Source organism: Rhodobacter sp. Har01 (assembly GCF_020564565.1).
Classification (GTDB): Bacteria; Pseudomonadota; Alphaproteobacteria; order Rhodobacterales; family Rhodobacteraceae; genus Pseudogemmobacter.
Window position 1 is genome coordinate 220,269 of the sequence record NZ_JAJCTD010000005.1, and the last position, 55,484, is coordinate 275,752.

Below are 55,484 nucleotides of genomic sequence, written 5' to 3' on the forward strand. Positions count from 1 at the left end.
GGCGTCGGCGGTGAGGATTTCCAGGTTGGCGGACATCAGGCGGGGTCAAATCCGGGTGGGGGCGGTGATCCGGCGCCGGTCAGCGCCAGCACCTTGAACAACGAACCCATTTCGCGGGCGTCGGTCAAGCGGCGAAGCGCGGCGAGGTGGCTTTCCAGCGCCGCGCCGGTCAGTCCTTGGGCAAGCCGGGCGGCGCGGGCCTCGATGCCAAGCCGCAACAGGAATACGCCTTGGGTGGTGTAGGCATGCGGCTGGCCGCAGCACAGCGCCTCGAAATCGACATGCGCGGTCAGGTCGGCCTGGCCGGGATGGGCGAGGGGGTCGTCGAAGGCATGCGCGCGCAGGGCCTGCAGCGTATCGCCGCGCGACCGCCAGCCGCCGTAGTCGACGACATAGGCCAGGCCGCCAAACCGGGTCAGGCGGTGCAGCACTTGCAAGATGACCTGGCGCGAGGCCGGGCTGTCTTCCACCACGTCCCCCGGCCCGGCGTCGCGAAAGGCGGGCAGGACGGGCGCCTTGAACAGCCGCTCGGACAGACCGAAGGCCAGCGCGCCGTCGCGCAGGCCGACCAGCCGCTCGCGCCAGCCGTCGGGCGCGCACTGGTACTGATGAATCGGCAGGGCATCGAAGAACTCGTTTGCCACCAGGAACAGCGGCTGGTCCGGCAGGTCGGCGGCGGTGTCGGCCCAGATCACGGGATGCGGCGCCAGCTTGTCGCGCTGGCGGGCGCGCAGCACCGGCGAGGCCTCGACCAGCACCACCTGCGCCGCGGCATGGAAGCCCGGCACGCTGCGGGTGGCGCGCAGGGCATCGGCCATCAGCGTGCCGCGGCCGGGGCCAAGCTCGGCCAGGGTAAAGCGCGCCGGTGCGCCCTGGTCTGCCCATGCCTGCGCCAGCGCCAGGCCCACCAGTTCGCCGAACATCTGGCTGATTTCGGGCGCGGTGGTGAAATCCCCTGCGGCGCCGAAGGGATCGCGGTTCGAGTAGTAGCCGTGCATCGGGTGCAGCAGGCATTCGGCCATGTAATCGGCCACGGTGATTGGCCCGCCCTCGCGGATGCGGTCCGCCAGCAGCGCGGCCAGCGGCGTCATCGCCGGGCGCGGGCCAGGAACCACAGGCCCACCAGGATCATCGGCAGGCTGAGAAGCTGGCCCATGGTCAGACCCCAGCCGCCGACGTGCCAGGCCAGGCCCAGGGGGTTGCCGGGCGAGACGAATTGCGCATCCGGCTGGCGCAGGAATTCCACCGCAAAGCGGGCCAGGCCATAGCCGATCAGGAAAAGGCCCATGGTCTGGCCGGGAAAGCGCAAGGCGCCCCGGCGCCAGACCATCCAGAGCAGCACCGCGCCCAGGATCAGGCCTTCCAGCGCGGCCTCATACAACTGGCTGGGGTGGCGGGCACAGGCCGCCGTCGCGGTGGCGCAGGCCTGTGCGGCCTCGCCAGGGAAGGCCACGCCCCAGGGCAGGTCGGTGGGACGGCCCCAAAGCTCGGCGTTGACGAAGTTGGCAAGGCGACCGAGGAACAGCCCGATCGGCGCGACCATGGCCATCAGGTCTCCGGTCGAAAGCATCGCGATGCCCTCGCGCCGGCAGAACCAGACGCCGGCCAGCACCACGCCCAGGAAACCGCCGTGGAACGACATGCCGCCTTCCCACAGGCGGAACACCGCGAACGGGTCTGCCAGATAGTCGCCGGGCTTGTAGAACAGCACATAGCCGATGCGGCCGCCCAGGATGACGCCGAAGATCACCCAGGTCAGCAGGCGTTCCACCTGCTCGGCGGTCATCGGCGCGGCGCCGGACCACAGCCGGGGGGTATTGACCGCCCGGGTGACCAGGCGCCATCCGGCCAGCAGCCCGACGATATAGGCCAGCGCATACCAGCGCAGCGCAAAGGTCATGCCGCCGATGGGAAGCTCGAAGACATTGGGCGAGATCTCGGGAAAGGCGATCATGCGGCGCTCCTTGTCGACCGCTTGTCGGGTCGGGCAAAGGTGATGTCAACGGTGCCGCGCCGTCTTGTGAAGCCGGGGGCGAGCGCGCATATAGGGCCAAACGCCCCAACAAAGGCCCCAGCCATGCAAAGCCGCAACAAGTTTCTCGACGACATGAGCCAGTTGATGACCAACGCCATGGGCGTGGCGCAGGGTGCGAAGACCGAGGCCGAGACGGCGATGAAAAGCCTTGTCGACCGCTGGATGGCGGACCGCGACTTCGTCACCCGCGAGGAATTCGATGCGGTGCGGGCGATGGCCCAGAAGGCGCGCGAAGAGAACACCGCGCTGGCCGCCCGCATTGCCGCACTGGAAGAGGCCCAGGCGGCAGGCAAGAAGAAGGCCTGACCGCGCCCCCTGCAGCCCGGCAGCCTTGAAACAGAGCGTCGGCCAGGGCGGTCACAGGCCTTTCGTCCAGCCCCCGACGCCCAAGGCGGAGCCTGAAAGGCGACAACAAGGCAACAGGCATGCGGCGCGCCTGCGCCGCTGTGACGGATCGGGGGCGGATCAGGGGCGGATGCTGGCGGTCAGATCCGGATGAAGCGGAAGGCGGCCGAGGCGGCCCAGCCGGCGAAAGCGGCCAGCACCAGCGAGATCAGGCCATAGGCCAGCGGCTGTTCGCGCGACAGGTTGAAGATCAGCCGTTCAAGCCCGGCCTTGCGCACGCCGATGAAACGTTCCTGCACCGCCACCACGCGGCCCTCGCGCAGCACGAACATGCGCACCTTGTAGGTGCCCTCGATCAGGTTCGCCGGCAAGGCCACGTCGGTGCGAAACAGTGTCGACTCGGTCAGTTGCACCTTGTTTTCCAGCAGCCGGTACCGGCCCTCGTCGCTGCGCACACGCACCAGGGCATGCACGAAATCCGCCGACGCGTCGGCTTCCGACGCGATGCCGACCGCCCGGATCACCCGGTCGATGGTGATGTTGTGGCGGATGTTCTCGGTCGCCGAAAGGCTGGTGGCCAGTTCTCCGGACGTGGCCACGGCGTAGAAGCTTGGCGCGCTGTCGACCCGGACCGAGGCGTTGTTGATCCAGATGCCGGCGACCCGCTCCTTTCGCCGCACCGTCACCGGGCCGGACGGTCCCTCGACCGTGATGATCACATCGACCCGTCCCTCGGGCACCGGAAACTCGCGCTTGATCGCGCCATAGACCAGGATTTCCGAACCGTCGAAATCGGCGGTGATCGCGACACGGTTCTGGCTCAGCCCCGAGACGATGGTCTCGGGCTTTGGCGCGGCTGCGTCCTGCGCCAGGACGGGCAGCGCAAGCGCGATCAGCAGGGGCGCCAGGGCGCGGATCATGGCAGCACCCCCGGTGCGACCGAGAACAGCTCGGCCGGTTGCACCAGCAGGTCGACGCCGATGCGGATCGCCACCGCCAGCACCAGCGCCGCCAGCAGCACGCGCAACAGCTCGGCCTTCAGCTTGACGCCGACGCGGGTGCCGATCTGCGCCCCGATCACCCCGCCCAGGATCAAGAGCAGCGCCAGCATCATGTCGACGGTCTGGCTGTTCACCGCATGCATGACCGTGGTGAAGCCGGTGACGAAGATGATCTGGAACAGCGAGGTGCCGATCACCACCCTGGTCGGCATGCCGAGGAGGTAGATCATCGCCGGCACCAGGATGAAGCCGCCGCCCACCCCCATGATCGCCGCCAGAAAGCCGACGAAGGCCCCCACCAGCGCCGGCGGGATGATGCTGATGTAAAGCCCGCTGGTGCGGAACTTCATCTTCAGCGGCAGGCGATGCACCCAGCTGTGGGTATGTGCCCGGCGCACCGGGGCCTTGCCGCCCTTGGCCCTGAGCAGCGCGCGCAGCGATTCCTGGAACATCGTTGCGCCGATGAAGCCCAGGAAGACCACGTAGCAAAGCTGCACGAACAGGTCGAGCTGGCCCAGCTTCTCCATCCAGGCGAAGACCCGGACCCCGACGATCGACCCGGCCACGCCGGCGACCAGCAGCACGAAGCCCATGCGAAAATCGACCGCCTTGCGCTTGAGCTGCGCCAGCACGCCCGAAACCGAGGAGGCGACCACCTGGTTCGCCCCTGTCGCCACCGCGACGCCCGGCGGCACGCCGATGAACAGGAGCAGCGGCGTGATGAGAAAACCGCCGCCCACGCCGAACATGCCCGACAGAAAGCCGACGATGCCGCCGATCCCGAGAAGCAGGAAGGCGTCGACGGAGACCTCGGCGATGGGGAGGTAAAGCTGCATCGGTTGCGGCGGGGGAAGGGAAAGGCGTGCCAGAGGGTTGCGCCCTTTGGCGGCGAAGTCAAAGGGGGTTTCGCCTCATCGGAGGTTCGTCAGGAAATGCCTCAGGATGCGTTCCAGTTTTGCCGCACCCAGGGGGGCCATGGCCTTGGTGTGCGCATGGCTGATCGCCTCGTCCGACAGGCCGGCGGCCATGTTGGTGATGGTGGATATGGCGGCGACGTTCAGGCCCAGGAAGCGGGCGAGGATGACCTCGGGCACGGTGGACATGCCCACCGCATCGCCGCCGAGAGTTTTCAGCATGCGAATCTCGGCCGGGGTCTCGAAGGACGGGCCGGAATACCAGCAGTAGGTGCCTTGCGGCAGGGGGATGCCTTCGGCCTGGGCCGCGGCCTGCAGCGCGGCGCGCAAGTGCGGGGAGTGGGCATCGGTCATCGGCACGAAGCGGGCATCGGTCGGCTCGCCGATCAGCGGGTTCAGGCCGTTGTAGTTGATGTGGTCGCAGAGCAGCATCAGGTCGCCGGGGCGGATGTCGGGGCGCAGGGAACCGGCGGCGTTGGTCAGGATCAGGTCGGGGGCGCCCAGGGCCTTGAGGGTTTCCAGCGCGGGGCGCATGGCGGCGGGGTTGCCGTTTTCATAGTAGTGTTCGCGCGCGCCGAAAACGGCGACGCGGATGCCGTGCAGGGTGCCGACATGCAGGTGCGGGTTGTGGCCCGAAACGCCGATGTGGGGAAAGCCCGGCAGGTCGGCATAGGGGATGGCGGGGCCGTTGACCGTCTGGGCCAGGTGCCCGAGGCCGGAGCCGAGGATCAGGCCGAGGCGGACCGGGGCGTCGCCGGCGGCGGCGCGGATCAGGGCTGCGGCTTCGGTCATCTCTTGCGGCCTTTCGAAGGGGGCGGCCCCGGGGGCGCTTCGCCCCCCGGACCCCCAGAGGATATTTTCAGACAGATGAAAGCAGCCGGGCGGTTTCAGCGTTCCTTGACGTAGGGTTCTCCGCCGGCGCGGGGCGGGATGGCCTTGCCGACGAAGCCGGCGAGGACGAGGACGGTGAGGATGTAGGGCAGGGCGTCGATGAAGGCGCCCGGGACCTTGACCTGGATAACGGCCTCGACCACGTCGAGGCGCAGCGCGAGGGCCTGGAAGAAGCCGAAGAGGAGACAGGCCCACATGGCCGCCACAGGGCGCCATTTGGCGAAGATCAGCGCGGCAAGGGCGATGTAGCCGCGACCGGCGGTCATTTCCTTGCCGAAGCCGGCTTGCAGCGCGGTGGCCATGTAGGCGCCGGCGAGGCCGCAAAGGACCCCGGTGATCAGCACGGCGGTGAAGCGGAGACGGGGGACCGAGATGCCGGCGGTGTCGACGGCGGCGGGGTTCTCGCCCACCGCCCGCAGGCGCAGGCCGAAGCGGGTGCGGTAGAGCACCCACCAGGTCAGCGCGACCACGCCGAAGGCGGCGTAGACGAGGACCGAGTGGCCCGAGATCACTTCGGCGTAGAGCGGGCCGAGGATGGGCACCGGGCGCAGCGCATCGGCGAAGGGCAGGGTCAGTTCGCCGAAGCGGGCGGCGCCGGTCAGGGGCGGGGTGCGGCCGCCCTGGCCGAACAGGCTTTGCGCGGCCAGGACCGTCAGGCCGGACGCCAGGAAGTTCAGCGCCACGCCGGCGATCAGCTGGTTGCCGCGGAAGGTGATCGAGGTGATGCCGTGGATCAGCGCGAAGGCCATCGAGCCGGCGATGCCGGCGAGAAGGCCCACCCAGGCCGAGCCGGTGAGGAAGGCCACGGCGCCGGCACACATGGCGGCGACCAGCATCTTGCCTTCCAGCCCGATGTCGAAGACGCCGGAACGCTCGGAATAAAGCCCGGCGATACAGGCGAAGAGCAGCGGTGTCGCCAGGCGCAGGGTGCTGTCCAGAAGCTGCAGGAGAGTGGCGTAGTCCATCACGCGGCCTCCGCCGGTCTGGGGCTGCGGAACAGGGCGAACACGCGGGCGAGCCCCATCCGCACCATCACGTCCAGCGCCCCGGTGAACAGGATCACCAGACCCTGCACCACGGTGCGCAGCTCGATGGGGATCTTCGTCCACAGCCCCAGTTCGGCGCCGCCCTGGAACAGGAAACCGAACAGGAGCGCCGCCAGCACCACGCCCAGGGGGTGGTTGCGGCCCATCAGCGCCACGGCGATGCCGATGAAGCCGGCACCGCTGGCCGAGTTGCCGACAAGCCGTTCCGCCTCACCCATCACGTTGTTGATCGCCATCATGCCGGCAAGCGCGCCGGACAAGAGCATGGCGACCATCGTGATCTTGGTCGCGTTGATGCCGGCGTAGCGGGCGGCGGGTTCCGACTTGCCGAAGGCGCGGATCTGGTAGCCGAGGCGGGTGCGCCACAACAGCGCCCAGACCAGCCAGGCGGCCGCCAGGGCGATGAAGAAGGTGACGTTGGCCGGCACGCCCTTGGTGAAGATCAGGCTGAGGCCCGGGATCTCGTTGAAGGACGGCAGGTGCGCCGCGGCGGGGAAGTTCGCGGTGGCCGTATCCATCTGGCCCAGCGGGCGCAGCACGTCCCCCAGGACGAAGATCAGCAGGCTGGCGGCAATGTAGTTGAACATGATCGTGGTGATCACGATGTGGCTGCCGCGTTTCGCCTGCAGGTAGGCCGGGATCGCCGCCCAGGCCGCGCCGAAGACAGCGGCGGCAAGGGTGGCGGCGAGAAGGGCGATGGTCCAGTGCGGCCAGGGGATGAACAGGCAGGCCAGCGCCACGCCCAGGCCGCCCAACTGGGCCTGCCCTTCGCCGCCGATGTTGAACAGGCTGGCGTGGAAGGCCACCGTCACGGCAAGGCCGGTGAAGATGAAGCTGGTGGTGTAATACAGCGTATAGCCCCAGCCGTAGGGCGACATCAGCGCGCCCTCGACCATGACGGTGATTGCTTCCCAGGGGTCTTGCCCGATGGCCAGGATGACCAGGGCCGAGATGATGGCCGCCAGCACAAGCGAGATCAGCGGCACCAGGGCGACGTCGGCCCAGCGTGGCAGGCGGTCCATCAGGCGGCCTTTCCCTTGTCGTCGGTGATGCCGGCCATCAGAAGGCCGAGGTCGCGTTCGTTCGTCGTCTCGGGGTCGCGGTAGCCCATCAGGCGGCCGTCGAACATCACGGTGATGCGGTCGCTGAGCGACATGATCTCATCCAGCTCGACGCTGACCAGCAGGACGGCGGCGCCCTTGTTGCGCAGGGCGATGATCTGGTTGTGGATGAACTCGATGGCGCCGATGTCCACCCCGCGGGTGGGCTGGCCGACCAGAAGCAGCGCCGGGGATTGTTCGAACTCGCGCGCGACGACCAGTTTCTGCTGGTTGCCGCCGGAGAAACTTTTCGCCTGCAGGCCGGGGGTCGGCGGGCGCACGTCGTATTGCGCCATCTTGGTGGCGGTGTCGGCCTTCAGCGCATCGTTGTCCATGAACAGGGCGTTCTGCTGGTAGTCCGGATCGTTGTGATAGCCGAAGGCCATGTTTTCCCAGGCGGTGAAATCCAGGATCAGGCCATGGTGCTGGCGGTCTTCGGGCACATGCGAAATCCCGGCGCGGCGGCGGCTCTGGCCGTCGGAGCCATGCCCGGACAGCGGCAGGTCGGCGCCTTTCAGGGTGACGCGGCCGGTGGCGCGGGCCATGCCGCCCAGGGCGGCCAGCAGTTCCGACTGGCCATTGCCCGAGACGCCGGCGATGCCGAGGATCTCGCCCGCGCGGATGTCGAAGCTGATGCCTTTCAGCCGCTCGATGCCGTGTTCGTCCTTGACCCGCAGGTCTTCGACCTTGAGCACCACCTCGCCGGGGTGGGCGGCGCCCTTGTCCACCTCAAGCAGCACCTTGCGGCCCACCATCAGTTCGGCCAGCGCCTCGGGGCTGGTTTCGGCGGTGCGGACGGTGGCGACCATGGTGCCGCGGCGCATGACCGAGACATTGTCGGTCGCCTCCATGATCTCGCGCAGCTTGTGGGTGATCAGGACGATGGTCTTGCCCTGGGCCTTGAGGCCCTCAAGGATGCGGAACAGATGGTCGGCCTCGGCCGGGGTCAGGACGCCGGTGGGTTCGTCGAGGATCAGGATGTCGGCCTGGCGATACAGCGCCTTGAGGATTTCCACCCGCTGCTGGTGGCCGACCGACAGGTCTTCGATCAGCGCATCGGGGTCGACGTCCAGGTCGTAGTCGCGGCTGAGGCGTTCCAGTTCCTTGCGGGCCTTGGCCAGCGAGGTGTTGAGCAGCGCGCCGTCCTCGGCCCCCAGCACGACGTTTTCCAGCACGGTGAAGTTCTGCACCAGCTTGAAGTGCTGGAACACCATGCCGATCCCTGCGCGGATGGCGCTTTGGCTGTCGGGGATGGCGGTCAGCTTGCCGCCGATGAAGATCTGGCCGGCGTCGGCCCTGTAGAAGCCATAGAGGATGGACATCAGCGTCGACTTGCCGGCGCCGTTCTCGCCGATGATGCCGTGGATGGTGCCGCGGGTCACGGCGATGTTGATGTCCTTGTTCGCCTGCACCGGGCCGAAGGCCTTGGAAATGCCTTTCAGCTCGATGGCGTATCGGGCGTCGCTCATCCCTGTTCCTTCCGGCCGGGTCCTGGCTGCGAAAAGGGGCCGCGCCCGGGGAAGGACGCGGCCCTGTGTCGGCTGCCGAAAGTCAGGCTTAGAACGAGGCCGCCGGGCAGGTGTTGTCGGACATGTAGTCGTGCACGGCCAGTTCGCCCGACTTGATCTTGGCGGCGGCCTCTTCGACCTTGGCCTTCATGTCGTCGGTGACCAGGGCGGCGTTGTTCTCATCCAGCGCATAGCCGACGCCGTCGTTCGCCAGGCCCATGACGTTGATGCCGGGGGTCAGCGCCTCGCCTTCCTTGAAGGCGTCATAGACGGCGTTGTCCACCTTCTTGACCATCGAGGTCAGCACCTTGCCGGGGTGCATGTAGTTCTGGTTGCTGTCGACGCCGATCGACAGGATGCCTTCATCCGCCGCGGCCTGCAGCACGCCCACGCCGGTGCCGCCGGCGGCGGCATAGATCACGTCGGCGCCTTGGGCCTTTTGCCCCTTGGCCAGTTCGGCGCCCTTGACCGGGTCGTTCCAGGCGGCGGGCGTGGTGCCGGTCATGTTCAGGATCACGGTCGCATCCGGGTTCACCGCCTTGACGCCCTGGGCATAGCCGCAGCCGAACTTGCGGATCAGCGGGATGTCCATGCCGCCGATGAAGCCGACGGTGCCGGTCTTCGAGGCCATCGCGGCCATCATGCCGACCAAGTAGCTGCCCTCATGTTCGTTGAACACCACCGACTTCACGTTCGGCTGCTCGACCACCATGTCGATGATGGCGAACTTGGTGTTCGGAAAGTCGGGCGCGACCTTGTTCAGCACGTCGCCGAAGGCGAAGCCGGTCATCACCACCGGGTTCGAGCCCGCCTCGGCCAGCCGCCGCAGCGCCTGTTCGCGCTGGGCCTCGTCCTGCATTTCCAGTTCCTTGAAGGTGCCGCCGGTTTCGGTGGCCCAGCGGGTGGCGCCGTTGAAGGCGGCTTCGTTGAAGGATTTGTCGAACTTGCCGCCAAGGTCGAAGATGATCGCCGGCTCGGCGGCAACGACGCCGGCCGTCAGGGCCAGAACGGCGGTTGCCCCCGCAAGGGATTTCATCAGGGTCATGGGTGTTCTCCCGGTTGATAAACCACAATGCCGCCCAGTCCGCCGAGTGGCCTCGGTCGCGGGCGGTTCCTGCGGCAGATTAGGCGGGAAGGCCCGGCAGGGGTCAAGTCGGATTCGCGTGAACGGAGCGGCAATCCTGACCAGAAGGTCAGAGGTCGCGGGCCAGCACCAGCGCATCGACGCGGGCGCCTTCGGGCGTGGCGTAGTAGGCCTTGCGCCGGCCTGCCGGCACGAAGCCCGCCGATTCGTAAAGTGCCTGTGCCGCGGGGTTTTCGGCGCTGACCTCAAGAAAGGCGCGGGTCGCCCCGCGCAGCCGGGCCTGGTAGAGGAACCGGGCGACCAGCTTGCGCCCGAGGCCGCGACGGCGGGATTCGGGGGCAACGGCGACGGTCAGAAGTTCGGCCTCGCCGGCCACCGCGCGGCCCAGCAGGAACCCTGCATCGCCCTCGACCAGCAGGAAGGCCAGCGGGTCGGCGGTGAGGGTTGCGAAGTCGGTTTCCGACCAAGGCGGAGGGGTGCGGAAGGCGCGGGCGTGCAGGGCGGCAAGGTCGGCAGGGGTCACGGCAGGATCACCGGAGGGGGATCGGACGGGGGGGCCGCATCGGCGCCGCGCAGGTAGAACGGCGCCGGGCGCGGGCCGGGGGCGCGGCTGGCGGCGATGCGGGCGATGGCCTCGGCCAGCGGCATCGCCGGGGGCAGGCTGGCGGGGCCGGCCGCGTTGCCGGTGACGGCGCCGGGAGAGGGGTCGGGCCGTGACAGCAGTTGCGCCGGGCCGTCGGGGAAATCCTGCACATAGGCGAGACCCTGCCGGGCATCTTCGACCACCCGCAGCGGGCGCGGCAGGCCCTGGGCCAGCGCCTCCAGCCGGGTGACGCCGATGGCGGGAATGCCCAGCCCCAGCGCCAGCCCGCGGGCGGCGGCAACCGCTATGCGGACGCCGGTAAAGTTGCCCGGGCCGGTGCCGACCGCCAGCGCGCCCAGATCATGCCAGGCAAGGCCGGTGTCGGTGAGCAGCTCTTCCAGCAGCGGGATCAGCCGCTCGGCCTGGCCTTTGGCCATGGGTTCGAGGCGGTTCAGGCAGCGGCCATCGGGCCATAACAAAGCGGCGGCGCAATGCGCCGCCGATGTGTCGAAGGCCAGCAGCGGCCCGGTCGGTTTGGCGTCAGGCCGCAACGGGCCGAACCTCGGTCACCTCGGGGATGTAGTGCCGCAAGAGGTTCTCGATGCCCATCTTCAGCGTCAGCGTGCTGGACGGGCAGCCGGCGCAGGCGCCCTGCATGTGCAGATAGACCACGCCGCGGTCAAAGCCGTGGAAGGTGATGTCGCCACCGTCCTGCGCCACGGCGGGGCGCACCCGGGTGTCGAGCAGTTCCTTGATCTGGCGGACGATGTCGGCGTCGGCGCCGGAATGCTCGGCATGGCCGCCCGCGGCCTTGGCCTCGCTTTCCATCACCGGCGCGCCGGACTGGTAATGCTCCATGATCGCGCCCAGGATCTGCGGCTTGATATGGGCCCAATCCACGGCATCGGCCTTGGTGACGGTCACGAAGTCCAGCCCGAAGAACACGCCGGTCACCCCGCCCGCGGCGAAGATGCGGCGCGCCAGCGGCGATTTCTCGGCCGCCTCGGCATCGGGGAAATCGGCGGTGCCGATCTCAAGCACGGTCTGCCCCGGCAGGAATTTCAGCGTGGCGGGGTTCGGCGTGGATTCCGTCTGGATGAACATGGGGTGATCTCCGACCATTCCAGTCGGATATGCGCCCGAGGCCTGCAATAGTCAACCGGCCGAGGGCGCAATCGGCCCGAGACCGGCTGCAGCAGGCACGTCAGACCCGGTCGGCGCCCCAGTAGGCATACATCTGGTCCAGCGCGGACAGTGACCGCAGGTGGACGCTGCGCAGCATCGCGCGTTCTTCGGCGTGGTAGGTCACCGCGGCGGGCGCAACGGATTTGGCGACACGCAGGGCGGGTTTCAGGGCCGACATCATTCAGATCCTTCACAAGGATCCTCCCTCGGCCCGCAATATAAATTTTGCCGCAACGCAGCGGAACCGACGATCCGGCATGCCCGTGATGCAGCCGCAGCATGCCTGACCCAACGTCAGGCGAACGCGGCCCACAGCAGATAGGCGGCGATGGCCGCCATCACCAGGGCCACGGCCACCGAGCCCAGGTCCTTGGCATCCTTGGCGAATTGCGCCCAGCCCGGGGACATCTCGTCAACCAGGACCTCAAGCGCGGTGTTCAGCGCCTCGACCGCGACCAGCAGGAACATCAGCGCGACAAAGCCCAGCATCTTGCCGGCCGAGGCGCCAAGGGCCGCCATCAGGCCCAACACCACAAAGCCCGCCAGCGCCTCTTGCCGGAACGCGGCCTCGCGCGACAGCCGCCTCAGGCCTGCGGCGGAATTCCGACCCGCGGCCAGGATTCGTCCGATCCCGCCCTTGGCCGCAGGCCGATTGCCAGGTTGCATGCCGGCGCCCCCGCGGCCCTTACTGATAGCAGTGCAGCGGGATCACCGCCATGGCCACGCCCGCGGGCACCTCGCCCGACATTTCGGCCCCGCTGCCGTCGCCCTGTGGCCGGCTGATCCGGTTCTGTGCCAGGAACGTCAGCAGCGGCCCCGAGGGCACGGCAAAGTTCATGTTCTGCGGCAGGCTGCCGGTCTCTTCCAGCACGGCCAGATCGTCGATCCGGCTGACCACCACGCCGATCACCGCGCCCTTCTTGTTCAAGAGCGGCCCGCCCGAATTGCCCGGCTGCACCGGCGCCGTGATCATCACCCGGTTGGAAGAGCCATCCGCCCCGCGCAGCGCGCTGACGTTGCCGGAGGTGACGGTCAGGCCCTGGTCAAGGCTGGTATAATAGGGATAGCCCAGCGCGGTGACGGCCTCGCCCAGCTTGGGCACCTCAAGCGCCGACAGCTTGAGCCAGGCGCCCGCATCGGTGGCACCGGCCAGCACCGCGATGTCCAGCGAACTGTCGGCGGCCACCACGTCAAGCGGGGTGCCGTCGATCATGGCGACGGCGCCGCAGCCTTCGATCACATGCGCGGCGGTGACCAGCATGGTGGGCGCAATGTAGAAGCCCGTGCCCGATCCCTTGAGCGTGCCGGTGATCTTCTGCTTCGGCGGCTCTGGCGCGGGTGCGACGGCCGTGCCGGGGGGCACCGCCGGTTCGGCGCCGGTGCCGGGCGCCCGGATCGGGGCCGGGCCGGGGTTCGCAACGCCAAGGCCGCCCGGAGACGGCGTCGGAGACGGGGCCGGAGACGGGGCCGGAGACGGAGACGGGGCGGGTGCCGGGGCTGGCGCAGGCGCCGGAGCAGGCGACGGGCTGGGCGTGCCCAGCGCGGGCGGGGCCGGGGCTGGCACCGGGGTTGCGTCGGCCACATCGACCGGCTCGGGCATCGACGGCAGCGGCGGCGCATCGACGCCGGGCGGCATCGGCCGCATCACCTGATCCTTGGGGTCGTTCGAGGCGACCTTGGGCGTCGGGGCGGCGCCGCCGGAATCGCCGTTGATCAACTGGTCGATCACCCCGCCTTCGGTCCAGATCAGCGTGGCCGGGCTACCGCCCTTGGTCATGCTGGCCGCCAGCAGGTTCAACTGCGGAAAGTAGTCGGGCGACAGCACGATCGAGACCGTGGACCAGTTGCCCTGATACATGTCGGACCGGGCATAGGCGATATAGTCGCCCTCGATGGTGGTCGAGGTGATCCAGAGATTGTCATCGGAGAACTGGTAGGGGTCGGCGCCCGGCAACGACTTGGTCATGAACCAGTCGTGGATGTCCTTCATGGCGGCAAAGTCGTTGAAGCGGACGTAGAGGCTGAAATTCTCGTCGGCGGACAGGAATTCCACCGCGTCGGGGTTGTCGACTTCCTTGAGGAACTCGAACGGGTGCAGGTAGGAGGTATTGGTGGTTTCCGAATAGAACAGCTGCCAGCCGTTCTTTACCCGCTCATCCTCCAGCGCCATGACCAGGTTGATGAGGTGGCGGTAAAGCGGCCGGTTGGTGCCTTCGACACGCTGGGTATAGGTCTCCAGCGCCGCCTGGGCATCGGGGTTCCAGATGCCGTCGGTGAAGCCGTAGTAGTCGGACGAAAACGCCAGCGCGGCCTGCAGCGTGGCGATGTCCTCGCGGCTCATCGGGGCGGGGTCGAAGGGCTGGTCGGCCCAGCCCTGGGCCCGTGCGGCATCGGGCAAGGCCAGGACCAGGGTCAGGCAGAAGGCGATCAGCGTCCAAAGGGCGCGCATGCCGGCAATCTCCAAAACGAATGCGTGTCGCAGTTGGTTGCATGCTGCCGCCGATTTGCGGCTTTGAAAAGCAAATCTTGTGTCATCCGGGGTCGGGGAAACCCTAGCCCGGCCGTCGCCGCCCGGAGGGCACTCAGGTGATGCTCTCCAGCCGTTCCTTCGACATGTCGCCCGGCACGATAGTGACCGGGATCGGCAGGCTGCCCGAACTGCGGCTCATGGCGGTGACCAGCGGGCCGGGGCCGGCCTTCTCGGTGCCTGCACCCAGGACTAGCACGCCGATCTCCGGATCTTCGTTCACCTGCGACAGGATCTCGACCACCGGATCGCCCTCGCGGATCACCAGGTCCGGGTTGATGCCCTGCTTGTCGCGCATCCACTTGGCGAAGACCTCGAAATGCGCCTCGATGCGCTCGCGCGCCTCGGCCCGCATCAGGTCGGCCACGCCCATCCAGTGCTGGAATTCCTCGGGCGGAATGATCGACAGGATGGTCACGCCGCCGCCGGTATGGGCGGCGCGCAAGGCGGCAAACCGCATGGCATTCAGGCACTCGCGGCTGTCGTCCAGCACGACCAGGAACTTGCGCATGATCTTCCCCAGGACTTGCGGACGCGATCATGGCCGCGGCCCGGGGCGAAGGCAAGCCTCACGCGGCATCGGCTTTGGCGGCGGCTTGCGGGGCGCTGCGCCACATCAGGGCCGAGCGCGCGCCGTTCAGCACCATCAGCGCGGCCCAGAGGCCGTGGTTGCCGAAAACAGGCACCAGCAGGGCCAGTGCCATGGCATAGACGGCCACGCACAGGATCATCAGCTGCCGCATCGCGCGGGTCAGCGTGGCGCCGATGTAGATGCCGTCATAGGTCCAGGCTGCGCTGCCTACCAGCGGCGCCGCGACGATCCAGGCAAGGTAAATCCGCGCCTCGCCCCGCACCTCGGGCGATGTGGTCATCAGGTCGATCAGCGCCGGCCCGGCGGCGGCGAAGACCAGCGCCAGCGCCCCGGCGCCGGCAAAGCCCCACTGCATCGCCATCCGCGAGGCCCGCCGCACCCCGGCCGCCGACCGCGCGCCGACGGCCTGGCCGACCAGCGTCTCGGCGGCGAAGGCAAAGCCGTCCAGCGCATAGGCGGTAATCCCCAGGAACTGCAGCAGCACCTGATTGGCGGCCAGCGTGACGTCGCCCTCGCGCGCACCAAGGAAGATGAAGGTGGTGAAGCTGGCCTGCAGCAGGACCGAGCGGATCATGATGTCGCGGTTGACGTCCAGCATCACCCGCAGCGCGGCCCGGTCGGCCAGCCGGGCGCGGGCGGCGGCGAAGACCGGCCCGAAGGCCCCGCGGCACAGCCACAGGCCCAGCGCCAGCCCGGTCCATTCCGCGATCAGCGTGGCGAGGGCCACGCCCGGCACGCCCCAGCCCAGCCCAAGCACGAACCACAGGTCCAGCGCGATGTTCAGCCCGTTCATCCAGAGCTGCAACACCAGCACGCCGCGGGTGCGTTCGATGGCGATCAGCCAGCCGGTGACGGCATAAAGCGCGATGGTCGCCGGGGCGCCCCAGATGCGGATGGACAGATACTGCCGGGCCAGCGTCTCGACCTCGGGGCTGGCCGGGGCGACCCGGAAGGCGCCCTGAAAGAGCAGCGCCTGGAACAGGATGAAGCACAGCCCGGCCGCCGCGCCGATCAGCAGCGCCCGGTACAGGATCGCCGCCCGCTCGGCGCCGTCACCGGCGCCATGGGCCTGCGCAGCCAGACCGCTAGTGCCCATCCGCAGGAAGCCGAAGATCCAGTACAGCGTGGCCAGGATCACCGCGCCCAACCCCACCGCCCCGATCGGTGCCGCCTGCCCCAGTTGCCCCACCACGCCGGTATCGACCGCGCCCAGCAAGGGCACAGTGGCGTTCGACAGCACGATCGGCCCGGCGATCCGCCAGATCCGGCCATGGGTCAGTTCGCTCGCCTCGGCCAGGACAGCCCCCGCATGACTCTCCCTTGCTTCTAGCGGCTTGCCGGCGCACCTGACACCCCCTGTGGTGATCCAGCCGAGCGGCGCGAAGGCCGCCGCATGCCTTTTGGCGCGCCTCTGCGCGCAAGCGCGCAACCGGCCTGGTCGCCCGGCCCCGGCGCGACGCCCGCCCCGCGGCAGGGGTTCGCGGCATCGGCTGCGGATGCCTCCGGCGGGGGTATTTGGACCAAGATGAAGCTGCTTGCCCTTCATCTTGGCGAAAATACCCCCAGGGGGTTTGGGGGCAGGATGCCCCCATCGCCCGAGCAGGAGCGAAGACGACGACGCGGAAAGAGGCTTGCGGCGCCCTTGCGCCGCGCCGCTGCATCACCGCGCGGTCAGGGCATCAGGAAATGTCCCGTCCCCTGCGCGAACAGCCGGCCGGGGTCATCCTGCCAGGCCTCGACATGGACCGATGCATAGCGCCGGCCCGATCGATTGATGCGGGCGCGGGCATAGGCATCGCGCGGCTGGCCGGCGCGCAGATAGTCCACCGTCAGGTCGATGGTCTTGGGCAAGGCCGAAACCGCCGTGCCCTCGGCCAGCCCCGACCAGACCAGGCCGACGATGGCCGTCACCTCAAGGAACGCCGCCGTCACCCCGCCATGCAGGGCCGGCAGCACCGGGTTGCCGATCAGCTGCGGCGCAAAGGGCAGCACCGCGGTCAACTCGTCCCCCGCACGGTCGAAGCGGATGCCCAGGAAGCGCAGGTAGGGAATGCCCTCGGTCAGCCCGCGCAGGACCTCGTCGCGCGCGTCGCTCATCGCCGCCGCCTCATCCTGGCCGCCTCATCTTGGCCGGTCCACGGTGAAGGCCCCGTTCGCCATCGCCACCGGCCGTGCTTCGTCATCGTCGGTCGCCACCACGCTGACAAAGGCCACCGACCGCGTCATGTGGTGGCACAGCGCGCGGGCCCGGATCGTCTGGCCCGGGGTCGCCGGCCGCATGTAGTCGATCCGCAGATCCAGCGTGGCGGTCGAGAGCGGCCCGGCCGGGTGACACAGCACCGACGCGCCCGAGGCCGTGTCCATCAGCGCGCTCACCGCGCCGCCATGGATCACCCCGGTCGCCGGGTCACCGATCAGCCGCGTGTCGTAGGGCAGGGCGATCACCGCCCGGCCGTCGCCGATCTCTTCCAGCCGCAACCCAAGGGCCGCGGCATGCGGCAGGGCTTCGATGAACTGTCGGGCAATTGCGGGAACCTCGGCCATGGCGCGCATCAAAGCCGCCCCCTTGGGCAAGTGCAACCCCCGGTGCAGTCTCTGGCGCAACCGACCGTTGCGTCACGCCCGCCGCCGCCCTAGGCTGCTTTGCGGGAGACCCGCCATGGCCGACGCAACCCGCCTCAGCTTCAAGGAAATGTGCGCGAAGTTCGACGTGACCCCGCGCACCCTGCGCTATTACGAATACATCGAACTGCTGTCGCCCGAGAAGGACGGCCGCGCCCGATTCTACGGCCCGCGCGAGGTGGCGCGGATGAAGCTGATCCTGCGCGGCCGCCGCTTCGGCTTTTCCCTCGAGGAAATCCGCCAGTGGCTGATGATCTACGGCAAGACCGGCGAGCGGTCGCAGCTTCAGGCCTGGCTGCAAATGGCCGACCGCCAGCTTGTCGACCTGGAGGGCCAGCGTCGCGACCTGGACACCACCATCGCCGACCTCAAGGCCCTGCGCGCCACCGCAGTCGAGGAACTGGACAGGCTTCCAAAGCGCTGACCGAACGTCACCGGACGTCGTGACGTGACGTTACGCTGACGTCAACGTCAACCCCACTGGTAAACAGCCCGCACGGGGACCATCTGGCCCGCCAGTGAACCCCTGAGCCTGCGAGCTTGCCATGACCGCCCCGACGACCGCTCCGACGACTGACCAGACGACCGACCAGACGACCGACCTGTTGACCATCCGCCAGATGTGTGACGCCTTCGATGTCACCCCCCGCACGCTGCGCTTTTACGAAGCGAAGGAATTGATCCGCCCTGTCCGCGACGGGATGAAGCGCCTCTATGCCCGCAGCGACCGGGCGCGGCTGAAGCTGATCCTGCGCGGCAAGCGCTTCGGTTTCAGCCTCGAGGACATTCGCCAGACGCTTGACCTCTATGACCGTCAGGGCTCGAACCTGGCGCAGATGGAGCGGACCTATGCCCTGGCGCAGGACCGGCTGGCGATCATGGAGGCGCAGCGCGCCGAACTGGACGAGGCGATTGCCGAGTTGCAGGCCGAATTGCGGGCCGGCGCGGCGGTGATCGCAGAGGTGAAAAAGGCCGGCGGCGCCGCCGCCGCCTGAAAACGACCGGAAGACCGAGGGAGGAGACTGAAGATGCCCGGCTACACCGCCCCCGTGAAGGACATGCAATTCCTGCTGCATGACGTTCTGCAGGTCTCGAAGGCCGACATTCCCGGCTACGGCGATCTGGACGAGAGCTTTACCGAGGCCGTGCTGACCGAGGCCGGCCGCGTCGCCGCCGACCTGCTGGCGCCGCTGAACGCGGTTGGCGATCACGAGGGCTGCACGCTGGAAAACGGCGTCGTCCGCACGCCGGCGGGCTTTCGCGAGGCTTTCGCCAGCTTGCGGGCGGGCGGCTGGACCGCCCTCGATGCACCGGTCGAATTCGGCGGACAGGGCCTGCCCTACCTGATGCACTCGGCGGTGAACGAGACCTTCGTCTCGGCCAACATGGCTTTCAACATGTATCAGGGCCTGACCCATGGCGCCTGTTCGGCCATCCTTGCCCATGGCACCGACGCGCAGAAGGCGACCTATGTGCCCAGGCTGGTGTCCTGCGACTGGACCGGCACCATGAACCTGACCGAGCCGCAATGCGGCACCGATCTTGGCCTGATGCGCACCCGGGCCGAGCCGCAGGCCGATGGCAGCTACCGCATCACCGGGCAGAAGATCTTCATCTCGGCCGGCGAGCATGACCTGGCCGAGAACATCGTCCATCTCGTCCTTGCCAAGGCCCCCGGCGGTGGCGAAGGGACCAAGGGCATCTCGCTCTTCATCGTGCCGAAGCTGCTGGTGAACCCCGACGGCAGCCTTGGCGCCCGCAACGCCCTGCGGGCCGAGCGGGTGGAACACAAGATGGGCATCCACGGCAGCGCCACCTGCGTCATGGCCTACGAAGGCGCCACCGGCTATCTGCTGGGGGAATTGCACAAGGGCATGAAGGCCATGTTCACCATGATGAACGAGGCCCGGCTGGGGGTGGGCCTGCAAGGCTATGCCGTGGCCGAGGCCGCCTATCAGGCCGCCGCCACCTATGCCCGCGACCGCCTGCAGGGCCGCGCGGTGACCGGGGCGCAGAACCCCTCCGGGCCGGCCGACCCGCTGATCGTCCACCCCGACATCCGCCGCAGCCTGATGGAGCAGAAAAGCTTTGTCGAAGGCGCCCGCGCCTTCACCTTCTGGGGCGCCACCCTGATCGACCGCGCCCATCGCCTGGGCGACGACACGGCCGACGGCATCGTCAGCCTGCTGACCCCGGTGCTCAAGGGCTTCCAGACCGACATGGGCTTTGCGATGGCGGTGCAGGCCCAGCAGGTCTTCGGCGGACATGGCTACATCGAGGATACCGGCGTCAGCCAGTTCGTCCGCGACGCCCGCATCGCGATGATCTACGAAGGCGCCAACGGCGTGCAGGCGCTGGATCTGGTGGGCCGCAAGCTGGCGGCCGACGGTGGCAAGCCGGTGATGGCCTTCTTCGACCTGGTCAAGTCCGAGGTGAAGGCACACGACGGCGACGCCCGCATGCAGCCCTTCACCGAACCGCTCAAGACCGCCTCGAAACAGATGCAGCAGGCGGCGATGTTCTTCATGGCAAATGCCATGAAGACCCCCGACGCCGCACTGGCCGGCTCGACCGACTTCCTGCACCTGGCCGGCCACGTCTGCCTCGGGCTGATGTGGACCCGGATGGCGAAGGCGGCCCACCAGGCGCTGGACGAGGGCCGCGGCGACGCGGCGTTCCTGCAGGCCAAGATCGCCACCGGCCGCTTCTTCATGGCCCGCCAGCTGCCCGCCTGCGCGCTGCATCTGGCCCGGATCGAGACCGGCGCCGATCCGGTGATGGCCTTGCCGGCCGATGCATTCTAGGCTGCGGCGAAACCCAGCACGAATTTCGCGCCCCGTCCGACCCGGAGGACCCGATGCCCAAGCGTTTCCGCCTGACCCGCCGCTTCCCCGTCGCGATGACCGAGGACGGCTACCGCCGGCTGAAGCGCTTTGCCACAGAGGCCGGGCTCGACGAAGGCGAGGCGCTGTCGTTCCTCTTCGAACACTTCGACAGTGTCATGCACAAGGACAACCTCACCCACCGGCTGAGGCTGTTCAACTCGGAACTGGAGGATCGCAAACGGTAGCGGGCGCACGGGTTGAGATGTCGGACGCCTTCGGCGCGAGGGTATTTGGGCCAAGATGAAGGGGCCAGGATTCACCCCGTCCCGACTGTCCGTCTTGGCTATCCGGGGCTTCGGGACGGGGCTTCACCTCGGGCGGTCATCGGCTCCCCAGCCTGTACCGCGATGACGAGACTAGGATGGCTTGGTTAACAAATGCTTGCTTCATCTTGGTGAAAATACCCCACGGGGGTGCGGGGGTGTGAAACCCCCGCTTCGACCGCGGATGCAAGAGGAACGGCGGCAATGACAGCGAAACTCTACTGCTTCGGCGAAAGCGGCAACGCCTACAAATGCGCCCTCGCCATGACCCTGGCCGACATGCCGTGGCAGCCGGTCTTCGTCGACTTCTTCCGCGGCGAGACCCGCACGCTCGAATTCCGCAAGCTGAACCCGATGGGCGAGGTGCCGGTGCTGGTGGACGGGGCAGAGACGCTCAGCCAGTCGGGGATGATCCTGGACTACATCGTCGGCCAGACCGGGCAGTTGGGCGGCCGGACCAAGGCCGAGGCCAGGCAGGTCTGGCGCTGGGTGCTGTGGGACAACCAGCGCCTTTCGGGCACCGTCGGCACCTGCCGCTACCTGATGAATTTCGCCGCCAAGGACCGCGTGCCCGAAGGCGTGGTGCCGTTCCTGCAGGCCCGCCTGAACTCGGCCTACACGATCCTGAACGACCACCTCGCCGCGCGGCCCTGGGTCGCCGGTGGCGATGGTCCCACCGTGGCCGACCTCGCCTGTGCCGGCTACCTCTACTACCCCGAGCCCTGGGGGTTCAGCCGCTCCGACTGGCCCCAGATCGACCGCTGGCTCGACCGCATCGCCGCCCTTCGGGGCTGGCGCCACCCGTACGAGCTGATGCCCGGAAACGCCCTTGACCTTGCCTGACACTGGAGACGACCGATGACCGAAGCCTTCATCTACGACGCCGTCCGCACCCCGCGGGGCAAGGGCCGCCCCGATGGCGCGCTGCACGAGGTGACCTCGGTCGCGCTGTCCGCCGGCATCCTGAACGCCGTGAAAGACCGCAACGGGCTGACCGGCCACGCGGTCGAGGACGTGATCTGGGGCAATGTCACCCAGGTGGGCGAACAGGGCGGCTGCCTTGCCCGCAGCGCGGTGCTGCTGTCGGAGCTGGACGAGTCGATCCCCGGCCTGTCGATCAACCGCTTCTGCGCCAGCGGGATGGAGGCGGTGAACCTCGCCGCCAACCAGATCCGCGGCGGGGCGGGGCAGGCCTATATCGCCGGCGGGGTGGAAATGATGGGCCGCGTCGCCATGGGCAGCGACGGCGCCGCCATCGCGGTGGACCCGACCCTGGCCATGAAGACCTACTTCGTGCCGCAAGGCATTTCCGCCGACCTGATCGCCACGCAGTTCGGGTTTTCCCGCGACCAGGCCGACCGGCTGGCGGCGGAAAGCCAGCGCCGGGCGGCGGCGGCCTGGGCCGAAAACCGCTTCGCAAGGTCCATCGTGCCGGTGCGCGACCGCAATGGCCTGACCATCCTCGACCGCGACGAATACATGCGCCCCGAGACCACCGCCGAAACCCTGGCCGCCCTGAAGCCCAGCTTCAAGGACATGGGCGAGGTGATGCCCGGTTTCGACAAGCTGGCGCTGATGAAATACCCCCAGCTTGAGCGGATCACCCATATCCACCATGCCGGCAATTCCAGCGGCATCGTCGATGGCGCCGCCGCGATCCTGATCGGCAACGCCGCCTTCGGCCGCGCCCATGGCCTGACCCCGCGCGCCCGCATCCGCGCCACCGCCAAGATCGGCACCGACCCGACGATCATGCTGACCGGCCCCGTGCCGGTCACCGAAAAGATTCTGGCCGAGGCCGGCATGACCATCGCCGACATCGACCTTTTCGAGGTGAACGAGGCCTTCGCAAGCGTCGTCCTGCGCTTCCTTCAGGCCTTCCAGGTGGACCCGGCCCGCGTCAACCCCAACGGCGGCGCCATCGCCCTGGGCCACCCCCTGGGCGCCACCGGCGCCATCATCATCGGCACCCTGCTGGACGAGTTGGAACGCACCGGCAAGGGCGTGGGCCTGGCCACCCTGTGCATCGCCAGCGGCATGGGTGCGGCGACGATCATCGAAAGGGTCTGAGCTTGGGTGTCATGCGGGCAATCGACAGCGGGACCGGCGGGAGCCAGCGACGCAGGGTCGCTTTGCGGCGTTCCGGCGTCGATTTCGTCTCGCTATGCGCGAAAGTTCGGGCTATTTCTCAACCCCCGGGCAATTTCCCAAGTCCTTTCTGTCATGTCGTGCAAGATCACCGCCTTTCTGGAACGGCAGGCCGCGTCCTTTCAGGACGGCGGACCCTTGCTGGCGGTCTCGGACTACGATTTCCCGCTGCCGGTGCTGACATCGCAGGGCCGCGACGTACTGATGACCCCGCAACGGCTGATCGACAACTGGACCGCGACCAATGCCGGCTGCCGCGCGCTGGGCTGCACGCACCTAGCGTTGCGGCTGGTTGCGCGGGAACTTCCGCGCGGCTCGCGGTTCCGGCTCTGGTTGCGCTACGCCTACCTGACCGCTGCCGAAGCGCCGGCAGCCGGTGTCGAAGCGACCTTCTACTGCCGCGACCGCGGCCACCGGATCTGCGTCGAGATGATCGAGGTCACGCGGTCCTGGGGCCAGCCCTTCACCATCGGGGATCGCGTGGCGCCGGGCGTGAAGGCCGCGCGCTGACCGCCACCGGGCGATGGCCGGCATTGCCGGAATCGCCCGGACATCCCAACATCCGCTTGCGATACGGCGCGGCGGCCCTTGCGGCCGCCGCGGTGTTCAGCCGTGAGGAGACGAAGGTGCCGAAGCTTGATCTGTCGAAGGTGCCGGTGAAGACCGGCTCGATCTACCCCGAGCCCTATGCGTCGATGATGCAGGGCCGCACGTCGCTGCGGTTGGGTGAGGCCGGGGGTCTGTCGCAATACGGCGTGAACCTGGTGACGCTGGCACCCGGTGCGCTGTCCAGTCTGCGGCACTGGCACCGGCACGAGGATGAGTTCGTGATGGTGACCGAAGGCGAATGCGTGCTGGTGGACGACGCCGGCGAAACCGCGATGCGCGCCGGCGATTGCGCCGCCTTCCCGGCCAACGACGGCAACGGCCACCACTTCGTCAACCGCAGCGCCGCCCCGGTGCGCTTTCTGGTGGTCGGCACAAGAGCGCCGCGCGAGGTTGCCACTTATTCCGACGTGGACCTGATGGTCACCATCGAGTCGGGCCAGGCCCGGTTCACCTACAAGGACGGCACGGACTGGGAGGGGCCGCGATGAACCCGCTGACGATCTATCAGGCGCGGCTGGACGTGGTCTCTGCCGCCGTGCTGAGCGGCGACTTCGCTGCCTACATCGCCTGCATCGACCTGCCCTACCTGTTGCGCACCGCCGAGGCCGATTTCGTGCTGCGGACCGCGGACGAGATGGACCAGGTGTTCCGCATGGTGTCGGGCGCGCTGGCCCGCCGCGGCGTCACGCATTACGAGCGGGTCGCCCGCGACGCCTTGTTTCAGCGGCCCGACCGCATCGAAGGCTGGCACTTCACCCACATGATCGCCGACGGAGAGCGCATCGCCGCCCCGCACGCCGCCCGCCAGGTGCTGGTCCGGCGCGGCGAGGTCTGGCTGTTCTCCGAGGCGGGCTATCCGCTGCAGGCCGCGGAATGGCCGATCCCCGAAGCCGCGCTGTTCGGCAGCAAGGCCGCCCAGTTGCCTGGCCTTGGCAGCCTGGCGCTGGACGCCTGAGCCTGCCGCGAAAGGACACCGCCGATGATCGTCGACCCCGCCACCGCGCCCACCAGCCAGGACCACGGGCTGCACACCCTGCACCTGTCGGTCGCCGGCGGGCTGACGCAGTTCGGTGCCTATCTCGACACCCTTGCGCCGGGCGCCTGGTCCAGCCACCGCCACTGGCACTCGGCCGAAGACGAATTCCTTTTCCTCCTGTCCGGCCAGGCCACTCTGCGCGATGACCACGGCATGACCGACCTTGCCCCCGGCGATGCGTTGTGCTGGCGCCACGGCGACCCCAACGCCCACCACCTGACCAACCGCGGCGACAGCCCCGCCCGCTGGCTGATCGTCGGCGCCCGCGCCCGTGGCGACGTCTGCACCTACCCCGACGACGGCCGCCGCCTGGTCAACAGCGACCGCCGCTGGCAGATGGTCGCCACCGACGGCAGCGTCCTGCGTGAGGGCGACCTGCCGCCCGAGCTGCTGGACCTGCCCGCGCCCTGGGGCCGCCGCTTCGACGGCACACAGCACCCGAACCTCCTGCGCGCCGGCAGCGTTGCGGCCGAAGTCGCCGGCAACACCTACCCGCCGCCCTGGAACGACCTGGGCCTGGCCGAGGACATCGCGCTCTCCGATGCCGGCGGGCTGACCCAGTTTGGCGCCTTCGTCGAAATCCTTCACCCCGGCGCGCAGACCAGCCTACGCCACTGGCATGAGGAGGAAGACGAGTTCCTTTATGTCCTCGACGGCACCGTCACCCTTCTGGAAGACACCGGCCCGCAGGTCATCGGCCCCGGCATCTGTGTCTGCTGGCCCCGCGGCGTGGCCAACGCGCATTGCCTGCGCAATGACGGCACCGCGCCGGCCACCCTGTTCATTGTCGGCACGCGCTTGCCCGAGGACGCCTGCCATTACCCCGACATCGACCTGCACTATTCCCGCCGCAACGGCTTGCGCAGCTTTTCCCGCAAAGACGGCACCCCCTATCCCGGCTGGCCCAAGGAGACGACCCGATGACCGACTTCACCGCCCTGACCGATGCCCAAGGCGTCACCACCGTCACCTGGGACGTGCCCGGCAAGAGCATGAACGTGATGTCCCTTGCGGGCTTTGCCGAGTTGAACGGGCTGATCGACGCCGCCCTGGCCGACCCGGCCGTCAAAGGCATCGTCATCACCTCCGGCAAGAAGGATTTCGCCGGCGGCATGGACCTGAACGTCATTGCCCAGATGCGCGCGGGCGGCCCGCAGGCGATCTTCGATGGTGTGATGCAGATGCACGGCGTGCTACGCAAGATCGAACGCGCCGGGATGGACGCCAAGACCCTGAGGGGCGGCAAGCCCATTGCCGCAGCACTTCCCGGCACCGCCCTTGGCATCGGCCTGGAACTGCCGCTGTCCTGCCACCGCATCTTTGCCGCCGACAACCCCAAGGCCAAGATCGGCCTGCCCGAGATCATGGTCGGCATCTTCCCCGGCGCCGGTGGCACCACCCGGCTGGCCCGCAAGCTGGGCGCGATGATGGCGGCGCCCTTCCTGCTGGAGGGCAAGCTGTCGTCGCCCAGGGATGCCAAATCCGCCGGCCTGATCGACGAGGTCGTCGCGCCCGAAGACCTGCTGGCCGCCGCAAGGGCCTGGGTTCTGGCCGCCAGCGACGCCGATCTGGTGAAAACCTGGGACGCCAAGGGCTACAAGATGCCCGGCGGCGCGCCCTACCACCCGGCCGGCTTCATGACCTTCGTCGGTGCCTCTGCCATGGTGCTGGGCAAGACCATGGGCGTCTATCCGGCGGCCAAGGCGCTGCTCGCCGCCGTCTACGAGGGCGCACTTGTGCCCTTCGACACCGCGCTGAAGATCGAGGCCCGCCACTTCACCAGCGTGCTGATGAACCCGTCGTCGTCGGCGATGATCCGCGCGCTGTTCATCAACAAGGAGGCGCTTGAGAAAGGCGCCAACCGCCCGGCCATCGACGACCAGTCGGTGCGCAAGCTCGGCGTCCTTGGCGCCGGCATGATGGGCGCCGGCATTGCCTATGTCTCGGCCCTCGCGGGCATCGAGGTGGTGCTGATCGACAGCACGCAAGAGGCCGCCGACCGCGGCAAAGCCCATTCCGAAGCCCTGCTCGACAAGGGGGTGAAGCGCGGCAAGGTCACGGCCGAGAAGAAGGCCGAGGTGCTGGCCCGCATCACCGCGACCACCGACTACGCCGCCCTGCAAGGCGTCGACCTCATCGTCGAAGCCGTGTTCGAAGATCCCAAGGTCAAGGCCGAGGTCACCCGGAAGGCCGAGGCCGCCGCCGGCCCCGACGCCATCTTCGCCACCAATACCTCGACGCTGCCGATTTCGGGCCTGGCGAAAGCCTCGGCCCGCCCCGAACAGTTCATCGGCATCCACTTCTTCTCGCCCGTCGACAAGATGAATCTGGTCGAGATCATCCGGGGCAAAGAGACCGGCCCCCGCGCGGTCGCCAAGGCCCTCGACTTCGTCCGCGCCATCCGCAAGACCCCGATCGTCGTCAACGACGCGCGGTTCTTCTATGCCAACCGCTGCATCATCCCCTACATCAACGAGGGCATCCGCATGGTGGCCGAAGGGGTGGAACCGGCGCTGGTGGAAAACGCCGCCAAACTGGTCGGCATGCCCTTGGGCCCGCTGCAACTGGTCGATGAAACCTCGATCGATCTTGGGGTGAAGATCGCCAGGGCGACCCGGGCCGCCATGGGCGCCGATTACCCCGATGGCGCGGTGGACGAGGTGCTGTTCTGGCTGGCCGACCAGGGCCGCCTCGGCCGCAAGGCCAATGCAGGCTTCTACGCCTATTCCGAAAAAGGCGACCGCCTCGGCCTCTGGGACGGCCTGGGCCCGAAATACCCGCTCGACAAAGCGCAGCCCTCCCTCACCGACGTGCAGCACCGCCTGCTGTTCGCCCAGGTGCTTGAGGCCGTCCGCGCGCTGGAGGAAGGCGTCCTCACCGACATCCGCGAAGGCGATGTCGGCGCCATCCTCGGTTGGGGCTTCGCGCCCTGGTCGGGCGGGCCGTTCTCCTGGCTTGACATGATCGGTGCGAAGCGCGCGGTGGACATCTGCCGCGGCCTTACCGCCCAGTTCGGCCCCCGCTTCCACGCGCCCCGGCTTCTGCTGGAAATGGCCGACAAGGGCGACACCTTCTATGGCCGGTTCGGCGCCGGCAAACAGGCGGCCTGAGGCGTTTGCTGACGTATGGCTGTCTGCCATGCGTCAGCCATACGTCGCCCAGACGCGGTGCAATCCCTGTGCCGCTCAGGGATCGAAGCGATACCCGAACCGCGCAATGTCCTCGCCGCAGACTTCGGCCACCAGCGCCGCATCCGCCGGGCTGTAGTAGGGCCGCCAGTCCCGCGCCCGGTCGCTTTCGTTCACCCGGGGCAGCGCCAGCCGGAACCCCAGATGCGCCTCGAACGGCACCGCTTCCTTGGCGAAGCTCTCCAGGCGTATGAAAAGACAGGGGTTTTCCTCGCCGTCGGGCCGCCGCACATAGGCCCCGTAAGGCCACAACCGGAACGCCGCAACGGTCTGCGGATGGTTCAGGAAGCCGCTGAAGTCATGCGTCTTCGCCAACCCGACAGCAGGGTGCGCAAAGCTTTGCCCCCGCAGCCAGTGATAATAGCTGACAGCCCGATCCCAGGGGTTGCGGACCAGCGTAACCACCTGGAGACGCTCGATTTCCTCAAGGCTGACCAGCCCGACCACATCCGCCAGCGTGCTGTGTTTCCACACCCGCCCCGCCGCCTTGACCCCCTTCCACCGCCCCGCCCGGGCCCGCGCCTTCGGCGTGTCGCCGATCAGCACATCGTCCTTGGCGGCCCGTGCCTCCAGGGCCAGGCTCAAGGCCGTCCCCCCGGTCTTCGGGACATGCACGAAGATGAACCGGCGGGCGCGGGAAATGATCATGGAACCAACAGGTTGGGCGGCACGCGCCCGTCCGCGAAGGCGATCAGATTGCCCACCGCCATCAGCCCCATCGCCTCGCGCACCTCCAGACAGGCGGTGCCCAGATGCGGCAGCAGGGTCACGTTCTCCAGGGCCTTCAGCCCCTCCGGCACCTCCGGCTCGAACTCATAGACGTCCAGCCCCGCCCCCGTGATCCGCCCCTCGGCCAGGGCCGCCACCAGCGCCGACTCGTCCACCACATCGCCCCGCGAGATGTTCACGAAGATGCCGGATTTCTTCATGGTTCCCAAGGCGTTGGCGTCGATCAGATGATGCGTGGCCGGTCCCCCCGGCACCGCCACCACCACGAAATCCGCCGCCATCGCCTCGGCCATTCCCACTTGCCGCGCCGGGAAATCCACTGTGACCTCGGACCGGTTATGAAAGATAACCTCCATCCCGAAGCCGAAATGGCAGCGCCGCGCAATCGCCTGACCAATGCGCCCGAAGCCGATGAGTCCCAAGGTCTTTCCGGAAACATGCGTGCCCAGCATCTGCACCGGATGCCAGCCCGTCCACCGCCCGGCGCGCAAAAGCCGCTCGCCTTCCCCCAACCGCCGCGCCGTCATCAGGATCAGCGCCACCGCGATATCCGCCGTGGCATCGGTCACCGCGCCCGGAGTATTGGTCACCGCCACCCCCGCCGCCCGCGCCGCCGCCACGTCGATGTGGTTGTAACCCACTCCGAAATTCGCCAGGAGCCGCGCCCGCGGCGCCGGCACATCGGCAAAGACCGCGGCCGAAAACCGGTCTCCCAGTGTCGGCAGAACCAGGTCGAAGTCGCGCAGGGCCGCCCGCAACTCGTCGGCCGTCAGAGCATCGGTCCGGTCCCGGAGCACCACTTCGAACCGCGCCTTCGCGGCCTCCAGAACCCGGTCGGGCAGGCGGCGGGTGACCAAGAGGCGCATCAGAACATCCGCCCGCCCAAAGGCACCTCGTGCCCCGGCGTCAGCAATACCACCTCGCCCGCCTCATCCGGCACGCCCAAGACCAGAACCTCGGACTTCACCGGCCCGATCTGGCGCGGCGGAAAGTTCACCACGGCCAGCACCTGCCGGCCCACAAGGCCCTGCAAATCATAGTGTTTCGTGATCTGGGCGGAGGACTTCTTCACCCCCAGATCGCCGCCGAAATCGACCCACAGCCTGTAGGCGGGCTTTCTCGCCTCGGGGAAGGGTTCGGCCTGAACGATGCGGCCGACGCGGATGTCGACCCTGGCGAAGTCGTCATACGAGATCACTTGCCCAACTCCCGCCCGCGCGCCGCCGCCGCCGCGACGGCCCGGGTCAGCAGCGCCGGAAAGCCGGTTTCCGGGTCCATCAGCACCTTCAGCCCCTCGGCCGTGGTCCCCCCCGGCGAGGTGACGTTGATGCGCAGTTGCGCCGCCGTCTCGGACGAGCGGAACGCCAGTTCCCCCGCCCCGCAGACCGTGGCGCGGGCCAGCTGCATCGACACCGTTTCCGACAGACCCGCCGCCACGCCGGCCACCGCCATCGCCTCGATCAGGTGGAACACATAGGCCGGCCCGCCGCCCGAAAGCGCCGTCACCGCGTCGATCTGGTGCTCGCCCTCCAGGTCAACCACCTGACCCACCGCCTGCATCAGGGCGCGGGCCACCGCCAGGCCATCGGCCCCGGCGTGCGTGTTGGCGCAGATGCCGGTGATGCCGCGGCCAACCATGGCGGGGGTGTTGGGCATCGCGCGCACGAGGGGGGTGTGGTCGCCCAGCACCGCCTGAAAACTGGCGATGGTCGTTCCGGCCGCAATCGACACGAACAGCGTCCGCCCATTCCCCAGAGCTTGCAGCGCGGGCAAGGCGGACCCCATCATCTGGGGCTTCACCGCCAGCACGGCCACGCCGGGCGCGGGCGGCACGCCTTCGTTCAGATGCACGCCACTGGCGCGCAGCCAGTCGGACGGGTTCGGCTCGATCACCCAGAAGGCGCCCGGAGGCAGCCCGGCCTTCAGCCAGCCGGCCAGCAGCGCGGTGCCCATCTTGCCGCAGCCCAGCAGCACAAGCCCTTCGCGGGCCACGATTTCCAAGGACATGATCCCCCCCATTTGCGGGGGGAGAGGTTAGGCGCGGCCGTAGGCTTCGGCAATGGCGACTTTCATCGCCTCGGCCGGGCTCTTGTCGCCCCACAGCACCATCTGGAACGCCGGGTAGAAGCGTTCCGAGGCCATCACCGCGCTGGAGATCAGCCGGTCGATCTGCTCGGGCCCGGCGATCTGCCCGCCCGCCAGGCACAGGCCATAGCGCCAGACCATCAGTTTCTGCTCGGCCCACCAGGTGAAGGCGCCGGTCCAGACCATGTCGTTGCAGCGGTTCAGCACGTCGTAGAGCAGCGCCATCCGCGCTTCGGGCGGCTCCATCTCGAAGGTGCAGATCAGGCGCAGCGTCTCGTCCTGCGGGCTCCAGGCCAGGGTGAGCGAGTAGGTGCGCCACTGGCCCTCGACCGACATCGCGATCTGGTCATCGGTGACGCGGTCGAATTCCCAGGCATGGTGCTCGGCCAGGGTCTCGACGATGTCGATCGGGTGCAGGTCGTCCGAAAGGAGGTAGTCTTCTGAAAGCGACATCTGCCCGAGCCCCATCATAAGGCTTCCCACAGGCCGCGACCCACAAGAAGCTGCGTGTCTGGCAAGGAACAGCGTGTGCCCGACGCAGACCTTACTAGATATGGTGTGGCGAAAGCGGAAGCCTGTAAAGCGATTTGTTGAAAATTCTTCTGTGGAAAAGCCATGGGTGTGGCTCGCCACTCGAGTTGGCACGGTTTGACAACCGAGTTGGCAACAAGAGCAATGTCGCCATGGTGCCGGACCGGACCGGACCGATGACCTTCCCGCCAGCGTGCCGTTCTCCGGCAGAAGCGGAGCCATGTTCTCAGCTGAAGAGTGAGTGCTGAGGACCACGCAAGCTTGCTGTGGCCGTGAGATCGCGGGCCTCGAGTCAAGACAGAGAATCTGTCGAAGCTGGAAAAAATTCGTTTGAACGTGGAAAGCGAATACGACAGCTTCGATGCCGAGCTCCGGCAGACACTAACTGTTGAATAGGGGGGGGTGGGAGCTACTCGCAGCAACGAGCAGCCCCCCTTTGACCGAAACAGCCCCTTCGGGGCATGTCTCCTGTAAGGAGCGTTGTGCAACGGCACGGTGCATCCGGTCAAGCGGCATGTCCAGGAGGGCCTCATGGAAAGGGCCCCAAATGGCACCCAAAGCACTCGTCCTCCGCGGGCGTAGGCCACGCATTTGTCCATCAGCCAGGCGTTCAGCTCTTCCAGATTCTTGACCCGCAGGCGGGGCGTGAAGAACCGCTCGCGCACCAGCCCGACCTGGTTCTCGACCTGCCCCTTCTCCCAACCTGACGCAGGGGTGCAGGCGACGGGTTGCACAAGATAGTGGCTGCACATCTGCAGGAAGCGGCGGTTGTAGTGCCGCTCCTTGCCGGTGAAGACCGCCTCGACCGCCGTCTTCATGTTGTCGTAGATCCCGCGCGTGCAGGTGCCCCGGAAGAAGGCGAACGCCCTGTCATGGGCGTCGAACACCATCTCCTGGCTCTCGCGCATATAGGCCCGGACGAACATCATCCGGCTGTGGCAAAGCCGGACATGCGCCACCTTCACGGTGACCGTCACGCCCTCAATCCGAACGACCTCGTGGCTCCAGTCGAACTGGCAGGCTTCGCCCGGCGCGTAGTAGAGCGGGACATAGGCCTCGGCGGTCGCGGCCCCCCGGTTCTGCGACCAGGTCTTGGCGAACCGGCGCACTGCATCGTAACCGCCCTCGTATCCCAGCCCGCGCAACTCCTCGAAGATCCGGATCAACGTCAGCCGCTCCCGCGACGGCTTGCCTGCATTGGCTGACAGGAACTGCTCCAACTGGCCCTGCCACGGCCCGATCCGCGGCATCGGCTGCCGCTCGCGTTCGTAGCTGAAGTCCGTCTCGTCCGTCCGCAGGATCTTCCGCACGGTGTTCCGCGAAACATGCAGCTCCCGCACGATCCTCTTCATCGACCAGTTCTGAACGTGAAAGGCCCGCCGGACCCGCGCAATCGTGTCCACCCGCTTCAACTCCCCCTCCGTCCGCTGCCCCGCAACGGACGGTCTGACAGAACATCAGGGGGGTCAAAATTGGACGCCGATAGCCCCACCTAGGGGGTCAAAATTGCACGCCGAAACACAGGAATTCCCCCTCAGCTGGCTAGATGCCCCCGGAATCTTCTGGAACACGGCGCCCGGCGCGCGAGGATTCCGTGCAAAGCGACCCCGACGGCTGACGGGCGATCAGGCGGCGAAGCGGCCGGTTTCGGTGGTGCGGGCCTGGCTCAGCGCGGTCAGGCTTTCCAGAAGCGGCTGGACGCTGCGCGCTTGTGGCCGGTGTCGAATATCAGGCACCTGGTGAAGAGAACCAACTGATCAGCAGGATCCCGGCGCAAAGAAATCCCGGGTCGCCGATTCCAGGCGCAGGTCTTCTTGGGCAGAGAGGCGGCTCAATTCGCAGGCTTGTCGGCTTTCACTGCCTTTTGATCCCCCGAAGTGGCCTTGGGCGAAGGCGGGCCAACCGTCTTCTGTGGCTCGAGGGCGTCCTTCTTTCCGGCGCCGGGAGGCTTGGCACCCAGGATCGAACTGCCGGCGCCCGGGATCATGTATTCCGCAACCAGCGCCTTGCCCACGTCGCTGTCCAGCATCTTGAGGAAAGTCTCCTGTACCGACTTCTGCACGTCCAATGCCTTGTCCGCGGCGTGTTTGGCACCGTCGGAGCTGAGCCCCGCGACCTTGTCGGCCAGCTTCATCATTTCGCTCAACCCGCCCATGTCGCGGAAGCTGTCGCCGCGGGTTGCGCCGCCGATGGCCTTGTCGATGAACGAGGCATCGGCGATCTTTTCGGCGCGAAGCTGCGCCAGCGCCGCCGTGAAGTCGGAGGTTTCCAGGTCCATGCCCTTCGCCCGGTCGAACGTAGCCAAGGGCGCGATCTGCGGCGGCAGGATGGGAATGCGGTTTTCCGCGTCGGCCCAGCTTGGATAGATCGGGTTCACCTCCTCCGCCGCCAGGCTTTGGCCCAGCACCGCTTCTGCGAAGACGCCCGATCCCGGCAGACCGACATGGATAGACTTGCCAGCATATTCATTGTCCGGCTGGTCCAGTCCCAGGTGATCCTTCGCCCAGACTGCGCGCTGCTGGCGGCCCGCTTCTCCCTTTGGGAAGCGCCAGCGGAAGGCCAGGTAGTTGCCGAAGACACCCACCGGGTGAGGGTCCACCTGTGCAACCAGCGGGATGCCGTCCACCGCGTATTTTTGCAGCAGCCGACAAATCTGGTCCGGGCTCATCCGCAGCCAAAGCTGCTGGCTGACGAACAGACGGTTCTGCTCGAGCATGACCGACAGGCCGATCAGGTCGCTCAACTGCCGGGTCGAGGCCAGCGCCGCCAGTTCGTTGCCAACCCGCTGGATATCGGAATCGATATCGTCAACCAGCCCGAAGGCCGGATAGTTTCCAGCCGGGTCAAAGCTGATCGGGGTGTCGCCCAGACCAAGTTGCCGGCGCAGCGCCAATGCCTCTTGCGACCCCATCTCGACCGGTCCGCCGGTGCCCATAAGTTCGGCGCAATAGGCCTTGAGGCGGTTCAGCTGGTCCAGCCGCTTCTGCAACAGCATTTCCCGCGGCGCCGGCGGCAGCCGCACATCGGCCGAACTGTCATGGTCGATCACTTTGCGCAGGATCGCCTCGAATTGCGCCATCAGGTCGGGGCGCTTCAGTTCCGCGAAGATCTCCATCAACTGCGCGCTGTGGCGGAACAGCGTGTCGGGCGGGGCCACCAGGACATCGTCCCGTTGCTGTTCGGTCCGAGGCGGAGGCAGGAAATGGACCGGCACCATCGGGATGAACAGGCAGCGGTCCCAGTATTTCAGCGAGGTCTTGACCTCGTAGGTTTGCAGCACCTCGAAGAACAGCATGTTCAGCGCGTGCCGGCGGTTGTAGTTCACCAGGACGCGGGTGTTCAGCGTCTCCTTCTCCTTCTCGGTGACTTCCTTGATCACGGTCTGATAGCGCGACCGCAGGCTGTGAGTCTGTTCGGCCGTGCTTTGCGTGATGGCCACGGTTGAATCCGCCGCCAGTGATCTGCTGCCCGTGCTGTACTGCGCGGTCAGCGCCGAGGCCTGTGTGCTGGAACTTGCCCCCGAGGCCCCGAAGAACAGCCAGCCGCCTGACACGCCCGCCTGGTTTGTCACCGCGCTGGACGATGCCGATGAGCCGCCGCTTTGCGCCTCGCGCGCAACGGCATCCTGGGCCTCCTTCACGTTGCGGTCCTGCTGGATCGAGCTGTCGGCCGTTTCGGACTGCGTGGTTCCGGCACTGCTCTTCCCGCCGGTCCGCCGTTCCCAATCGGTCACCGCGATCTGGATCACCTCGCCGGGCGCCAGGCAGATCGACCGCAGCAGATTGCCCAGTTGCAGGCCCTGCTGTGTCCAGGTCTGCTCGTGCACGGTCAGCACGCCGCATGCCGGCTGCAGGGTGGCCTCTGCCAACTTGGGATCGAACGGGTCGACCGATCCGGCCAGAGGAATGCATGTCGCGGTCGGGGCCTCAAGCGGCTCAAGGAAGTAGAGCGAGCGATAATATGTCGGCTCACCCACGTTCGATGTCCCCATTTTCGGACGCAGGTAGTCTGGCGTCGGGGGGTCGGGCTGCGGAGTGCGGCCGTCGTGGGCCGGCGTCGTCCCGTCTGCCGCTTGCTTTTCCTCCGCAATCGCCTCGGATGCCGGGTCCGCCCCCGTTGCTTCGGTCACAGTCCCACTGTCTTCCGAACCGAGCTTGGCCACCGCACTCTCCTTTTCTCTGGGAGCGGAATATGTCCTCAAGGTCGAGTATAGCGACATCGATGATCCTCCAGGTTGATTCACCGCAAGTCGGCAGCCAACCTGCACGCCTGCAGCGCGCGTGTTTCTTCTCTCGGCTCCGATGACCGCGCTGCAGAACCTCGGCCGGACACATGGCCACAAGATCAGCACTTGGTCCGGCAACCGGGCGGAGAGTTCGCATCGCCCGTTCACGCGGCACAAGCGTGCCATGGCCCAGTTTCGATGGATGCGAAGTCCGCAGCGCTCGCCGCTGCCAATGCCCTGTCTGCAACCATTTCAACCCGAAGCGAGCGCTTTCCCCTCGCGACGACCAAAAGTCCGACCGTGCCGCCGCTCTCACCGAATGGAGCGGCCTTCTCGCCGCAAAAGGGGCGGGCCCCTACCCTTGCAGAGGCGCGTTCGCATGCGTCTGGCGGCACCGAACCGCGCTTTCGACTATTCCAGCTCTGCCGCTTCGGCGTCTTCCTGTTCGTCGCCGACCAGGCCCGAGCGGATCTTGCCGCGCGTCAGGCCCAGGGTCTGCCAGACCAGATAGGCCGCGCCGACAACGGCCAGCGCGAGGATCGCAATGTCGTCGCCGCTCATCACCTCATAGGCGCGATAGGCCGCCGCGTCGAAGGTCGAAGTGCGGACCTCGCTTTGCGCAACAATCTCCAGCACCGACATCCAGGCCAGGCCCCCAAGGACCGCCAGGCCCAGAACGGGGATCAGCCAAAGGGACGCAAGTGCGAAAGCGAGGGTCAGGAGCGCAGGCAGCAGCGCGTCTTCGGGCAGGTCTGGCAAGGCGAACAGCGGGGCAGCGGCAAGCACCGTGAGCGCGCTGCGCAAGAGCAACGCGGGCAACGGGCTCTTGCGGGGGGCCTTGGCGGCGGCCGGCCGAGCCTCGAGCGCCCTGGCGACGGCGGCGGCGACCGTATCGTAATTCGCGGGCGTGCAGTACAGCGTCACCAAGGTTCGCCAGCTGTTCGACAGCGCGATCGCGTTCCAGGACTTGTAGTAGCGCACGCGGGCGACGGCATTCCAGGCTATCGACTGCTGCTTGCTCGCTTCGGCCAGGATGCCCGCGCCCGCCACGCCAGGCGCCGCTGCCAAAGCCCCCACAACCCGGGCGGCCCGGTTCGCACGCGCGGCGCGCCGGTCGATCACTTCGGACCGCGCCCCGCGCCGATCCAGGACAAAGCGCATGTGCATGCGGTTGCCAAAGACCACCAGCGCGACAAGCACGAACAGAACCGACAACCCCGCAAGGGCGGCCGCGACCAGACCCATGAGCGGCAGCACCGCGTCGGTATCGCCGGTGGCGGCGGTCAGCCCGCCCAGCAGAGCCGCCATCAGAAGGCCGGTCAGCAGCATCAGCCGGACGAAGTTGGCCCGCATCAGCGGATGCGTCATCAGGGGCACATCCACGGCCCAATCCAGCGCCCGATCCGTCGAATGCGTCATGCCCGTTTCACCTGCGGCGGCGACTCGACCTGCACTATACACCTGCGGCAAGTGCCGGTCCTCGATTTGCGGGTTGCGTCGCTCTGGTGTCCGATTTGTCGCAGGCTCCTGTCCGGCGCCTTCATTCGTTGGCGCCAAAGCGCAGCTGTCGCTTCGCACCGGACACCAATGCGCGACCCCAATGAATTCGTTTCGGCCTGGGGTCCGTCGGAAATTGCGGGTCCGGTATTGATCATTTCGATTCGGCACAAGGCCGGCGATCACGTGATGGAATTCCGTCGCATTGAATGCCGGCGGGCGAAAGGCATAGACTGATTTGGCAGGGTTCGTCCGATTTGTCTCGATGGCGCAGCCTGACCCGAAACCCTGCTGCGCCAACGCGCCGGGCCTTCGCGGCATCGGTTCTGTTTGGGAGCATTCCATGGCCGCACGTCTGTTTCTTCCGCTTGGCCTGCGCATTCTGGTCGGTATCGGATCGGTGCTTGCAGCCTTTCCGGCCGGTCTGGCCTTTGCGGAGGCCATTGCCTCGGGCCACGCGCAATGGGAGGGCGGCGCGATGATCGACCCGGGGGCCGGCGGGAAATCGGTTCCCTATGCGATCACCGGGCCGGGCCAACTGGTCGTCGATTATGTGGTCACGCCCTATCGCGAACGCGAATTCTACGCTTCGACCGAAAGCTGTCTGATCACCGGAGGCACGGAATACTGGGAGCACGTATCTTCGGAAACCTGGTTCGGATCGCAACGGTCCAGCGACTACGCCTCGCCGCCCCCGGCCAACGGCACGATCGCCGACAAGCGCGTGCGGACGATCTGGAAGATCCCCGGCGGGCAGTACGCGGGCAGCTTCATGATGAACCGGCCGGTGAAATGCGGCTTGGCTGATTGTGATGGCTTTGCCGGGACCGTGAACTTCACCGCCGTCTTCTACCCCGAGGGCCAGTCCCCGCCGCCCGCCGCCGAGGTGCCGCAGCCCGGATCGGCGGACGCCGGCGCCGGGGCTTCTGCGGGGGGCGACGGGTCCGCCGGGGCCGCAGCGGCACCGGTTCCACCGGTGCCTCCGGCGGCTACGCCCGGCGCCGACGACGAATCCCGCAACCTTGCGCTCGGCAGGCTTTCGACGCAAAGCAGCGTCTACCGGGGCACCGGGGTCGATCAGGGCCCGCAGCACGGCAACGACGGCGTGACAGTGGGGCGCGATCCGCACGATCTGGTCCACACCGACCTTGAGCAGAACCCCTGGTGGTATGTCGACCTGGGCGCGACCGCGCAGATCGACGCGATCCGGATTTACAACCGGCTCAATCCCGAAGTGCTGGCAAATCCGTCGCTGTTGGTCTTCGTCAGCCTGGACGGCGCTGCGTGGGACGAGGTCTACCGCCACGACGGCTCCCGCTGGGAGGTCTTGACGCTGCCGATGACGGTCCAGGCACGCTTTGTCCTGCTGCAACTGGCCGAGGCAGGCCACCTTCAATTCTACGAAGTCGAGGTCTGGGGGAAACCCTGAGAACGACCAGACTCGACGGAAATGCCAAATCGGGTCGACTCAGGCGCGTGCTGGACTGGGCCAAGCCGAAACCACCTGACGTCGCGCCGTGTGCGGGCAGTCTGAGCGACCCCCCGAGATTCGGACAGTGACGGCAGCTCCGGTCTGAAGTCTGCTGGTCTCCAGAGGCAAGGAGAACAGAGATGCCGAAACGCAGGAACCGTGACGCGGCGTTCAAGGCGCGTGTTGCGTTGGAAGCGCTGCAGGGTGAGCGCACGGTGGCTGATCCGGCGACCGCCTATGAGGTCCATCCGACACTGATCCGTCCGTGGAAGACAGCGCTGCTTGAGGGTGCCGCAGGGATCCTTGAGCGCGGCGGCAGGGCGGCCGCCATCGCTGAGGTCGCCGAGGATACGGTGCGTGACCTGCATGCCAGGATCGGAGAACTGGCGATCGCCAACGATGTCTTGGCAAGAAAGCTCACGCCCTGGGTCGGGAAGTGAGGCGGGGCACGATAGAACGGAACCATCCCCAGTTGGCGGTCGGGGCGCAATATCGCCTGCTGTCGATCTCGCGGTCGTCATTCCATTCCGCGCCGCAGGGCGCTTTCACCTGCTTCGACTGGACCGACCGGTTGAAGCGGGCAAAGACCGGGATCTCGATGGATGGAAAAGCGCGATACCTCGACGACATCTTCATCGAGCGGCAGTGGCGGTCGCTGAAATATGCCTGCGTTTACCTGCGCGCCTGGGAAACCGGGTCCCAGGCAAAGGCGGTCGCCGGGCGCTGGATCACCATCTGCAACCATCAACGGCCTCACGCCGCCCATGGCGGACAACCGCCGGCCGTGGTCCAGTTCAACCACATTGAAACCGATCAGCAGGCGCAGGCAGCAGCTCAAATCGCCCGGAAAACTGCCCAGGGATCGGAGAGTAGCTCAGCACGGCAGCGTCGCCGTGGACGGGCTGTCGCCCACGCTTGCCGGACGGCTTCGCCGCCCATGTCACGACAGGATCAAACCAGACCGTCAGCGACCCGCGGCGCTTGAGCGCCTTGTTATCCGCGGGCCAGTCCGGGTCTCTTACGCCGGTGTGTTCGGTCTGCTCATCCACCCCAGCTATCGCGCTTGAGTCACAATATGAATCCCTCGCAGGATTTGAGCAACAAAGCCGACTTCCCCCGAGAAACTGGAGAGCGCCAAAGCCTTGGCAGGTGGCTCAGAAGAGCTCGACGCTGCGTGAGGGAGCGCGGCTGACCACATCGTTCGGCACGACAGGCTCTTCGGGAACCAAGTCCTGCTCGGGCACCAGTCTGTCGTCGATCGTGATCGCCGAAAGCGCATGTGTGAGTGCATCGAGGCCGGCCTGGTGCTGAGCCAGACCATCACAGCTGACAGTGGCAAGGCGCGCCGTCTCTGCCGCGGCGCGGGTCGTCGACTCCACAGAGCCGAGCAGGTCTGTCACCTGCGTTGCCTGGCGATCCGATATCGACTGGACCTGTACCAGGCAATTCAGCACCTCCTTCGTCATGAGGACAATCTCGGACATATGGCGGTCGGTGCGGCCGGAGGACTTTTCGCCGGCCTCGACGGCGGAAAGGGATTCCTCCGCCATGCCCACGATCGACTCTGCAAGGCTACGGGTGGCACCAGCCAGCAGCCGGACCTCGGCCGCGACGACGCCGAAGCCGCGCCCCGCTTCGCCAGCCTGGGCGGCCTGGATGCCGGCGTTCAGCGCCAGCATGTTGGTCTGAATGGCAATGTCCTCGATCTTGGCGACCACACCGGTGATCTGCCGCGAGGCATGCCCGATCCGTCGCATTGCCTCGTTCAAGCCAACCAGGCCCTCCGCCATCTCGCCGACAGCGCCCTGGGCGTCACCGGCCAGCTTGCAGGACTGCCGTGCCAGTTGGCTGTTGGTCATAGCCAACTCTGAAACCACGTCCAGAGTGAAGGTTACCCCCTGGATCAGGTCGATCTGGGCCGCCGTGCGGTCCCGCAGACCCTTGGCTTGCAGCCGAAGGTCATCTTCCTTCCCGGCCAGGCGCGACGCCAATCCGTTTCCGATGCTGGCGGTCTTCGCCCATTGCCGGACGATGGCGTCGATCGCTTCGACCAGACGTTGCCCCGGCCCGGGCGAGACCGTCTCGGGACTGAGTGGCCGCAGGTTTCCGCAGGCAATGACGTGGCAATCCTTGAGCAGCGCTTCGAATTGCGGGGCTTTGGAGTGGTGCGCATGGCCCGACTGGGCGGCGGCAATACGCCGGGCGATGTCGGCCAGCCCCGGATTCAGCGCTAGGATCTCAGCCACCGGCAGGCCCGCAAGGGCACGCAGGCAGGCGTCACGCTCGGTTTCTGCCTGGTTCAACCGGTGTTCAAGGGTCGGGGCGCCGGACATGCGGGTCGCGCCGAACAGTCTGGCCCAGAAAGCCAGGCCCCCAGGGTTTCGCCATGACAGACGCATGAGGCTCTCCGAACCCGGTGACAAAGATCGGCACCGGCGCTGGACTGCGCTGCCAGCACCCGCTGCGGTGCAACCCTAGGGCGGCGGTCTTAAGCCCGGGTAAAGACCAGCCGGCCCGCCGCGTCAGCGACGGCAGGGCAGGCCTGGAAGCCGTTCACCAAGGCTTAGCAGTTGTTCCCGATGCTGTCGGCGAATCGCACCGCGGGTGGTGGAACGCCCGTCCAGACCAAGGCCGCTTCAGACCGCGCATCCTTCGCGGCCCGGCCCGTCAAGCGCATGAAGGGAATACAGAATGCCGATCACCAAGTCGCCGCGCGTCAACGGTCAGGATCACAACGCCATTGCGCGCAAGGCCGTTGCCTCGGCGGGGCTGGCCAAGATCTCCGGTCAGGGCACCCGGGCGCTGTCGGATGAACCGCGCACCAGCGTGCGCGCCGCTGCCACGGCCGAAGAGATGCGGCGCAAGGCCCGCACCGTGGCCCGCCAGCAGCAGGCGGCGGAACGGCTGGCGGCGGCTGCGACGCAGCTGTCGTCGAACGTCACCGAAGCTGCCGCCGCGGCCGAGGAACTGGCCGCCTCGATGCAGCAGATCGCCGATGGCGCCGAGCAATCCGCCGCCGCGTCGGAGGAATCGATGACGGCGATGCGCCAGATCGACGGCTCGGTTTCGGCCCAGGCCGCCGCCGCCGCCCGCAGTCAGACCCGCGCCGAGGAACTGCAGCGCGTGCTCGAGCGCACCGCCAACGGCATCCGCGGCATGGTCGCCAACGTCAGCGGCGCCGCCGAGCGGCAGCTCGACTCGGTCCGCATGATGATCGAACTGGACCAGCAGGCCACCAACATCATCGACTCGGTCACCCAGGTGATCCGCATCGCCGACCAGACCAACCTGCTGGCGCTGAACGCCGCTATCGAGGCGGCGCGCGCCGGCAGCCATGGCAAGGGCTTTGCCGTGGTGGCCGATACCGTGCGCACGCTGGCCGAGGCCTCGGAAAAGAACGCCTCGACCATCCAGGGCCTGGTCGCGCAGATCCGCGACGGCATCAAGTCGATCACCGAGGCGGTGAACGACTCGGCCCAGACCGCGCGCGGCGAGGTCGAGAAAAGCGGCGTCGTGATCGAGAGCGTGGCCGAGATCATGCGCCAGATCGGCACCATCGTCGAAGCCAACCAGGCGGTCGACCGGGCGGCCACCGAAATGGCCGCGGCCACCCGCCAGGCGCTGAAGGCCAGCGAGGAAATCGCCGCCGCCGCCGAAGAGCAAAGCGCCGCCGCCGCCGAAACCATCAAGGCCGTCTCGTCGCAAAGCCAGGCCCTGCAGACCGCTGACGTGGCGGCCTCGGAGTTGGTCGGGCTGGCCGACGACCTGCGCACCAGCACCGACATCGCCAAAAGCTCGGAAGAGGTCGCCGCCTCGGCCGAAAGCCTGTCGGCCACCATCGAGGAACTGTCGGCCAGCTCGGAGCAGGTCACCAAGGCCATCGACCAGATCGAATCCGTCGCCGCCTCGCAGGCCGCCGCCGCCGAGGAAAGCGTCGCCGGAATCACCCAGATCGACAAGAGCACCAGTGAATCGGTCGAGCGGCTGAACACCGTGCTGGAGCTGAGCGAGGTGATCTCGAACAAGCTGGCCGAGAACAAGGGCGTGGTCGACGAGGTGATCGTCGGCATCACCACCGCCAACGAGGCCGGGCAGAAATCGGCGCGCGACATCCAGAACCTGGAAGTGCTGAGCCGGCGCATCGACAAGATCGTCGACGCCATCTCGAACGTCGCCATCCAGACCTCGATGCTGGCGGTGAACGGCGCGGTCGAAGCGGCGCGCGCCGGCGAATACGGCAAGGGCTTTGCGGTGGTGTCCTCCGACATCCAGCACCTGGCCAACGACGCGGCCGAAAACGCCGAGACGATCAAGGACCTGGTCAAGGCGATCCAGGACCAGATCGGCATCGTCCGCGCCGACATGCTGCAGGTCGCGCAGAACTCGCTGGCCGATGTCGAACGCGCGCGGGTCTCGACCGCGGCGCTGGTCGAGGTCGAAGGCGCGATGAAGGAAGTGATGGCCGACACCCGCAGCGTGCTGAACAGCGCGCAGGAGATCAGCGCCGCCACCGTGCAGGCCAAGAAGGGCGCCGAGCAGATCGCCGCGGCGGCCGAACAGGCCAGCTCGGGCGCGCGGCAGGGTGCCACCGCCGCCGAGCAGCAGAAGGCCGGCATCAGCCAGCTTGCCGCCGCCGTGGAAAGCATCGCCTCGACCGCAGACGAACTGCAGTCCGGCCTCTGATCGCACAGCGGAGAAGCATCATGGCGAAAGCGAAGGCCCGGCCAGGCCCCGATCACGACCTTGACACCCCCGAAACCGCAGCGGCCGCCACGGCCACCGCAACCGATATGCACCAGTTCGTCACCTTCTTCCTGGGCGAGGAGTGCTTTGCCTTCCCGATGGAGACGGTGCTGGAAATCATCCGCGTGCCCGCCATGGTGCGGGTGCCGCTGACGCCGGACGGGTTCGAGGGCCTGTCCAACCTGCGCGGCGCCATTCTGCCGGTGATGGACCTGCGCCGCGCCATCGGCCTGCCCGCCCGCAGCCCCGATGATGCCAGCCGCACCGTGGTGGTCGATTGCGGCCGCCCGGTCGGGCTGATCGTCGACCGGGTGTCGCGGGTGGTCAGCTTTGCCGCCGATCGCATCGCGCCGCAGGAAACCGGCTCGGCCCTGGGCCGCAGCGGTAGCGAAAGCGTGCTGTCCGGCGTGATCAAGGACAGCGACGGCGTCGGCCTGATCCAGATCCTCGACGCGCGCAGCGCCATCGCGCTCGCCTCGCTTGCCGCCCGCGGCAAGGCGGGCCGGGCCGAAGCGCGCGCACGGGAAGAGACCGCCAGCGCCGCCGCGGCCTCGGCCACCGTGCAACTGGTCAACCTTCTGATCGAGAACCAGGAATACGCCTTCGACCTTGCCGAGGTGGATGAAATCGTCCGCCCGCCCGAGGCGATCTTCCAGCTGCCGCAGGTCGCCTCGCACGTGCTGGGCATCATCGACCTGCGCAACCGGCTGCTGCCGATCGTCAGCCTGCGCCGGATGTTCGGCCTGGCCGACCTGGCGATGGCCGAGACCAACCGCATCCTGGTGGTGCGGGTGCCCGGCCGGGACGGCACGGGCGAAGGCGCGCAGGCCCGCGTCGGCATTGTCGTCGACCAGGTGCGCGAGGTGATGAATGTGCAGGCTTGCGACCTGGTGCCGGTGTCGGGGCTGATCAACCGCGATGGCCGGCACCGGATCGGCCAGATGTGCCGCCTGGACGACGGGCGCCGCCTGCTGGGCGTGCTGTCCTGCGCGACGCTGTTCGATGACGCCGAGATCGTCGGCGCGATCACCAAGGCGGCGGGGTCCGCTCGCACCGAGGAGGATGCCGTGGTCGAAACCGTCACCGAGACCCTTACCGAAGAGACCCAGCTGGTGGTCTACCAACTGGCTGGGCAGGACTATGGTATCGAGATCGCCGCAGTGCGCGAGATCATCCGCGTGCCCGCGGACCTCAAGCGCGTGCCGCAATCGCCGGACCATGTGGCCGGGGTGATCAACGTGCGCGGGGCGATCCTGCCGGTGGTCAGCATGCGCGCCCGCTTCGGCATCGCGCAGGAGGCGACGACCGACCGGCAACGCATCGTCGTGCTCAGCCGCGACGGGGTGCAGACCGGCTACATCGTCGATTCCGTCACCGAGGTCCTGCGCATCTCGCGCGCCAGCCTGGAACCCGCGCCGCAGCTGTCGGCCGAGCAGAGCCGGCTGATCGGCACGGTGGCCAACCTCAACGACGGCGCCCGGATCATCCAGATCGTCGATGCCCTGGCGCTGTTCGGCGATCAGGGTCCGGGCGGGGCGGGCGATCCGCCGCCGCCGGTTGCAGCGATCGAGGCCGAAGCCCTGGCGGAAGCCTGAGGTTGCCGGAAACTGCAGGGTAGAAGCCATGCGCGTCCTTGTCGTCGACGATTCCGCCCTGATGCGGCGCTGGTTGAAGGAGTGTTTTGCCTCCGAACCGGGGATCGAAAGCCTGACCGCCCGCGACGGCAAGGACGCGCTGGCCAAGCTGGACAGCTTCGACCCCGACGTGGTCACGCTGGACATCAACATGCCCGAGATGGACGGGCTGACCTGCCTGGCGCAGATCATGGCGCGGGCGCCGCGGCCGGTGGTGATGCTGTCGTCGCTGACCGATGCCGGCGCACTGGCCACGCTCGAGGCGCTGGAACTGGGCGCCGTCGACTACATCGCCAAGCCCAGCGGCACCGTCTCGCACGACCTGAAACTGATCTTCCCGCAGATCCTGGCCAAGGTCCGGGCCGCCGCACGGATCCGTGTCACCGGGCCGAAAAGGCCGTCCCGGCGCCCCGCCGCACCGCCGCGCCCGGATGCCGGGCCGCGGCCCGCCGCCGCACCCCAAGGCGCAGCCCGCCATGACCTGGTGCTGATCGGTTCCTCCACCGGCGGGCCGAAGGCGCTGGAGGCGGTGCTGTTCCCGCTGGGACCGGATTTCCCGGTGCCGATCCTGATCGCCCAGCACATGCCGAAGCGCTTTACCAAGGTCTTCGCCGAGCGGCTGACGCAGCAGGGCGCGCTGCCGGTGATCGAGGTGACCGGCCCGACCGAGCTTCGGCCCGGCGCGGCCTACCTGGCCCAGGGCGACGCCGACGTGCAGGTGTCGCGGCGGCGCGACCGGCTGGTCGCGACCCCGGTTCCGGCCAACCCGGAACTGGTCTGGAACCCCTCGGTCAACCACATGGTCGCCACCGCGCAGGCGGTGCTGCCACCCGGCCGGCTGCTGGCCGTGCTGCTGACCGGCATGGGCGATGACGGGGCGGCGGCGATGACCCGGCTGCACCAGGCCGGCGGCACCACCATCGCGCAGTCCGAGGCCAGCTCTGCCATCTTCGGCATGCCCCGCGCCCTGATCGAGGCCGGCGGGGCCAGCCGCATCATCGACGTCGACCGCATCGCCTACACCCTCATGCGCCTTGTCGCCGGCTGATCGAAAGGCCCCGCCCCATGCCGCTTGTGTCGAAGACCGAACGCCCGCACAGCCCGCCGCCCCGGCGCAAGGCCGCCAGCCTGGCCGACCCCGCCCCCGACCAGCGGCGTCTTGCGGTGCGGGCAATGGCCGGCCAAGCCGACGCGGCCGAGGTGCTGGGCGCCCACCTGCCGGACGAGACCGACCCTTCGGTCCGCGCCGCCATCTTCGACGTCCTGGTGCAGACCGCGACCCCTGCCGCGCTGAGCCAGATCCTGCGCCACCTGCGCAGCGACGATACCGAACTGCGCAATGACGCCGTCGTTGCGGCCCAGCGCCTGCCGCACTTGATTGCCCCGGCCATCGAGGCGCTGCTTTGCGACCCCGACCCCGATCTGCGGCTGTTCGGCGTCCGCATCCTCGAGGACCTGCCGCACCCGCAGGTGCTGGACTGGCTGTCCGCCGTCCTCTGGCACGAACCCGACCGCAACGTCGTCGCCGCCGCGCTGGACGTGCTGGCCGAATGCGGCACCGCCGGGATGCTGCCCGCGGTCGCCGCCGCCCGCGACCGCTTTGCCGATTGCGGCTTCATCGGCTTTGCCTGTGACTTCGTGGCCGCCCGCATGGGCACCCCGCAAGCCCCCGCCCAGGGGCCTTCGCGCAATGGACGATAGCCGCGCCTCCACCCGGCCGGACGAGATCGGCATGACCGAAGCCGACTACGCGGTGTTCGAGGACTATTTCTATCGCAAGACTGGCATCCACCTGACCTCGGCCAAGCGCTATTTCGTCACCAAGCGGCTGGCCAAGCGGATTGCGGCCAGCGGCCTTGGCGACTTTCGCGCCTATTTCGCCAAGTTGCGGCTTGAGGCATCGCAGCGGGAATTCCAGGCCCTCGTCAACGAGATGACGGTGAACGAGACCTACTTCTTCCGCGAAGAGCATCAGTTCCGCTGCCTTGTCGCCTCGATCCTGCCCGAGATCACCGCCCGCCGGCCGGGACGGCCGCTGAAGATCTGGTCCACCCCCTGCTCGACCGGGGAAGAGCCCTATTCGATCGCCATCTACCTGCTGGAACACTGGCCGGGCCTGGCGCAGCACGACGTGACGCTGATCGCCTCGGACATCGACACCGATGTGCTGGCCGCCGCCCGCCGCGGCAGCTATGCCGAGCGCGCCTTCCAGAACCTGCCCGCCGCGATCCGCGCGCGCCATTTCGACCCGCCCAGGAACGGCCTCAGCCGCATCAGCGAGCAGTTGCTGGAAAGCGTCGAGTTCCTGAAGGTCAACCTGATCGCCCCGCCGCCGCGGTTGCAGGCGCAGGACATCGACGTGGTGTTCTGCCGCAACCTGCTGATCTACTTCGACCAGGCGGCGCAGCGCCAGGCGGTCGAGGCCATCGCCACGGCGCTGCGGCCGGGCGGCTTCGTTCTGCTGGGCCATTCGGAATCGATGAGCCGCATTTCAAGCCTGTTCGCCGTGCGTCGCTTTGCCGACGGCATCGTCTACCAGAAACCGCTGGAGGGCCCCGATCATGGCGCGTGACATCCCCGCACGCCTTCTTGTCGTCGACGATTCGCTGACGGTGCGCCGGTTCTGCTGCAGCATTGCCGAAAGCCTCGGCGTCGAGGTGGTCGAGGCCGCCAACGGCGTCGAGGGGCTGGAGCGCGGGCTGTCACAGCCCTTCGGCCTGATGCTGGTCGATCTGAACATGCCCACCATGGACGGCCTGCGCTTCCTGCGCGAGGCGCGGCGCCAGCCGGAGCTGGCCGATGTGCCGGCCATCCTGATCTCCACCTCCGCGCGCCCCGACGACCGCCACAAGGCCTTTGCGGCCGGCGCGAATTTCTACCACGCCAAGCCGGTCGACGCAGACTGGCTGGCGCGGGTGATGACCCTTCTGCTGAAAGAGGCGCGCCATGTCTGAGGGGGGCAGCTCGCTCAAGGAGCAATTCCTGATCGAAGGCCGCGATCTGGTCGAATCCGCCGGCGAATGCCTGTTGCGGCTTGAGAAAGAGCCGGACGACAGCGCCCTTGTCGCCTCCCTGTTTCGCGCCGTCCACACGCTGAAAGGCAATTCGGGCCTGTTTCCGGTGCCGCCGCTGACCCGCGTCGTCCATGCCGCCGAAGACGTGCTGGACGAAGTGCGCGCCGGCAATCTGACGCTGGATTCCGAGATGGCCGATGTCCTGCTTGACGCGCTGGACCAGGTGTCGGCCTGGCTGGATGCCTTTGACCGGCTGGACCATCTGCCGGACGAGGCGGACGAGGTGGCCAGCGGTCTGGCCGCCCGGCTGGCCGTCTTCCGCTTCGACGCCGACGCCCCGCCCGAGCCGGGTGACAGCGGGCCGGACCTTGCCGCCGACTGGCTGGATGGCCTGCCGGCGGGCGACCTTGCCGCGGCCGAGACCGCGCTGCGCACCGGTGGCCCGGTGGTGCTGATCGACTATACCCCCGACAGCGGCTGCTTCTTCCGCGGCGAAGACCCGCTGCGGTTCATGCTGACGCTGCCCGGCCGGGTGTGGCTGGCGGTCACCGCGACCCAGCCGCTGCTGCCCGGCCCGGACTTCGACCCCTACCAGGCGGCCCTGCGCTTCCGCGCGATCAGCACCGCCAGCCTGTCCGAGGTGCAAACCCACCTGGCCTATGTCGCGGCCCAGGTGGCGATCGGCGCGCAAACGCCGCCGCCCGCCGCCCCATCCACCGCCGACCCTGTCCTGCGCGCCCTGCTGGAGGCCACCGCCGAAGCCCTGGCCTGCCCCGGCCCGGCCGAGGCCTTCGCCGGCCGCATGGCCTCGACCGCGACCGTGCTGTCGGCGCTCTTGCCGCAAGCTGGCCTTGGCGCCGAGGCGGCGGTAATGGCCGCCCGCGACCAGGCGCTTGCCGCGGGTCAGGCGACGGCCCTGCAAGACCTGCTTGCCGCCGCGCTGGCCCCGAAGCCCGCCCCTGTAGCCGCTTCGCCCGCCGCCGCCGACCCGGCCGCCGCACCGAAGGCCGCACCGCGGCGGCAGGGCGTGCTCAAGGTCGACCAGGCCCGCATCGACATGCTGATGAAGCTGGCGGGCGAGTTGATCGTCGCCAAGAACGGCCTGCCCTTCCTCGCCAACCGCGCCGAAGAGGTGTTCGGCAGCCGCGCCATGGCGCGCGAGATCCGGGCGCAGTTCGACGTCTTCAACCGCATCGTCGATGAGTTGCAGACCGCCGTCATGCAGGTCCGCATGGTGCCGCTGGGCAGCGTGTTCGACCGCTTCCGCCGGCTGGTCCGCGACCTCTCGCGCCAGGTCGACAAGCCGCTGGTCTTCGTCGTCGAGGGCGAGGAGACCGAGGCCGACAAGAACATCGTCGAGGACCTGGGCGAACCGCTGATCCACCTGATCCGCAACGCCGTGGACCATGGCCTTGAGACCCCGGCCGAGCGCCGTGCCGCCGGCAAGCCGGCCGAGGGCCAGGTCCGGCTGTCCGCCCGCCTGGCCGAGGACAAGGTGGTGATCGAGGTCGCCGACGACGGCCGCGGCGTCGATGTCGCGCGGGTGCGCGCCAAGGCGGTCGAGCGCGGCCTGATCAGCGCCGACGAGGCCGCCCAGATGCCGGACGAGGCCGCGCTGCGGCTGATCCTGCGGGCCGGCTTCTCCACCGCCGAGACGATCTCGAACCTGTCCGGGCGCGGCGTCGGCATGGATGTTGTGGCGACCATGGTCGAACGCTCGGGCGGCACGCTGTCCTTGCGCAGCCAGCCGGGCCGGGGCACCACTGTCACCATCACCCTGCCGCTGTCGATGACGGTGCGGCGGCTGATGATGGTCGAGCTGGACGGCAGCCAGTACGGCGTGCCGCTGGAAATGGTGCTGGAAACCGCCCGCATCCCGCAAGACCAGCTGCACCGCCACCTCGGCCCGCCGCAGATCGTGCGGCGCGACCGGCTGATCCCGCTGTGCGACCTGCGCCGCCCGCTGCGGCTGGCCCCGCGCCCGCAGGAGCCGGCCGAACTGTCGGTGCTGATCGTCGCCACCGCGCAAGGCGAGGTCGGGCTGATCGTCGATGCCTTCCGCTCGGGCACCGAGGTGATCCCGCAACCGCTGGACGGCCCGCTGGCCGGCCTGGCCTGCCTGTCGGGCGCCGCCCTGTTGGGTGACGGCTCGATCCTGATGATCCTGGACCTGGAGGAGGTGCTGAAATGCCCCTGGTGATTGACGGCAGCCTTGCCCGCATCGAAGGCGCCGCCCGCGTCGACGAGGCCGAGACGCTGGTCTCGTTCCTGGAGACCACCGCCGATCCGGTGGTTGACCTGGGCCCCACCAATCACCTGCACACCGCCGTGCTGCAGGTTCTGATGGCCTATCGCCCGGCCCTTGCCACCCTGCCCGAAGACCCCGTCCTCCTGGCCCTGCTGCGCCCTCTGCTGGGCGAGGCCGGTCCCGAACTCAACCGCGCGGCCTGAGCGTCGCCAGTCTAAGGTTAGACCATGAAGAACATCCTGCTTGTCGACGACAGCGCCACCGTCCTGGCCTCGATGCGCCAGGTGCTGGAACGCGGCGGCTATGCGGTCGAGGCCTGCACCGCGCCGGAGCTGGCGCTGACCCGGCTGAACGGCGGCTATCGCCCCGACATGGTGATCACCGACCTGAACATGCCCGGCATGGACGGCATCGCCTTCATCACCGCCGCCCGCCGCCTGCCGCCCTGCCGGTTCATCCCGATCCTGGTGCTGACCACCGAAAGCGGCCAGGTCCAGCGCGATCGGGCCAAGGCGGCCGGGGCAACAGGGTGGCTGGTCAAGCCGGTGGCGCCGGAAAAGCTGTTCGACGTGCTGCGTCAGGTCCTGGCCTGATCCGCTGCGCATGGGAAGGCATCCAGACATGACCCAGCTTCGAGACGGCCCGGGGATCGGGGCCAAGGCGGCTGTTCCCGCCCCCGTCAGCGCAGCCTTCGCCAGTGCCATCGGCGACTACGCCCGGGTGCTGCGTGGCCAGAGCCTGTCGGTGGCGACCCTGTGCGACGAGGTGACGACGCACTGGCTGCAGGGGGCTTCGGATCTGCTGGCCGATCTCGATCTCCTGCGCGCCGACCTGGACGGCCTGCAGGGCGAGGCTGCGCTGCGCGCCCGCGTCGCCGCCTTCACCGAAGCGACCGGGGCCGGACTGACCGGGCTGATGATCGAGGTGCAACGTCAGGATATGGTCCGGCAGATGCTGGAGACAATCGCCAGGATGGCCGATGCGATTGGCGCTCTTGACCTGGCCAGCCTGGTCGCCTCGGCCGAGGCCGCCGCCCTGCCTCGCCTGATCGTCGAAGACATCGCGGCCGGATACGTCATGGCCGCACAGCGCCAGGTTCAAGCCGCCGCGCTGCACCAGGCAAGCCAGGACGACGGCCCGGCGATGGAGCTGTTCTGAACCGACGACAAATGAAGGGGATGCGGCGCAAGCCGTTGGCCGGTTGGAGGGATGCTGTCAGAGGAACCGCGGCTGCCGGCGCGCCGGGCGCCACCCGACTGCCCGATCGCACCTGATTTGGGGACTTCAAGGCCAACCCCGAGATCAATCACCTGACGGCAACGCTCTGTCACCAGTGCCTGCTGTCGTCGACACCCTGAACACCTGCCGTTCACACCCCGTTTGCAGGTGCCGGGATTCGATGATCCACAGCTGGAGAAGGTCCGACATCAGACCAATCCCCTCCGCCATTTTCCTGCAGTCATTGCCTGAATCGCCGGATGTCGGTGGTCAGGGCCCTGCCTTGATGGGTCAATGGATGAACCAGGCGCAGCTTTTCTGACCGAGGCTGGTTGCCTGGGCTGGGGTCTGTGGCCGTCTGGCTGGTGTCGCAGAGATGTTCCTCGATCAAGTCCAGACTGCTCGGGAAGGCTTGCCTCCTGGGGCGGTCGGGTGTGGGTGTCGGAGACCGAGGCACGGGGTTCTGGTTGCGCCGATAGCGGTGAGGCATGTTCCGCACTTTCGCTTTGGCGCGGCGGGAGATCACCTTTTCGGGCTGGGTGCGGATCGGGCCGCAAGATCACACCCTATGGCCGCTGTGTCGCGTCAGACGCAGCCCCGATGCCGTGTCGAGAGCGTCTCTGGTCCCGGAGGTTCGTCTTGCCATCATCGGCCTGGCCAGAATGGCAACGTCGTTGTCCTGCCGGGCCAAAGACGAATCCTCAGCCCCTCCGCTGGCCGGGTGCCGGGGGGGCTTGCCGTTGCGACGGGGCCGGGCGGCGGCTGGCCTGTGCGGGGGGCAGCAGCAGGTCTTGCTTGCGGCGCTGCAAGACAAGCCCCGGGGGCAAGAGCCGGGCGGCGAGGCGCTGTTCCCGGTATTGTTGCGCAACGCAAAAGGCCGGCTGCAGGCGCGGCGCATCCGGTCGGCCGCGCGGGTGCGGCTTCGGTCGGCCCGATGCCGGCCGCAAGGGTCCGACGTGGCATGTCGCCTGCCTGCCTTGCCGGACTGCAGGGGGCGGGGCATGACCCTTCCGCCAGCGCATCGCTGCCCCGGGGCGACGACCCCACCCGCTGATACAGGACGGGTCGCTTCGCGCCGGTGTGTGCGTCACTCGACGGTGAAGGGCACGCTGCCGCGCAGGATGGCCTCGTCCTCGCGGAAGAAGGCGCGCACTTCGTAGGCGCCGGGGGCGGCGGGCGCGACCAGGGTCAACGTGCCCTGGCGCGCGGCCTCGGTGTACTTGTAGGTCAGGTAGCGCCCGTTCGATGACCCGGCCTCGGTGGTGCAGAGATAGTCCGAGGCGTCGCCGAACATGCCGGAATAGGTGACGGTGATCGTCGCGCCGGGGGCGTAGGTGGTCTGGTCCAGCACCAGCGTCGCCCGAGCACTGTCGGCGGGGCCACCGGCGGGCGGGACGGGCGTTTCCGGGACCGGGGTCACGGCCGGGGTTCCGGCGACGGTGATCGGCAGGCTGGCCCGCAGCACCGTCTCATCCTCGTCGAAGAACGCCCGCAACTCGTAGGCGCCCGGCGTCGAGGGCGCGGCCAGCGTCAGCGTGCCTTCGCGCGCGCCACCGGCGTAGGAATAGGCCAGGTAGTGCGCATTCGACGCACCGGCAGCGGCCGTGCAGACATAGTCCTGATCGCTGCCCGACAGGCCCGAGAAATGCACCTGGATCGTCTCGCCCGGCGCGAAGACGGTCTTGTCCACGCGAAGCGTGGCCAGCGCCAGCTCGACCGAGAAATCGTGCCAGAGCACCACCGGATCGGCGGCCTCCGGCGGCTGCACCTCGGCGCGGACCTGATAGACGCCGGGCACCGCGCGGCCGGCGATGTCGATCGTCACCGGGCCCTTGGCGGCATCGTCCACCCAGGCCGAGGCGATGAACCCGCCGGTACTTGCATCCTGCACCGTCAGGCGGCCCGTGGTGCCGGCGGGCAGGTTCACCAGGCGGGCCGTTACCGGCGCGGTTTCCGCAATCCGGGTGGCCTCAAGCTCAAGCCGCGGGCCGGCGACCATCGCGCGCGCATCGGCGGCATAGGCGCCGTCGGGAAACAGATCGAGATAGTCCTGCGCCCCGACTCCGCCCGCGGCCCGGATGGCCAGGATGAGATCGGTCTCTTCGGCCGGTGCCGCGGGCTGGACGGCGGCCTTGGCCAGAAGCGCGGCGTCAAAGGCCTGCGGGTCAAGCGGGGGCAGCGCAGCGGCGATTTCGGTGGCGATTTCGGCAGCGGGCGGGGCGGGCTTTGGCAGCAGATTGCGCCCATCGGGGTAGACCAGGGCAAAGCCGGTGCCGCCGAACAGACGGTCAAGGTAGACCAGGGCGAACAGCTCCGGCGGCTTGTCCGCCGCGTCCGCGCCGAACACCGGCACCACTTGCACGCTGGCGAACAGCGGCGCGCGGCTGTAGCCGGCAAGGGTCGCTGCCGCCTCGGGCCAGGCGGTCCGGGCCGCATCCAGCGTCAGGGCGTCCTGGCCAGCCTGTGCCGCGAACCCAGCGACCAGCGTCTCGGGGCGGGCGTCGGACAGGAATTGCAGCTCGCCCTGTTTCCGCGCCGCGGCGGAAAGCCAGGCATATTCAGCGGCTTCGGGCAGCGTCAGGCCCAGGGTGGCCGGATCGAAGGGCGCAGGGTCGGGGCTCAGCGAGGCCCCGCCCGGCCGTTCGGGAAAGCGGTCGGCCGCCAGCCGTGCCTGCGGATCGGACGAGGCCGCCGCGGCCGCCCAGGCGCCGTCGCGCACCGCCGACACGCGGTCGCGCAGCAGTCCGACCAGCCGTGGCGTGTCGGTCCGGTCGGGCGCCATCTTCGCCAGCGCATAGGCCGCGGCCGACCGCAGTTCGGGCGCCTCAGAGGCCAGATAGGCGCGCACGAGCTCGATGAAGGCCCCGCGGTCGCGGGTCTGCCCGGCTTCGGCGATGGCGTTGGCGACGATCGCCACCGCGCGGCCCCGGGCCAGGCCGCAGGCGCCCGACTGCGGCGCGTCGGCGCAGACCTGCCGCGCCTCGTCGGCCACCAGGGCCAGCATCGCCGCTGCCTCGGCCTCGACATCAAGGTCCTGCGCCGGGCCGGCGCCGGCCAGACCCGCCGCGACGGCAAGACCGCAGAGGACGGCGCGCATCGCTGTCATTTGTCCATGTAGGTCTGCATGATGGCCTTGATGGCGATGATCCGGCGATTGCAGGCCGCGCGGTTGCCCTTGCAGGCGTAATCGGTGTCGGTGCAGAAGGTCATCCGCACGAAGCCGGGGTTGGTGGTGGTCAGGAAGCGCTCCGTCCCGGTCTGGCTGGCGTAAGAGCCGATGAAGCCGAAGACCGACGCCGCCTCCATGACCGCGATGACGAAATCGACGTCGCCGGTCTTGTTCGGGTTGATGCACTTGGTCATCATGTCATGCACGCAGTCCATCGCCGGCTTGCGGAACATCTCGCGCACGCGCGCGCGATCGGCCTCGGAGATCTTGCCGGCCTTGATCAGACTGGCGGCGCGGGCCGAAAAGGCGCTGTAGGCGTTCAGGAAATCGCGGCAGTCGCGCATCGGCGGCAGGGTGAACTTGCGGGTCTCCTCCTCCATGCACTCCTTCAACCGGGCCACCGACTCGGTGATCGCGGCCTTGCGGGCGCGATTGCCTTCCTTGCCGGCCGACTTGATCGCCTTGGCGGCGTCGGCCATGGCCTTGGCGTAATCGGCAGCAGAGAAGCTGGGCCGTGCCGGGTCTTCCCCGCATTTGGCGGCGATGCGCGTGTAGGAGGGCTGCTTGTCGGTCAGATCCTGGGCTCGCAACGGGGATGCGGCGACGACGGCCGCAACGGCCAGCAGCAGAAGCGCGCGACGAACAAAGGACATGCGACCCGCTCCGCGCTGGACCCGAAGATCAGATGGAACGCTATCATGGGGTGAGAGGGCTGTAAATCGGCGGCCCCGCCTCAAGCAGCCGAAGGGCGTTCCGCGCCTCGGCGTTCGCCGGGTCAAGCGCCAGCGCGCGGCGCAGCGTGGCGCGCGCGGCGGCAGCGTCGCCGGCATTGGCCTGCACCAGACCCAGCAGGACCAGCGGCCGCGCCTCGCCGGGGGTCTTGGCCGCCGCATCGGCGAACAGCGCCACCGCGTCGGCGTAAAGGCCTGCGCGCTGAAACGTCATCGCGGCAAGGCCCAGGGCAAGGGCAGCCGCCAGCATGGCCCCCAGAACGGGCCCGGCCCGGACGCGGACCAGCGCACAGGCAACAAGCAACGCGAGACCGATGCCGGCCAGATACAGCGGCCGCACGGCCACCGGGTCCAGCCGCCAGATCAGGCTGTTCGCGGGGGCCAGGGCAAGCAGCGTCCACAGGACTGCCAGCGCCACCAGAGGCGCGCGGCGGCGCAGGCGCAGCGCGGCCAGTGCCGCCCCGGCCAGTGCCGCCAGCCGCAGCAGCGTCGGAAGGTCGGTCCAGCCGTAGATCACCGGCTGCGCCGGCACCGCGCTGATCCGCCAGGGCTGAAACCAGAGCCGCAGCATCTCGGTCACCGCGAAAAGGTTGCCGCGCAGCGCGTCGGCCGGGTCGCGCAGGGTCA

The 55,484-nt window shown here is 68.2% G+C and carries 55 protein-coding genes and 3 pseudogenes (2 of these 58 cut by a window edge); 25 read left to right on the top strand and 33 right to left on the bottom strand.

Features of this window, described 5'->3' with window-relative positions; all coding sequences use genetic code 11:
- The 3 genes in view from pgeF to lgt are tightly spaced (each overlapping or abutting the next) and all read right to left on the bottom strand, a layout consistent with a single transcriptional unit that may run on beyond the window.
- Window positions 1-36 carry the beginning of a peptidoglycan editing factor PgeF gene (gene pgeF, locus LHP98_RS13940; RefSeq protein WP_227253151.1) on the bottom strand. It extends 723 nt beyond the left edge of the window, so only the first 36 of its 759 coding nucleotides appear in the window; the start codon lies at window positions 34-36; its stop codon lies off the left edge, out of view.
- Entirely contained in the window at window positions 36-1,091 is a 1,056-nt protein-coding gene (locus tag LHP98_RS13945) for a class I SAM-dependent methyltransferase (RefSeq protein ID WP_227253152.1), read from the bottom strand. Before LHP98_RS13945 ends, pgeF begins: the two co-directional genes overlap by 1 nt.
- Window positions 1,088-1,954: a prolipoprotein diacylglyceryl transferase gene (lgt, locus tag LHP98_RS13950; RefSeq protein WP_227253153.1), complete on the bottom strand. Its 867-nt coding sequence runs from the start codon at window positions 1,952-1,954 to the stop codon at window positions 1,088-1,090. Before lgt ends, LHP98_RS13945 begins: the two co-directional genes overlap by 4 nt.
- A 123-nt stretch (window positions 1,955-2,077) precedes the next feature.
- Between lgt and LHP98_RS13955 the strand changes: the two genes are divergently transcribed.
- Window positions 2,078-2,341: an accessory factor UbiK family protein gene (locus LHP98_RS13955; protein ID WP_227253154.1), complete on the top strand. Its 264-nt coding sequence runs from the start codon at window positions 2,078-2,080 to the stop codon at window positions 2,339-2,341.
- A 179-nt stretch (window positions 2,342-2,520) separates the two neighbouring features.
- On the opposite strand, the gene LHP98_RS13960 is transcribed toward LHP98_RS13955, so the two are convergent.
- The 17 genes from LHP98_RS13960 to LHP98_RS14040 all read right to left on the bottom strand — a co-directional run bounded on the left by LHP98_RS13960 (window position 2,521) and on the right by LHP98_RS14040 (window position 17,355).
- A complete protein-coding gene (locus tag LHP98_RS13960) occupies window positions 2,521-3,300 on the bottom strand; it encodes a TIGR02186 family protein (RefSeq protein ID WP_227253155.1) in 780 nt (259 codons plus the stop codon).
- A complete protein-coding gene (locus tag LHP98_RS13965) occupies window positions 3,297-4,217 on the bottom strand; it encodes a sulfite exporter TauE/SafE family protein (RefSeq protein ID WP_227253156.1) in 921 nt (306 codons plus the stop codon). Before LHP98_RS13965 ends, LHP98_RS13960 begins: the two co-directional genes overlap by 4 nt.
- Window positions 4,218-4,292: 75 nt before the next feature.
- The gene (locus LHP98_RS13970; protein ID WP_227253157.1) at window positions 4,293-5,087 is read right to left on the bottom strand and encodes a purine-nucleoside phosphorylase; all 795 of its coding nucleotides are present in this window, start codon (window positions 5,085-5,087) and stop codon (window positions 4,293-4,295) included.
- Between the two features lie 95 nt (window positions 5,088-5,182).
- Complete coding sequence (locus LHP98_RS13975; protein ID WP_227253158.1) at window positions 5,183-6,151, bottom strand: ABC transporter permease; 969 nt, start codon at window positions 6,149-6,151, stop codon at window positions 5,183-5,185.
- Complete coding sequence (locus LHP98_RS13980) at window positions 6,151-7,254, bottom strand: ABC transporter permease (RefSeq protein WP_227253159.1); 1,104 nt, start codon at window positions 7,252-7,254, stop codon at window positions 6,151-6,153. Before LHP98_RS13980 ends, LHP98_RS13975 begins: the two co-directional genes overlap by 1 nt.
- Window positions 7,254-8,801: an ABC transporter ATP-binding protein gene (locus LHP98_RS13985; RefSeq protein WP_227253160.1), complete on the bottom strand. Its 1,548-nt coding sequence runs from the start codon at window positions 8,799-8,801 to the stop codon at window positions 7,254-7,256. Before LHP98_RS13985 ends, LHP98_RS13980 begins: the two co-directional genes overlap by 1 nt.
- A gap of 88 nt (window positions 8,802-8,889) precedes the next feature.
- Entirely contained in the window at window positions 8,890-9,885 is a 996-nt protein-coding gene (locus LHP98_RS13990; protein WP_227253161.1) for a BMP family lipoprotein, read from the bottom strand.
- Window positions 9,886-10,033: 148 nt separating this feature from the next.
- Window positions 10,034-10,447: a ribosomal protein S18-alanine N-acetyltransferase gene (rimI, locus tag LHP98_RS13995; RefSeq protein WP_227253162.1), complete on the bottom strand. Its 414-nt coding sequence runs from the start codon at window positions 10,445-10,447 to the stop codon at window positions 10,034-10,036.
- Window positions 10,444-11,058, bottom strand: coding sequence for a tRNA (adenosine(37)-N6)-threonylcarbamoyltransferase complex dimerization subunit type 1 TsaB (tsaB, locus tag LHP98_RS14000; protein ID WP_227253163.1), 615 nt, complete (start codon window positions 11,056-11,058; stop codon window positions 10,444-10,446). Before tsaB ends, rimI begins: the two co-directional genes overlap by 4 nt.
- A complete protein-coding gene (locus LHP98_RS14005) occupies window positions 11,048-11,611 on the bottom strand; it encodes a NifU family protein (protein ID WP_227253164.1) in 564 nt (187 codons plus the stop codon). Before LHP98_RS14005 ends, tsaB begins: the two co-directional genes overlap by 11 nt.
- Before the next feature lie 100 nt (window positions 11,612-11,711).
- Complete coding sequence (locus LHP98_RS14010; protein ID WP_227253165.1) at window positions 11,712-11,873, bottom strand: hypothetical protein; 162 nt, start codon at window positions 11,871-11,873, stop codon at window positions 11,712-11,714.
- Window positions 11,874-11,986: 113 nt separating this feature from the next.
- On the bottom strand, window positions 11,987-12,358 hold the full coding sequence (locus LHP98_RS14015; protein WP_227253166.1) for a diacylglycerol kinase: 372 nt from the start codon (window positions 12,356-12,358) through the stop codon (window positions 11,987-11,989).
- Window positions 12,359-12,377: 19 nt separating this feature from the next.
- A complete protein-coding gene (locus LHP98_RS19495) occupies window positions 12,378-14,141 on the bottom strand; it encodes a S1C family serine protease (protein WP_264473791.1) in 1,764 nt (587 codons plus the stop codon).
- Window positions 14,142-14,274: 133 nt separating this feature from the next.
- Complete coding sequence (locus tag LHP98_RS14025) at window positions 14,275-14,730, bottom strand: universal stress protein (protein ID WP_227253167.1); 456 nt, start codon at window positions 14,728-14,730, stop codon at window positions 14,275-14,277.
- A 58-nt stretch (window positions 14,731-14,788) separates the two neighbouring features.
- On the bottom strand, window positions 14,789-16,108 hold the full coding sequence (locus LHP98_RS14030) for an MATE family efflux transporter (protein WP_227253261.1): 1,320 nt from the start codon (window positions 16,106-16,108) through the stop codon (window positions 14,789-14,791).
- 374 nt (window positions 16,109-16,482) lie between these two features.
- Window positions 16,483-16,908, bottom strand: a complete 426-nt coding sequence (locus LHP98_RS14035; RefSeq protein ID WP_227253168.1) for a PaaI family thioesterase — start codon at window positions 16,906-16,908, stop codon at window positions 16,483-16,485.
- A 24-nt stretch (window positions 16,909-16,932) separates the two neighbouring features.
- Window positions 16,933-17,355, bottom strand: coding sequence for a PaaI family thioesterase (locus LHP98_RS14040; RefSeq protein WP_227253262.1), 423 nt, complete (start codon window positions 17,353-17,355; stop codon window positions 16,933-16,935).
- Between the two features lie 115 nt (window positions 17,356-17,470).
- Here LHP98_RS14040 and LHP98_RS14045 point away from each other — a divergent pair, with 115 nt between their 5' ends.
- The 11 genes from LHP98_RS14045 to LHP98_RS14095 all read left to right on the top strand — a co-directional run bounded on the left by LHP98_RS14045 (window position 17,471) and on the right by LHP98_RS14095 (window position 27,484).
- Entirely contained in the window at window positions 17,471-17,857 is a 387-nt protein-coding gene (locus tag LHP98_RS14045; RefSeq protein WP_227253169.1) for a MerR family transcriptional regulator, read from the top strand.
- Between the two features lie 121 nt (window positions 17,858-17,978).
- Entirely contained in the window at window positions 17,979-18,428 is a 450-nt protein-coding gene (locus tag LHP98_RS14050; protein ID WP_227253170.1) for a MerR family transcriptional regulator, read from the top strand.
- Window positions 18,429-18,461: 33 nt separating this feature from the next.
- Window positions 18,462-20,237, top strand: a complete 1,776-nt coding sequence (locus LHP98_RS14055; protein ID WP_227253171.1) for an acyl-CoA dehydrogenase C-terminal domain-containing protein — start codon at window positions 18,462-18,464, stop codon at window positions 20,235-20,237.
- Window positions 20,238-20,290: 53 nt separating this feature from the next.
- Window positions 20,291-20,503 (top strand): hypothetical protein, encoded by a 213-nt coding sequence (locus LHP98_RS14060; RefSeq protein WP_227253172.1) that lies wholly within the window; start codon window positions 20,291-20,293, stop codon window positions 20,501-20,503.
- Window positions 20,504-20,785: 282 nt separating this feature from the next.
- Complete coding sequence (locus LHP98_RS14065; RefSeq protein ID WP_227253173.1) at window positions 20,786-21,424, top strand: glutathione S-transferase family protein; 639 nt, start codon at window positions 20,786-20,788, stop codon at window positions 21,422-21,424.
- Between the two features lie 15 nt (window positions 21,425-21,439).
- Window positions 21,440-22,651: an acetyl-CoA C-acetyltransferase gene (locus LHP98_RS14070; protein ID WP_227253174.1), complete on the top strand. Its 1,212-nt coding sequence runs from the start codon at window positions 21,440-21,442 to the stop codon at window positions 22,649-22,651.
- Window positions 22,652-22,804: 153 nt separating this feature from the next.
- Window positions 22,805-23,239: a hypothetical protein gene (locus LHP98_RS14075; protein WP_227253175.1), complete on the top strand. Its 435-nt coding sequence runs from the start codon at window positions 22,805-22,807 to the stop codon at window positions 23,237-23,239.
- A gap of 116 nt (window positions 23,240-23,355) precedes the next feature.
- A complete protein-coding gene (locus LHP98_RS14080) occupies window positions 23,356-23,826 on the top strand; it encodes a cupin domain-containing protein (protein WP_227253176.1) in 471 nt (156 codons plus the stop codon).
- On the top strand, window positions 23,823-24,293 hold the full coding sequence (locus tag LHP98_RS14085; RefSeq protein ID WP_227253177.1) for a hypothetical protein: 471 nt from the start codon (window positions 23,823-23,825) through the stop codon (window positions 24,291-24,293). Before LHP98_RS14080 ends, LHP98_RS14085 begins: the two co-directional genes overlap by 4 nt.
- Window positions 24,294-24,317: 24 nt before the next feature.
- A complete protein-coding gene (locus LHP98_RS14090; protein ID WP_227253178.1) occupies window positions 24,318-25,298 on the top strand; it encodes a cupin domain-containing protein in 981 nt (326 codons plus the stop codon).
- Window positions 25,295-27,484, top strand: coding sequence for a 3-hydroxyacyl-CoA dehydrogenase NAD-binding domain-containing protein (locus tag LHP98_RS14095; RefSeq protein ID WP_227253179.1), 2,190 nt, complete (start codon window positions 25,295-25,297; stop codon window positions 27,482-27,484). The genes LHP98_RS14090 and LHP98_RS14095 overlap by 4 nt, the downstream gene beginning before the upstream one ends.
- A 75-nt stretch (window positions 27,485-27,559) precedes the next feature.
- Here LHP98_RS14095 and LHP98_RS14100 read toward each other — a convergent pair whose 3' ends face one another.
- From LHP98_RS14100 to LHP98_RS14135, 8 genes and pseudogenes are all read right to left on the bottom strand, one after another.
- Window positions 27,560-28,210 carry a sulfotransferase domain-containing protein gene (locus LHP98_RS14100; protein ID WP_227253180.1) on the bottom strand — a complete coding sequence of 217 codons (651 nt, stop codon included), beginning with the start codon at window positions 28,208-28,210 and terminating at the stop codon, window positions 27,560-27,562.
- Window positions 28,207-29,157, bottom strand: a complete 951-nt coding sequence (locus LHP98_RS14105) for a 2-hydroxyacid dehydrogenase (RefSeq protein WP_227253181.1) — start codon at window positions 29,155-29,157, stop codon at window positions 28,207-28,209. The genes LHP98_RS14100 and LHP98_RS14105 overlap by 4 nt, the downstream gene beginning before the upstream one ends.
- A complete protein-coding gene (locus LHP98_RS14110) occupies window positions 29,157-29,489 on the bottom strand; it encodes a tRNA-binding protein (protein WP_227253182.1) in 333 nt (110 codons plus the stop codon). The genes LHP98_RS14105 and LHP98_RS14110 overlap by 1 nt, the downstream gene beginning before the upstream one ends.
- Window positions 29,486-30,298, bottom strand: coding sequence for a pyrroline-5-carboxylate reductase (gene proC, locus LHP98_RS14115; protein ID WP_227253183.1), 813 nt, complete (start codon window positions 30,296-30,298; stop codon window positions 29,486-29,488). The genes LHP98_RS14110 and proC overlap by 4 nt, the downstream gene beginning before the upstream one ends.
- Window positions 30,299-30,325: 27 nt before the next feature.
- On the bottom strand, window positions 30,326-30,829 hold the full coding sequence (locus LHP98_RS14120) for a YbjN domain-containing protein (protein WP_227253184.1): 504 nt from the start codon (window positions 30,827-30,829) through the stop codon (window positions 30,326-30,328).
- A 617-nt stretch (window positions 30,830-31,446) separates the two neighbouring features.
- Window positions 31,447-32,319: pseudogene (gene istA, locus LHP98_RS14125) on the bottom strand (IS21 family transposase); the annotation flags it as partial.
- A 419-nt stretch (window positions 32,320-32,738) separates the two neighbouring features.
- Window positions 32,739-34,883: a hypothetical protein gene (locus LHP98_RS14130; RefSeq protein ID WP_227253185.1), complete on the bottom strand. Its 2,145-nt coding sequence runs from the start codon at window positions 34,881-34,883 to the stop codon at window positions 32,739-32,741.
- A gap of 660 nt (window positions 34,884-35,543) precedes the next feature.
- Entirely contained in the window at window positions 35,544-36,551 is a 1,008-nt protein-coding gene (locus tag LHP98_RS14135) for a hypothetical protein (RefSeq protein WP_227253186.1), read from the bottom strand.
- 421 nt (window positions 36,552-36,972) lie between these two features.
- Between LHP98_RS14135 and LHP98_RS14140 the strand changes: the two genes are divergently transcribed.
- From LHP98_RS14140 to LHP98_RS14150, 3 genes and pseudogenes are all read left to right on the top strand, one after another.
- Window positions 36,973-38,058 carry a discoidin domain-containing protein gene (locus LHP98_RS14140; protein WP_227253187.1) on the top strand — a complete coding sequence of 362 codons (1,086 nt, stop codon included), beginning with the start codon at window positions 36,973-36,975 and terminating at the stop codon, window positions 38,056-38,058.
- 182 nt (window positions 38,059-38,240) lie between these two features.
- Window positions 38,241-38,540 carry a transposase gene (locus tag LHP98_RS14145; RefSeq protein WP_227253188.1) on the top strand — a complete coding sequence of 100 codons (300 nt, stop codon included), beginning with the start codon at window positions 38,241-38,243 and terminating at the stop codon, window positions 38,538-38,540.
- Window positions 38,541-38,698: 158 nt separating this feature from the next.
- Window positions 38,699-38,869 (top strand): annotated as a pseudogene (locus LHP98_RS14150) (integrase core domain-containing protein); the annotation flags it as partial.
- Between the two features lie 109 nt (window positions 38,870-38,978).
- Here LHP98_RS14150 and LHP98_RS14155 read toward each other — a convergent pair.
- Together LHP98_RS14155 and LHP98_RS14160 are read right to left on the bottom strand one after the other, a co-directional pair.
- Window positions 38,979-39,145, bottom strand: a pseudogene (locus tag LHP98_RS14155) (IS5/IS1182 family transposase); the annotation flags it as partial.
- A gap of 109 nt (window positions 39,146-39,254) precedes the next feature.
- The gene (locus tag LHP98_RS14160; protein ID WP_227253189.1) at window positions 39,255-40,499 is read right to left on the bottom strand and encodes a methyl-accepting chemotaxis protein; all 1,245 of its coding nucleotides are present in this window, start codon (window positions 40,497-40,499) and stop codon (window positions 39,255-39,257) included.
- 292 nt (window positions 40,500-40,791) lie between these two features.
- Here LHP98_RS14160 and LHP98_RS14165 point away from each other — a divergent pair, with 292 nt between their 5' ends.
- Genes LHP98_RS14165 through LHP98_RS14210 form a run of 10 tightly spaced genes read left to right on the top strand, consistent with a single transcriptional unit; the run spans window position 40,792 to window position 50,897 of the window.
- Window positions 40,792-42,783 carry a methyl-accepting chemotaxis protein gene (locus tag LHP98_RS14165; protein WP_227253190.1) on the top strand — a complete coding sequence of 664 codons (1,992 nt, stop codon included), beginning with the start codon at window positions 40,792-40,794 and terminating at the stop codon, window positions 42,781-42,783.
- A 20-nt stretch (window positions 42,784-42,803) separates the two neighbouring features.
- Complete coding sequence (locus LHP98_RS14170) at window positions 42,804-44,438, top strand: chemotaxis protein CheW (protein WP_227253191.1); 1,635 nt, start codon at window positions 42,804-42,806, stop codon at window positions 44,436-44,438.
- Between the two features lie 28 nt (window positions 44,439-44,466).
- A complete protein-coding gene (locus LHP98_RS14175; RefSeq protein WP_227253192.1) occupies window positions 44,467-45,525 on the top strand; it encodes a protein-glutamate methylesterase/protein-glutamine glutaminase in 1,059 nt (352 codons plus the stop codon).
- A 17-nt stretch (window positions 45,526-45,542) separates the two neighbouring features.
- The gene (locus LHP98_RS14180) at window positions 45,543-46,178 is read left to right on the top strand and encodes a HEAT repeat domain-containing protein (RefSeq protein ID WP_227253193.1); all 636 of its coding nucleotides are present in this window, start codon (window positions 45,543-45,545) and stop codon (window positions 46,176-46,178) included.
- Entirely contained in the window at window positions 46,168-47,049 is an 882-nt protein-coding gene (locus LHP98_RS14185; RefSeq protein WP_227253194.1) for a CheR family methyltransferase, read from the top strand. The genes LHP98_RS14180 and LHP98_RS14185 overlap by 11 nt, the downstream gene beginning before the upstream one ends.
- Entirely contained in the window at window positions 47,039-47,431 is a 393-nt protein-coding gene (locus LHP98_RS14190) for a response regulator (protein WP_227253195.1), read from the top strand. Before LHP98_RS14185 ends, LHP98_RS14190 begins: the two co-directional genes overlap by 11 nt.
- On the top strand, window positions 47,424-49,691 hold the full coding sequence (locus tag LHP98_RS14195) for a chemotaxis protein CheA (protein WP_227253196.1): 2,268 nt from the start codon (window positions 47,424-47,426) through the stop codon (window positions 49,689-49,691). The genes LHP98_RS14190 and LHP98_RS14195 overlap by 8 nt, the downstream gene beginning before the upstream one ends.
- Window positions 49,679-49,942: a hypothetical protein gene (locus LHP98_RS14200; RefSeq protein WP_227253197.1), complete on the top strand. Its 264-nt coding sequence runs from the start codon at window positions 49,679-49,681 to the stop codon at window positions 49,940-49,942. The genes LHP98_RS14195 and LHP98_RS14200 overlap by 13 nt, the downstream gene beginning before the upstream one ends.
- Before the next feature lie 24 nt (window positions 49,943-49,966).
- The gene (locus tag LHP98_RS14205) at window positions 49,967-50,332 is read left to right on the top strand and encodes a response regulator (protein WP_227253198.1); all 366 of its coding nucleotides are present in this window, start codon (window positions 49,967-49,969) and stop codon (window positions 50,330-50,332) included.
- A 28-nt stretch (window positions 50,333-50,360) separates the two neighbouring features.
- On the top strand, window positions 50,361-50,897 hold the full coding sequence (locus LHP98_RS14210; RefSeq protein ID WP_227253199.1) for a hypothetical protein: 537 nt from the start codon (window positions 50,361-50,363) through the stop codon (window positions 50,895-50,897).
- 1,147 nt (window positions 50,898-52,044) lie between these two features.
- Here LHP98_RS14210 and LHP98_RS14215 read toward each other — a convergent pair.
- The 3 genes in view from LHP98_RS14215 to LHP98_RS14225 are tightly spaced (at most 43 nt apart) and all read right to left on the bottom strand, a layout consistent with a single transcriptional unit that may run on beyond the window.
- Window positions 52,045-54,054: a hypothetical protein gene (locus LHP98_RS14215; RefSeq protein WP_227253200.1), complete on the bottom strand. Its 2,010-nt coding sequence runs from the start codon at window positions 54,052-54,054 to the stop codon at window positions 52,045-52,047.
- A gap of 5 nt (window positions 54,055-54,059) precedes the next feature.
- Window positions 54,060-54,779 carry a hypothetical protein gene (locus LHP98_RS14220; RefSeq protein ID WP_227253201.1) on the bottom strand — a complete coding sequence of 240 codons (720 nt, stop codon included), beginning with the start codon at window positions 54,777-54,779 and terminating at the stop codon, window positions 54,060-54,062.
- Between the two features lie 43 nt (window positions 54,780-54,822).
- A protein-coding gene (locus tag LHP98_RS14225) for a hypothetical protein (RefSeq protein WP_227253202.1) crosses the window boundary here: on the bottom strand, window positions 54,823-55,484 show its final stretch. 685 nt of this gene lie beyond the right edge of the window; 662 of the gene's 1,347 nt are visible here — the last part of the coding sequence; the start codon falls outside the window, past its right edge; it ends in the stop codon at window positions 54,823-54,825.

Bases quoted from the DNA above. Each gene is read 5' to 3' on its own strand.
- LHP98_RS19495 (WP_264473791.1), bottom strand. From the start codon at position 14,141: ATGCGCGCCCTTTGGACGCTGATCGCCTTCTGCCTGACCCTGGTCCTG.
- LHP98_RS14035 (WP_227253168.1), bottom strand. From the start codon at position 16,908: ATGAGCGACGCGCGCGACGAGGTCCTGCGCGGGCTGACCGAGGGCATT.
- LHP98_RS14190 (WP_227253195.1), top strand. From the start codon at position 47,039: ATGGCGCGTGACATCCCCGCACGCCTTCTTGTCGTCGACGATTCGCTG.
- LHP98_RS14025 (WP_227253167.1), bottom strand. From the start codon at position 14,730: ATGCGCAAGTTCCTGGTCGTGCTGGACGACAGCCGCGAGTGCCTGAAT.
- LHP98_RS13975 (WP_227253158.1), bottom strand. From the start codon at position 6,151: ATGGACTACGCCACTCTCCTGCAGCTTCTGGACAGCACCCTGCGCCTG.
- LHP98_RS14005 (WP_227253164.1), bottom strand. From the start codon at position 11,611: ATGTTCATCCAGACGGAATCCACGCCGAACCCCGCCACGCTGAAATTC.
- lgt (WP_227253153.1), bottom strand. From the start codon at position 1,954: ATGATCGCCTTTCCCGAGATCTCGCCCAATGTCTTCGAGCTTCCCATC.
- LHP98_RS13990 (WP_227253161.1), bottom strand. From the start codon at position 9,885: ATGACCCTGATGAAATCCCTTGCGGGGGCAACCGCCGTTCTGGCCCTG.
- LHP98_RS13965 (WP_227253156.1), bottom strand. From the start codon at position 4,217: ATGCAGCTTTACCTCCCCATCGCCGAGGTCTCCGTCGACGCCTTCCTG.
- LHP98_RS14075 (WP_227253175.1), top strand. From the start codon at position 22,805: ATGTCGTGCAAGATCACCGCCTTTCTGGAACGGCAGGCCGCGTCCTTT.
- LHP98_RS14185 (WP_227253194.1), top strand. From the start codon at position 46,168: ATGGACGATAGCCGCGCCTCCACCCGGCCGGACGAGATCGGCATGACC.
- LHP98_RS13970 (WP_227253157.1), bottom strand. From the start codon at position 5,087: ATGACCGAAGCCGCAGCCCTGATCCGCGCCGCCGCCGGCGACGCCCCG.
- LHP98_RS14170 (WP_227253191.1), top strand. From the start codon at position 42,804: ATGGCGAAAGCGAAGGCCCGGCCAGGCCCCGATCACGACCTTGACACC.
- LHP98_RS14060 (WP_227253172.1), top strand. From the start codon at position 20,291: ATGCCCAAGCGTTTCCGCCTGACCCGCCGCTTCCCCGTCGCGATGACC.
- LHP98_RS14140 (WP_227253187.1), top strand. From the start codon at position 36,973: ATGGCCGCACGTCTGTTTCTTCCGCTTGGCCTGCGCATTCTGGTCGGT.
- LHP98_RS13985 (WP_227253160.1), bottom strand. From the start codon at position 8,801: ATGAGCGACGCCCGATACGCCATCGAGCTGAAAGGCATTTCCAAGGCC.
- LHP98_RS14165 (WP_227253190.1), top strand. From the start codon at position 40,792: ATGCCGATCACCAAGTCGCCGCGCGTCAACGGTCAGGATCACAACGCC.
- LHP98_RS13945 (WP_227253152.1), bottom strand. From the start codon at position 1,091: ATGACGCCGCTGGCCGCGCTGCTGGCGGACCGCATCCGCGAGGGCGGG.
- LHP98_RS14085 (WP_227253177.1), top strand. From the start codon at position 23,823: ATGAACCCGCTGACGATCTATCAGGCGCGGCTGGACGTGGTCTCTGCC.
- LHP98_RS14105 (WP_227253181.1), bottom strand. From the start codon at position 29,157: ATGCGCCTCTTGGTCACCCGCCGCCTGCCCGACCGGGTTCTGGAGGCC.
- LHP98_RS14055 (WP_227253171.1), top strand. From the start codon at position 18,462: ATGCCCGGCTACACCGCCCCCGTGAAGGACATGCAATTCCTGCTGCAT.
- LHP98_RS14045 (WP_227253169.1), top strand. From the start codon at position 17,471: ATGGCCGACGCAACCCGCCTCAGCTTCAAGGAAATGTGCGCGAAGTTC.
- LHP98_RS14065 (WP_227253173.1), top strand. From the start codon at position 20,786: ATGACAGCGAAACTCTACTGCTTCGGCGAAAGCGGCAACGCCTACAAA.
- LHP98_RS13980 (WP_227253159.1), bottom strand. From the start codon at position 7,254: ATGGACCGCCTGCCACGCTGGGCCGACGTCGCCCTGGTGCCGCTGATC.
- LHP98_RS14180 (WP_227253193.1), top strand. From the start codon at position 45,543: ATGCCGCTTGTGTCGAAGACCGAACGCCCGCACAGCCCGCCGCCCCGG.
- proC (WP_227253183.1), bottom strand. From the start codon at position 30,298: ATGTCCTTGGAAATCGTGGCCCGCGAAGGGCTTGTGCTGCTGGGCTGC.
- LHP98_RS14050 (WP_227253170.1), top strand. From the start codon at position 17,979: ATGACCGCCCCGACGACCGCTCCGACGACTGACCAGACGACCGACCAG.
- LHP98_RS14200 (WP_227253197.1), top strand. From the start codon at position 49,679: ATGCCCCTGGTGATTGACGGCAGCCTTGCCCGCATCGAAGGCGCCGCC.
- LHP98_RS14195 (WP_227253196.1), top strand. From the start codon at position 47,424: ATGTCTGAGGGGGGCAGCTCGCTCAAGGAGCAATTCCTGATCGAAGGC.
- LHP98_RS14015 (WP_227253166.1), bottom strand. From the start codon at position 12,358: ATGCAACCTGGCAATCGGCCTGCGGCCAAGGGCGGGATCGGACGAATC.
- LHP98_RS14145 (WP_227253188.1), top strand. From the start codon at position 38,241: ATGCCGAAACGCAGGAACCGTGACGCGGCGTTCAAGGCGCGTGTTGCG.
- LHP98_RS14160 (WP_227253189.1), bottom strand. From the start codon at position 40,499: ATGCGTCTGTCATGGCGAAACCCTGGGGGCCTGGCTTTCTGGGCCAGA.
- LHP98_RS14220 (WP_227253201.1), bottom strand. From the start codon at position 54,779: ATGTCCTTTGTTCGTCGCGCGCTTCTGCTGCTGGCCGTTGCGGCCGTC.
- LHP98_RS14120 (WP_227253184.1), bottom strand. From the start codon at position 30,829: ATGTCGCTTTCAGAAGACTACCTCCTTTCGGACGACCTGCACCCGATC.
- LHP98_RS14215 (WP_227253200.1), bottom strand. From the start codon at position 54,054: ATGCGCGCCGTCCTCTGCGGTCTTGCCGTCGCGGCGGGTCTGGCCGGC.
- LHP98_RS14010 (WP_227253165.1), bottom strand. From the start codon at position 11,873: ATGATGTCGGCCCTGAAACCCGCCCTGCGTGTCGCCAAATCCGTTGCG.
- LHP98_RS14175 (WP_227253192.1), top strand. From the start codon at position 44,467: ATGCGCGTCCTTGTCGTCGACGATTCCGCCCTGATGCGGCGCTGGTTG.
- LHP98_RS13960 (WP_227253155.1), bottom strand. From the start codon at position 3,300: ATGATCCGCGCCCTGGCGCCCCTGCTGATCGCGCTTGCGCTGCCCGTC.
- LHP98_RS14095 (WP_227253179.1), top strand. From the start codon at position 25,295: ATGACCGACTTCACCGCCCTGACCGATGCCCAAGGCGTCACCACCGTC.
- LHP98_RS14135 (WP_227253186.1), bottom strand. From the start codon at position 36,551: ATGACGCATTCGACGGATCGGGCGCTGGATTGGGCCGTGGATGTGCCC.
- LHP98_RS14100 (WP_227253180.1), bottom strand. From the start codon at position 28,210: ATGATCATTTCCCGCGCCCGCCGGTTCATCTTCGTGCATGTCCCGAAG.
- LHP98_RS13955 (WP_227253154.1), top strand. From the start codon at position 2,078: ATGCAAAGCCGCAACAAGTTTCTCGACGACATGAGCCAGTTGATGACC.
- LHP98_RS14205 (WP_227253198.1), top strand. From the start codon at position 49,967: ATGAAGAACATCCTGCTTGTCGACGACAGCGCCACCGTCCTGGCCTCG.
- LHP98_RS14070 (WP_227253174.1), top strand. From the start codon at position 21,440: ATGACCGAAGCCTTCATCTACGACGCCGTCCGCACCCCGCGGGGCAAG.
- LHP98_RS14210 (WP_227253199.1), top strand. From the start codon at position 50,361: ATGACCCAGCTTCGAGACGGCCCGGGGATCGGGGCCAAGGCGGCTGTT.
- LHP98_RS14040 (WP_227253262.1), bottom strand. From the start codon at position 17,355: ATGGCCGAGGTTCCCGCAATTGCCCGACAGTTCATCGAAGCCCTGCCG.
- LHP98_RS14090 (WP_227253178.1), top strand. From the start codon at position 24,318: ATGATCGTCGACCCCGCCACCGCGCCCACCAGCCAGGACCACGGGCTG.